Here is a 45,329-nt window from a genome sequence, read left to right as displayed (position 1 = left end):
TAATGCGACAAGTCTCCGAGTAAGAAGTGCGGCGAATACAAGTAGCTCGGTTCTAGGAAACTTAAAAAATGGTGAAAAAGTAACAGTACTAGGAAAAGCAAACGGCTGGGCGAAAATCAATTACCAAGGAAAAGAAGGGTATGTGTCGTTAGAGTTTGTGAAGTTAGAAGCAGGAAAACAAGAAGAAAAGCCAGCGGAAGACATTACGAATGGAACGCAAGAAGTAGGAACGATCAATGCGACAAGTCTCCGAGTAAGAAGTGCGGCGAATACAAGTAGCTCGGTTCTAGGAAACTTAAAAAATGGTGAAAAAGTAACAGTACTAGGAAAAGTAAATGGCTGGGCGAAAATCAATTACCAAGGAAAAGAAGGTTATGTGTCGTTAGAGTTTATAACGATTGGTAAAGATTCCATAGATCCAACAAACCCAACAAACCCTGGACAGGTAACAGAAGAACGAGCAGTTGTAAATGCGTCTTTATTAAATGTACGTAAAGGTCCATCAACAGGTGCGGCAGCTGTCGGTCATTTGAAAAATGGAGAGACTGTTACGATCATAGGAAAAGAAAATGGCTGGGCAAAAATCCGTTTTAATGGCGGAGAGGGTTATGTTTCGTTACAGTTCTTAAAAGTTAAACAAGGTTCGTCTTCTTATGAAATTGTTACCTCATCACAAAAGGTTCAAAAACCAAATGAAGCGGAAGCAACACAAATTATGCAGAATATGAAAGAAGATGCTTACATTAAAAGTGACGGTAAAGTTGTAAATATGAAGCAAGGTTTCGTTCGTGCAAATGGTGTTATTAATATTTATGATATTACGACGGGTAAAAAGCTCACATATGTAAAGGGTGGAGCTGACCTGAAATTTGTAAAAGCTGTTGATGATCGTATTCATGTCCAAATTGATGGTATGACAGGTTATGTGAATATAAATGATGTTACATTACATCCGACAATGACTGGTGAGAAAACGTCGTATTATGCAACTAAAAATGGCAAGTTATATCATTATGTATACAATCCGGAAAATGGTAAACATGCAACGTATCAAATTGGTAATGCTCCGAAACATTTAAAAGAAGGAGAGCGTTACGAGGCTTTTGATAAGAAGCAAATTGGAGGACAAGATAGTTATCAATACTTTGAGTATATGCCACTTCGTGCAACATCTACTTATACAGGAGATGAAATTGATAATTTCTTACGTAAATCGAATGCAAAGAGTCCACTTATTGGATTAGGAAAATATTTTGTAAGTGCAGCAGAGAAATATAAGATGAATGCGGGTTACTTAGTGTCACATGCAATTTTAGAATCAGGATGGGGAACAAGTCGTATCGCGCAAGATAAGAAAAATTTATTTGGCTTTAGAGCGGTAGATTCAGATCCATATAATGGTGCAACTGGATTCAAAACATGGGAAGAAGGTATTGATTTTTGTGCGGCATATATAGATAAGCATTACTTAAATCCAAGTGGAAATACATATAATGGTGGAAACTTAGGAGATAAGGCACAAGGAATGAACGTCATGTATGCAAGTGATGAAAATTGGGGACAGCAAATTGCCTCGCTTATGTATAGAATTGATGCAATGAATGGAAGTAAAGATTTAAATAAATATCGACTTGGAACGTTAACGGCAGGTTCTCCGATATTCAAAAGTATGGCTGAAGGTCAGACTGGAATGACATCTCGCAACATTATGGTAGCCATTAAGAAAACAGTTAATACACCACAAGGATCGTATTATGAAATTGTTTCGGATAATAAAGAATACAACAGTGTCTACGTAAAAGCTGGATCTGTAAATCTTGTGAACTCTTATTAAAGGAAAACATCATCATTTCAATGCAGAAAAGTGAAGTTCATAATGTTAGAGGAAGTGACAGTGTGAAAAAATATATCGCATTTGATATTGGTGGTACACAGATTAAATATGGGATTATTTCAAAATCTGGGATATTACTAAATCACGAAACTACATTAACAGAGGCCCATTTAGGTGGGGAACAAATCGTTCAAAAGATTATTAGCTTGGCGGAGCAATTAATGAATGAACATGTTGTTTCTGGAATCGGTATTAGTACAGCCGGAATTGTAGATATTCATAGAGGAATCATAACTGGCGGCGTGGATCATATTCCACGCTATGCTGGTATTCCTATTATTGATAGATTACAAGCTGTATTAAAAGTTCCTATATCCATTGAAAATGATGTCAATTGTGCTTTGTTTGGAGAGATGTGGCAAGGTGTTGGAAGAAATGAAAATAATTGCATTATGCTTACCCTTGGAACGGGAATAGGGGGAGCTATTGTTATTAATAAAAAACTGTACAGAGGTCATTCATTTAGTGCTGGTGAATGGGGCAATATGTTGATCGAAGGGAAACAATTTGAAGAGGTTGCCTCGATTTCAGGGTTAATTTCTCTTGTGCGGAAGTATAAAGGTAGCGGGAATTGGAACGGTGAAAAAATTTTTGAATTATATGATCAGAAGGATAAAGAAGTTATACATGCCGTTCAAATATTCTTTAAACATTTAGCCATTGGAATTAGTAATCTTGCTTATATCTTCAATCCAAAAGTAATTATTATTGGTGGAGGGATTACTAATAGAGGTAATCGATTTTTAGAAGAAGTAAAGGAAGAGGTACGAAAATATTTAAATCCTGAGATTTATAGTAATTGCGAGATTAAAATCGCACAAAATCGTAATCACGCAGGAGTGATTGGTTCGATTTACCACTTCTTACATCAATATAAATAAATGATATAGGTGTTTTCATATAATTGAGAATTTATTCTTTTTCTCAATAGATAAATAATGCTACAATATAAGAGAAGAATACAATATTTTCCGATTAGGAAAATGCTTTGTAGAAAGGAAGAAACTTCATGCCTATTATTTTAGAAAAAGGACAAAAGATCGATTTAACGAAAGGACAACCGAGAGTAGCAAAACTACAGGTTGGCTTAGGCTGGGATCCAATTGGGCAATCAGGTGGGTTTCTGTCTTCATTATTTGGAAGTAAACCAAATGTAGATTGTGATGCATCAGTTGTTATGTTAGAAGGAGAGCGTTTTTTAAATAAAAATGATTTAGTTTACTTTGGAAACAAACTTTCTACTTGTGGTAGTATTATTCATTCAGGAGATAATTTAACAGGTGAAGGCGCTGGTGACGACGAAACAATTTTCGTAGAATTACATAAAGTTCCGAGCCGTATTAATCGTTTAGTATTCGTTGTAAATATTTATGACTGTGTAAATCGTCGTCAAGATTTTGGGATGATTCGTAATGCATATATTCGTATTCAAAACCCGCAAACAGGTGAAGAATTAGCACGTTATAACTTGTCAGATAACTATGCTGGCAAAACGACTCTAATTGCAGGAGAAATGTACCGACACGGAAGTGAGTGGAAGTTTTCAGCGGTTGGAGAAGGAACACAAGATAAAAATTTAAGTGAGATTGTATCACGTTATCAATAAAATAAACCGAGGAGGAATTGTATATGGCATCAATTTCGTTGAAAAAGGGACAAAAGGTAGATTTAACAAAAACGAATCCAGGTCTTTCAAAAGTTCTTGTAGGACTTGGTTGGGATACGAATCGTTATGACGGACAAAACGATTTCGATTTAGATGTTAGTATTTTCTTAGTAGGTGCGAATGGTAAAGTTTCAGGCGCAGAGGATTTCGTCTTCTACAATAATCCAAAAGGTGCGAATGGTGCTGTAGAGCATTTAGGAGATAACCGCACAGGCGAAGGTGAAGGCGATGACGAATCAATTAAAGTAGATTTGAAAAATGTTCCTGCTCACATCGAACGTATTTGTTTCACAATTACAATTTATGATGGAGAAGGCCGTAGCCAAAACTTTGGACAAGTTTCTAACGCTTTCGTACGTATTCTAGATGAAGAGAAAAATGCAGAATTAATTCGTTACGATTTAGGAGAAGACTTCTCTATTGAAACAGCGGTAGTAGTGGGTGAATTATACCGTCATGCAGGTGAATGGAAGTTCAATGCAATTGGAAGTGGATTCCAAGGTGGATTAGGTTCTCTATGTAATAACTTTGGTTTAGATGTAGAGTAATAGATTTATATATCCATCGGTGAAACGCATGTTTACTGATGGATATATTTTTAAAGATTAAAATATAGAGGTGAATATAAATGGTTATTCAGTTACAAAAAGGACAGAAGATCGATTTAGGTAAGACAAGCCCTGGTTTAACAAAAGCGGTAATTGGTCTTGGGTGGGATATTAAATCTTATGATGGTGGATCTGATTTCGATTTAGATGCATCGGCATTTCTATTAGATGCGAACGGAAAATGTACGAAGGAAACTGATTTTATTTTCTATAACAATTTACAGTCTCCTTGTGAATCTGTTCTGCATACAGGAGATAACCGTACAGGTGAAGGTGAAGGCGATGATGAGCAACTTGTTGTCGATTTGAAGAAAGTTCCAGCAGAGGTACATAAAATTGCAATCACAGTTACAATTTATGATGGTGAAGGCCGTAATCAAAACTTTGGACAAGTCGGAAACGCATTCGTTCGTTTAGCGAATGAGGAAACAAACGAAGAAGTTCTTCGTTTTGATTTAGGGGAAGATTTCTCCATTGAAACAGCAGTTGTCTTTTGTGAATTATACCGTCATAATGGACAGTGGAAGTTTAATGCAGTAGGAAGCGGTTTCCAAGGTGGATTAGGTGCGCTTGTAAGAGCGTATGGCTTGGATGCATAAGAAGGGAAACGACATTCGTTTCCTTTTTTTGACCTTTCTATAAATCTAGCAAAGAATAGGGGATAAAGGTAAGATGAGCATTTTGCAAGAAATCATTAATACGTATGCTCAGTTTTTCGACTTAGATATGTGGATTAAAGTGTTGCAAGATCCAGTATCTTGGGGATTAATTGGTACACTTGTTGTACTTGAAGGGTTACTATCTGCTGATAACGCACTTGTGTTAGCGGTAATGGTAAAACATCTTCCGGAAGAGAAACGTAAAAAAGCATTATTCTACGGACTTATTGGAGCTTATGTGTTCCGCTTTATTGCGATTGGAATTGGAATGTTCTTAATTAAATTATGGTGGGTAAAACTTCTTGGTGCGCTTTACCTTGCTTGGTTATCAGTGAAATACTTTATTGATAAGCGTAAAGGTGCAAGTGAAGAAGAGGAAGCTCATGGTATGAATCAAAATAGTATTCTCTTTAGAATGTTCGGTGTCTTCTGGGGAACGGTTGCGATGGTTGAATTAATGGATATCGCGTTCTCTGTAGATAGCGTACTTGCTGCATTTGGTGTATCAAATGAAGTTTGGATTTTACTATTAGGCGGAATGCTCGGTATTTTAATGATGCGTGGTATTGCTGGCGTATTTTTAAAATTGTTAGAGCGTATTCCAGAATTAGAAACAACAGCGTATATTTTAATTCTAATTATTGCAGCGAAAATGTTATTGTCTCTAATTGATATTCACATTAGTCATACACTGTTCTTTATTATTTTACTTGTAGCATTTGGAGCAACATTTATAATTCACTACATGAAGAATTCTGGACAGGCTAAAGAAGAAGTTGCAGCTACTAAAAATAATCATAAATAATTGAAATGGGTTTGCTCGTTATGCGAGCGCCCATTTTTTATAACTAAAAATAGTTTATAATAGAAGAGAGACTTTATAAAAACGTAAATGTTTTTGGAGGTGAACTGTTGTGTTTTCACGTTTTACACTTCAACCATGTGCATTAAAAGAAGAATCAGATTTAAAACAATTTGAAGCGCTTTTAGAAAAACGCCCACAATATGAACTGACAGAGAATGAAATGAAATTTAGTTATATAGCAACGCGTATTCTTGGTGTTCCTAATGATGTAGATGAATATTTCAATGATTTATCTGATTATAGTGAAGCAAAAGGGATTGAGGTTTTGCATGAACAAAATTTAAATAAGGTGATTGATTCCGAAAAACTGCGTCATATTCAAGAAGTTTTTGCGTTACATCAAGAAGCACCAAATGGACTTACAGTAAATAGGCTTGTAGCCCATTTGTCTGGAAAGCAACTATTACCGCAAGTAGACAATCCTGATTTGCAACATTATATACATACGACGTTTATTTCTGTATTGAAATTGTATGAGAAACAACATAATCAATCTTTAAAGACAGAAGGATTCCGTCGTTTCTTAATCGATATGATTAAGTTAAGTGAGAATTATGTAACGAAGTGGTTTTCTACGATTAATTATAAGAAACAAATGCCGCGTATCATTTGGTATGGTGATGCACAGGAAAGTCGTATATATTTCTTATACTTTCTTATTATGCTCGGCTGTGATGTACTTTATTATCACCCGGAAGGAAAAGATGGCTTTGAGAATATCGATGAAGCGGGAAGAACTTTTGTTGTGTCTCATTCAAGCCGTATTTCTCTTGAACCATTTCCCGATCGTCGTCGCGAACGCGTCGCAACAGTAGCGTACCAAGCTTCAAAGGAAATTGAGCAAGTACTTCACCATGATAATTCACTACTGTATAAGCCGTGGCAATTCCGTTCGTATACACCTGTAGCACGTACATTAAAAACGACATATGATGAACTCTTTTTAATTACGAAAGAAAAGTCGTTTGTACGCCCAACATTCTTTGTTGAAAATAAACACATTTATATCCCTTCTTTATTTGCAAAAATATCAGGCGTTTCAAAGAACGATAAAGAATATTTTCAACGATTAAAGGCAGTTACATCATTCGATAACAGTTTATTAATTAATACATTCCCGTTTACGAAAGAACAAAAAGCGAATTTCCAATATCATTACCGAGATGCATTGGACCGCGGAGGAAAGTTACACCCGGATTTAATTATGAATAGCCATTGGTGGCCGCATAAGCGTTTACCGGAAGGTTTACAGCATGGTATTGCAGAGGCAATCATCCATACGTGTGAAAGTGAAATGTGTAAACCAGTTGGGAAAGAGATGAAACAAGAGGTAGCACTATATGTTTTCGCGCAGCTCTCTCAAATACCACCGAATATTTTAGAACAGCTTGAGAAATTTGATTATTCACAAGATGTACCGAAAATTGTTATATTTAATAATGAGAAGAGTGGAGAATTAACTCGTTCCGATGCTGTTTTACTACTATTTTTAAATCAAATTGGAGTAGATGTATTCCATTTCAATCCAACGGGGAGAAACGATATTGAACCGTATATTGAAGCAGGCGCATTTGATTCACATTGGCTTGAGGAAGTTAATTTTGATCTTGAGTTTCATGGTTCATCAGCCTATAAAAATTTATCACAAACAATAAAAGGACTATTTCGTCCATTTTTATAAGGAAAGGGAGAATACCATATGAATAACCCAGTCGTACTAGATTCAAAAACAGAATTAAATGAGCAAACCGCACAAGATGTCCGTTTACAACTTAGACAAGATGCGGAAGTACAACGTATTTATAATGCGGTAGATATTAAAGATCAGTTAGAATTAATCGAGCTTGGAAAAGAACCGTCTATGGAAATTTCACGTTTCGCTGATCAAATTTTACATACAATGTCTTTATCAAAAATAGAAGACTCTGGTGAATTATTAAAACAGCTTGGTAAAATTATGGACAGGTTTGATAGTAAAGATTTTGCGGAAGAGAAAAGTGGTTTCTTCTCACGTATGTTCAAAAAAGCAGATAAAATGATTGAACAAATCTTTAGTAAGTATCAGACAATGGGTCGCGAAATGGATAAAGTATACGTAGAAATTACGAAGTATCAAGATGAAATGAAAAAATCAATTGGTACGTTAGATGGCTTGTATGAGCAAAACTTAAAGTATTATTTAGATTTAGAAAAGTACGTAGTGGCAGGAGAAATGTTATTAGAGCGTTTAAATACAGAGTTAGTCCCGATGTATGAAGAGCGCGTACGTAATAATGATCAACTAGCAGGTATTGAATTAGAATCACTTAAAAACTCTGTTGAAATTTTAGAGCAACGTATTGATGATTTAGAAAAGGCACGTATGGTTGCTCTACTTACAGCACCACAAATTCGTATGATTCAACGTGGTAACAATAAATTAATAGGTAAGATTAATACAGCATTTATTACAACGATTCCTATCTTTAAAAATGGTATCATTCAAGCGGTAAATGCGAAACGTCAAAAGCTTGTTGCAGATTCTATGGCTGAACTTGATCGTCGTACAAATGAGTTACTGAAGAAAAATGCACAAAATATCGCAACTCAAAGTGTGGAAGTAGCGAGATTATCAGGTTCTTCTAGTATTAAGATGGAAACACTTGAAGAAACTTGGAACATTATTTCAAGAGGTATGCAAGAAACACAACAAATTGAAGAGCAAAATAAACGTGAGCGTGAAGAAAGTCGTAAGCGCATGGCTACACTAACAGAAAACATCAAAAAAGAATTACAAGGATAAAGTGAAACTTTAATCAGTGGGTTTTTGTTCATCCTCACTGATTGTTAACCTTCACTAATTGGGCGTTTATGGGCAGTTGATCTCCCACCTCAAGCTGAATTTTGAGGTGGGAGTTTTACTACCGGGAAAATAGTGGGATAAAGAAAAGGCAATGAGGAACAGTCCTCATTGCCTTTTAGTTTCTCTTAACTAATTTAATGATTTCATTCACAACGAGCGGAATGATACTTAACAAGAGAACAAATCCCCAATCGCGTAATGTTAATGCATGTACACCGAATATATTCGCTAGAGGAGGGATGGAGATGATACATACTTGCATAAGAACACCAATAAGAAGTGAGAAGACTAAGTATTTATTTGTAAATATCCCAATTGAGAAAATCGATTTCGTTCTTGAACGCAAGTTAAATGAATGAACGAGCTGAGAAAAACTAAGAACGACAAATGCCATCGTTTGAGCATGTAATAGAGCATCTTCATCAATTTGCTCTGGGAAAAGTGGAAATAAGTTTGTATCTCCAGCATAGAGTTTCGCCCCAACGATAAAGGCAGCTAACGTTAAAAATCCAATTACAACACCATTGAAAATAAGAAAAGGGACGCTCCCGCTAAATAGACTTTCTTTCGCACGTCGTGGTTTTTCTTTCATCACATCTGAATCTTCAGGATCAACACCGAGTGACAATGCAGGAAGTGTGTCGGTAATTAAATTAACCCACAAAATGTGGATTGGGCGTAATGGTGTCGCCCAGCCAAGTAAAATAGCTAAAAATAAAGCGATAATTTCTCCGAAGTTACAAGAGAGTAGGAAGAGAATCGATTTTTTTATGTTACGGTAAATATTTCTGCCTTCTTCAACGGCTTTAACGATAGATGAGAAGTTATCGTCTGTTAAAACGACATCTGCTGCGCCTTTTGCAACATCTGTCCCTGTAATGCCCATTGCTACGCCAACATCTGCTTGTTTTAAAGATGGAGCATCATTGACGCCATCACCAGTCATAGAAACGATATTTCCTTTCGCACGTAATGCTTTTACAATCTTCACTTTATGTTCTGGAGAGACCCTAGCGAATACATGTAAGTGATTAATTTTGTTTGCTAGTTCTGTATCTGAAATGTTATCTAGTTCAGTTCCAATCATAATTTCAGATTTTTCTTCAGCAATACCAAGTTCTTTGGCAATTGTAAAGGCGGTATCCTTATGATCACCAGTAATCATAACTGTACGAATACCAGCTTTTTTACACTCTGTAATGGAATCTTTTACTTCTGTGCGTGGTGGATCAATCATACCGACAAGACCGATAAAGATGAGATTTTCTTCGAGATGATTAATATCCACATCGTTCGCATTATATTGTTTAAATGCGAATGAAAGTACTCTTAAAGCTTCTTGAGACATTGCCCCGGCAGCTTCTAATATTTGATTTTTATCAGAATTTGTGAAGACCTCAACTTTGTCATTTATAAAGATATGGGTGCAGTGAGGTAAAAGTTTATCAATAGCACCTTTCGTCATACTATAGTAGCTTTCATCGTATGTATGCACTGTTGACATCATTTTACGATCAGAATCAAAAGGTAGCTCGTTAACACGTTCATGTTTATTTTCTAAATGATCTTTTTGCATGTTAAAAGTGCTGCCAGCAACGAGAAGGGCAATTTCAGTAGGGTCCCCAGTTTGGGATTCACTACTATAAGACGCATCATTACATAACACCATATTTTCTAACAATAGACGGTGTACATCATTATTTACATTCAAATTTTCTAACTGAGCGTATGTGTTATCACTATAAAAGTGAGTAACGGTCATTTTATTTTGCGTTAATGTACCTGTTTTATCTGAACAAATAATTGTGACAGACCCGAGAGCTTCAACAGCTGGTAGTTTACGAATGATAACGTTTTGTTTAATCATACGCTGCACGCCAATTGCAAGAACGATGGAAACGATAGCTGGTAGTCCTTCAGGAATAGCCGCTACAGCTAAACTAATTGCAGTCATAAACATTTCTAACGTATCGCGTCCTTGTAAAAAACCGATGAGAAACATAATAGCGCAAATGGCTACAGCGACAAAGCCTAAATATTTTCCTACTTGTGCTAAGCTTTTTTGAAGTGGTGTCATATCATCATCTGATTCATGTAAAAGGGTAGCAATCTTACCAATTTGTGAGTTCATACCAGTTTCAACAGCAACACCAACGCCACGTCCGTATGTTACTAGCGTCGACATAAAGGCCATGTTTTTTTGATCGCCCAGTGGCACTTGTTCATCAGTTTGCATAGAAGGATGATAAAGTGCATCCTTATCAACAGGGACGGACTCACCAGTTAGAGCAGATTCTTCAACTTTTAAATTTGCTGTTTCGATAAGTCGTAAATCACATGGTATATAACGTCCAGCATCGAGCATGACGATATCACCTGGAACGACTTGTTCAGATGGAATTTCTTTTAGTTCGCCGTCTCGTTTTACGATAGCTTTAGGTGTTGCCATTTTTTTTAGTGCTTCCAAAGCTTGCTCAGCCTTTGACTCTTGGATGACACCAATAACTGCATTTAATATGACAACGAGCGCGATAATGCTTGCATCTGCCCATTCACCTACAAAGGCAGAAATAAGGGCAGCTATAAGAAGAACATATACGAGGACGTCATTAATTTGGGAAAAAATCCGCTGCCATAAAGTACGTTTTTGTTTTACTGTTAATTCATTTGAACCAAATTGTTTTAAGCGTTCATTTACACCGTCAGCGGTTAAACCACTTTGTTCATTTGTTTTAAGATCCGTTAATATTTGATCTTTCGTCTTACTGTACCATTTGCTCATAAGTAAGCACCTCCAGTAAAAACAGTTAGCAATGGTAGTGTTGCTATTATTTGTGAGTAGTATGTACGGAGAAAAAATCTAAGATGAGCTTCTACTTCTATTGTACAATATTTTACAGTTGGTTGAGGAAAAGAGAAGAGTTGTCATGAATTTGTTGGAAATAAAAAAGAGCCTCATATAAGAGAGGCTTTTTTACTTTTTAATTAATGTACCTAATTCTTCTGTAATAGCTTGCATTTCACTAATGCTGAATGTTTCACGTTTCATAACATGCTCATAGATGTCACGTAAGTCCTCGTACATTTCTTCGTTAAAGCTAGCAGCTCTCATCGCTCCAGCATTAACCATACGTAATTTTTCTTTAATAGCTTCGACCATATATTCAACGTTTTCTTCTGACTTTACGGATAAATCCACCGAAGTGTCCCCCTTTAAAATAACATAAGGCTATCTTAACATTTTTTTATCATTTTCGTTAATGAATCTTTTCAATCCTATTAAATTAGTAGGGATTTCCTTTATATTTAATAATTGGTTGTTTATACTATAAGTATATATTAAGAAATGCACCAAGAAAGGAAGAAACAAAAATATGGTTCAAGTATTATTTGTTTGTCTTGGGAACATTTGCCGTTCTCCAATGGCAGAAGCGATTTTTCGAGATTTTGTCGTAAAAGAGGGACTTGAAGAGAAAATTGTCATTGATTCTGCAGGAACTGGAGATTGGCACATTGGTCATCCGCCACATAAAGGAACACAAAAAATTTTAAAAGAAAATGAAGTCGTTTTTGAAGGAATTAAAGCAAGGCAAGTAGAAAAAGAAGACTTAACAAAGTTTGATTATATTATTGCCATGGACAACAAGAATATAGCAGATTTAAAAAGTTTAGGTAAAACTGGAGGCTATATTGGTAGGCTGTCCGACTTTGTTCCAGACGGTGGCTGGACAGACGTTCCTGACCCTTACTATACAGGGAACTTTCAAGAAGTGTATGACCTTGTAACAGAAGGGTGTGCAAAGCTATTAGCTTTCATTCGAAATGAACAAGGAATATGAGGAAGCTTAGAAAGAAATACTTTCTAACATAAGAAATGAAAGGGTGAAGGAATATGGCAAAGAAAAATAATATTGCTCGAAACATTGCGCTTGGTGTAGCGGCAGGTGTAGCTGTATCCATGTTAAAGAAAGAAAACCGTGAAAAGGTAAAAAACACTGCTGAAAAAGCAAAAACAAAGATGATTGAAATTGGTGAAAATGCAAAGATTAAAGAAAAAGTGCAAACTGTTACAGATAAAGGACGCGAACTTGCTGATTTCAATGTAGTGAAAGCGAAAGTAGCAGAAATTAAAAAATTGACGCCGTCAGTTGTAGAGACGTTAAAAGAAACGAAAGAAATTTTTAGTAAGAAAAAAATTGAGCGAGAAGAAAAGCCAGAAACGATTGAAATTCAAGCTGTATCTCCAAAGGTAGATGAGCTTAAAGCAGAAGAAGAGCCAGTAGTTGCTGAAGATGGTGGTATGAAAGAAGCACGTGAATTATTTATGAAAGACTCACATGCAGAGGAAAAAAAAACTGAAGCGTACATTGAGTTAAAGCAAGATAAAGAAGAGAAGAAAAGCGTTTAAACATATATGAGAAAAATTTTAGAAAAGGTAAGAAGAAATCGCACTTATTCGTTCGGTAAAGATTTATACGATCGGACGATGCGTGATGATGTAGCGGGCTTGGCAGCACAGCTCGCTTATTTCTTCTTACTTGCTATTTTTCCTGGGCTTGTTTTCTTAATTACGCTTCTTGGATTTATTGACCTTCAAACAGAAAGTGTGCTCAATTTATTAGAACCGTACGTACCTGAAGATGCAATGTACTTAATTGAAGTAAACGTAGATAAAGTTGTAAATGAGCAAAATGGTGGTTTATTATCATTTGGTTTACTGTCGATGCTATGGTTTGCTTCAAATGGAGTAAATGCGGTTATGAATGCTTTTAACCGTGCGTATGATGTAACCGAAACACGTTCCTTTATTAAAACAAGAGCTTTATCAATTGTGTTTACATTAGCCATCATTTTTATGATTGTGTTTGCTCTAATTGTCCCAGTATTCGGACAAGTGATTGGGGCAGCGGTATTTAAAGCAATTGGTTTATCGGATAGTTTTTCTTACGTATGGAGTATTACACGATTAGTAGCGAGTTTCTTCGTACTATTTGCCTTGTTTAGTTTTTTATATACATTTGCACCAGATCGAAAGTTAAAAAGAAGAGAAGTCATTTCAGGAGCAATATTTGCTACTGTAGGGTGGATTGTGGTATCGTACTCATTTGCTTATTATGTAGATAAGTTTGCGAATTACGCCAATACATATGGTGGTCTCGGTGGAATTATTATTTTAATGTTATGGTTTTACTTAACTGGATGGGTAATTTTACTTGGCGGTGAAATTAATGGTCTACTCCATCACTATAGAACGGGTGACAATAATTCCCGTAATGAATAATGAGCTCTTGTTCCATAATAAAAAGGAACAGGGGGGATATTTCATGAGTAATAATAAAAAGAACCACAATAATAAAAACAACAATAAACAAAAGAGCAGTTCGCATCCGAAGCATAAAACAAGTAGTAGTGCGAACGGGCATAATAGCTACCATTAAAAAAAGCGGGTCCTCTATGAGGGACCCGTTTTTATTTGTTTCCTTTTAATAATCGTAACCCGTTTAAAATGACAAGAATTGTACTTCCCTCATGCCCAATAACACCAAATGGAAGAGCTAAAAATTGCAAGAAGTTTGAACAGATTAGCAGTGCAATTACAGCTAGAGAAAATACTACATTTTGCTTTACAATACGGTTCATTCGTTTTGATAAACGGATGGCTTGGGAAAGTCGAGACAATTCGTTCTTCATAAGTACAACGTCTGCAGTTTCTAAAGCTACGTCTGTTCCTTCACCCATTGCAACACCAATGCTAGCAGTAGCGAGCGCGGGTGCATCATTTATACCATCTCCGACCATTGCTACTGTACCGTATTTTTCTTTTAACTTTTTAATCGTTTCAACTTTTGTTTCTGGTAAACAGGATGCATAATATTCTTTTATATTGCTTTCAGCAGCAATGGCTTTTGCGGTTTCTTCATTATCGCCAGTAATCATGATTGCTTCCACACCAATGCTTTGTAAATCGCGAATAGCAGCAATGGTTTCTTGGCGGAGTGTATCTTTTAAAGCGATAAGTCCAAGGATACCATCTTCATCACTTATATAAACGACAGTTTTCCCTTCTTTTTCAAGGGAGGTAGAAATACCATTATGAAATGTCTTTGTTTCTTCCCCGATAAAATCAGCTTTACCAATTTTATAAGCTTTATTTTCTAATGTTCCTTTTAATCCAAAACCAGTTACATCTTCAACGTTTTCGGGTTTTTTTATCGAAATATCATAAGCATGTTTTGCATATTTAACAATGGATTCAGCTAAAGGATGTGTAGAGTGACTTTCAATTGATGCTGTAATAGAAAGTACTTCACTTTCTGCTATACCTTCTCGAACATATACATCTGTTACAGTAGGTCTTCCTTGTGTTAATGTTCCTGTTTTATCAAAGGCAATCGCCTTTACTGAAGCTAGACGTTCTAAATGAATGCCGCCTTTAAAGAGAATACCGTTTCTCGCTCCGTTAGAAATTGCAGATAAAGTTGCGGGTGTAATAGCTGCAACTAGTGCACAAGGAGAAGCGACTACAAGTAAAATCATAGCGCGATAAAATGTTTCATTCCAACTCCAATCCAGTAAGAAGTGAGGAACGAACATCATAAGCGCAACAACGAGTAGTACACCTTTTACGTATGTTCCTTCAAATTTTTCGATGAATAGTTGTGATGGTGATTTTTCACTTTGTGCACTTTGAACGAGACGAATAATCTTTTGGAATAATGTTTGATCGCTCGGCTTTGTAATTGTAATTTCAATAGCACCACGTAAATTCACAGTTCCAGCAAACACTTCATCGCCGAATTTTTTCTCATTCGGAATAGGTTCTCCTGTAATAGCAGCTTCATCAATATTTGTTTCACCATTATGAATTGTGCCATCAGCAGGAACACGTTCACCGGGTTTAATTAAAATAATGTCGTTAATTTGTAATTCTCCAACAGGAACACGTTCCTCGGTTCCATTTGAAATACGTAATGCTTCTTCAGGCTGTAAATCAAGAAGTGCTGAAATTTCTTTTTGACTTTTACTTAACGTATAAGATTCCATTGCACCACTTAGCGCAAAGATGAAGATTAAAATAGCACCCTCTGCCCAATAGCCAATCATGGCAGCGCCGATAGCAGCAAAGAGCATGAGCATTTCAACATTTAGCTCTTTCTCTTCAATTGTGTCTGCAATGCCTTCTTTCGCTTTTGCAAATCCTCCAATTACATAAGCGAGGATATAGAAAGTAATGCCTACACTTATCGCCTCATTTTTTGTGAATAACCAGCCAGCTAAAATGAAAATACCAGATAAGATTGCAAATATAAGTTCATAGTGCTTTTTTAGTGTTTGAATCCAAGATGGATTAGGTACGTTCTGTTTTGATGGTAATGTTTTTACTTCCGAGTTCATTATTACTCGCCCCTTTCAAATTCTTATTGAGAAAAAGAATCAAAATCGAAACCCCTATAAAACGACGAAAGCTGCCATCCGTAACGGATAGCAGCATTTCTGTTAAATCTGATTTTAATAGTTATTATGTTGTAATTATTCTATAGTATAGCATATGTTTTTGAGAGATGATATGTTTTTGTTTCAAGTATAAACCGAAAACTTGTGTTTTTACAGTTCCTTTGGTATATATGAATATTGTTCATAAAAAGATCGGAAAGGAAGACAACAAGTGAAGACAGAGAAATTTTTTACTCATCCGATTGGTGTATTTATTGCTGCGATAGTAGCAACCTTTTTATGGGGAAGCGCATTTCCCTTTATTAAATTAAGCTATGCTGAACTTGGGATTCGGCCACAAGAAGTCGGAGAACAAATATTATTTGCTGGTTATCGCTTTTTCTTATCTGGTGTAATGCTCTTATTATTTTTTAAAGCGCTAGGAAAAGATATGCAGTTCAAAAAAGGAACAGGGAAGCAGTTAGTTCAAATTGGTTTGTTCCAAACTTTTCTTCAATATATATGTTTTTATATTGGAATGAGTTATAGCTCCGGAATTGAAGGAGCGATTATTTCAGGAACATCATCATTCTTTCAAATTTTACTCGCACACTTTTTATATAAAGATGATGCTCTCAATATGAGAAAGATAATTGGCGTATCAATCGGATTTTGTGGTGTCATTTTAGTGAATGTACCGAGTGATGGAAGTTTATCATTCCATTTTGGAATAGGTAGCTTATTACTTCTTGGGGCAGCGATGATGTATTCGTATGGAAATATACTAGCAAAAGAGGGTAGTAAAACGTTAGATGTTGGGTATATGACAGCATACCAAATGATTTTTGGATCAGTTGGGTTACTATGTATAGGTGCATTACAAGTTGGAGCGATGCCATTTACTTTTAACCTATATACGATACTTATGCTCATATATTTATCGTTCTTATCGGCAGCGGGATTTTGTATATGGAATACAATTATGAAGTATAACAAAGTAGGAAAAGTCTCGATGTATATGTTCTTCATACCTGTCTTTGGTGTGTTATTATCGAGCATGATTTTAGGAGAAGCAATTCATTCATTTGTATTATTCGGTCTAGCATGTGTAGCAGCGGGAATCATTGTCGTAAATCGTACCCCGGCTAAGCAGAAAATGGAGCAAAAAAAACAAGTAGCGTAGAGAACAAAAAAGCGATTAAAATGGAAGAACAGTATTGTTCTTCTTTTTTTATGTAGAAAAAGGAGAACAGACTATATATAACGAAAAAAGATACATTAAAGCATTTATTGAGGAGAACATATTATGAATGTACTTTACATTGTGTTAATCGGACAAATAATTATTTTTTTAACAGGAGCAATTTATGCAATAGGACAGACAAAAAGAACAAGAGAAAATATGCCGTTACCTTTAGCAGTTCGTCTTATTCTTAGTTTTTCTTTAACAGGTAGTGCGATTTGGATATGGCTACAAGATCCATCGATAGAGTATAGCAGCTGGGTTGCACTAGGAATGACTTTATCGACTTTAGGAGATTTATTTATGGCAGGTTTGATTCCCTTTGGCCATCGATTAATTGGAGGGATGGTTACTTTTGCTCTTGCCCATTGTTTTTATGTAAAAGCATTTTTGCAAACAGGTATTTCATGGAATGGTTTTTGGATTGGTTTACTCGTATACGGACTCTTTCTAATTATAGGGTGGTTCTTTTTTATCCGAAATGAAAAACAGGACAAACTGTTTACGATAGGAGCCCTAATTTACGGCTTGTGGGTTGGGGGAATGGCTTGCTTTGCATTCGCCTTATACTATGAGAATACAGGAATATGGTGGATACCAGCGCTTGGTGGTTTGCTGTTTGTGATTTCTGATTTTATTATTGGTGTGACAGATATTGGTGGCCGCAAGCTGAAGTATGAACCACTTTGGATTTGGTTTACATATGTCGCTGCTCAGATGTGTATTGTATATGTAGGACTATAAAAAGATGCTCTCAAAAATAGTAGATAGACTATTTTGAGAGTATCTTTTTCTTTGATATTCTAATATATTTGTTTAATTAGTTTTAGTATTTGTTAAGTGTAAAATTCATAGGAAAATTTCTGCTTAATAAATATAAAATATGATATATCAAAATAATAAACTTGTAAAGAATGGTGTTTTAAAATTTGTAATATTATAATTATATAATTTATAATATTATGGAAAACAACTATCTGAAGTATTTATAATATAAATAAAAAGAAAATGAGATGGTGGAATGATGCAAAAGAAAAAACGTTTGCGTGAGTTCTTTGGAATAATTGCAAGTGCATGTTTATTAGCGTTTTTGGCAAAAATCTTTTTGTTTTTCCCTACAACTGTAAAAGGAGCATCTATGAAGCCAACGTTACAAGGTGGGGATAAGATAATTGTTAATAAGTTGGCAAAGCAATTTGAAAGTTATGGTAGAGAAGACATTATTGTTGTGAAGACGGATAATTTTTATGTGAAAAGAGTGATTGGGTTACCGGGTGATGTAATTGAGATGAGAAATGACCAATTATATGTGAATCATGAGGTGAAAAATGAGGAGTATTTGCATAGTAATAAAAAACAAGCTGAAAAAAAACTGATGAATTTAACAGAGGACTTTGGACCTATTACAATTCCTAAAAATAAGATTTTTGTTATGGGAGATAATCGCTTAATAAGTAGGGATAGTAGAAATGGTTTAGGACTTATTGATAGAGCAGATGTATTAGGAAAGTTAGCGGCAATTTATTATCCATTTGAACATGTGAAAATAATAAATTAAAGTAAAAAACCAAGCAAATTTCAGTTTGCTTGGTTTTTTATGTTAAACAGTAGGAGACTCGTTAGATACAAAGACGTCTTCATTGTTTTGGTTAGTACTTATAACAAATTTGTGTTGCAATAGTTGTAGTTTAAATAATGCTAAAGGATCATGATAAGTTTCTGGGTTGCTTCTTAGCGTTGCTAATGTTTGTTCGTCTTCTTGTATTTCAAGTTGAGCGGCTTCTACATTTTGTTTCAATACGCTAAGTGGATCTTTAAAGAACATCATGATATCACGCTCTAGTGCACCTTCAAATACTTCAAATTGAAGGAAGAATTGTTTTGAAATTGTTTGGGCAATTTCTGTATAGTCTTCCGTTTCAATATATTGTTTATATTTGTTTGCGAGCATAGATTGGTTTTTTTGCATATTACCAAATAATTTTCCGGCACTCTTTAAGAAAAATTGTGTCGGTGTGAAGCGTAATAAAATGTTGATGTTCGTTACTGTAATTCTATTTGTCATTCGTACGACATCTCGATGCCAATCATCTAGTAATTTGAAATCGCAAGGAAGTTTCATACGTTCTTCTTTATATAATTTATTGAACGTTTCACTCATTTCATCTAAATAAGCTTGAGCTTGAATAAATTCATTATGTGCTGTTTCAATCCATTCTTGAATAGACCCAGTAAATTTAGGAAGAAGCACTTGTTGTACATGTTTGTCAATTCGTTCGTTCATCGCAGCATTTAATTCTTCATGAACTAATTTGAAATCACTATCTTCTTGAACAAGGTCAGAACAGCTCTGTAATAATTCAGGAATTTGAGAATGTATATCTTGTGTAATTTCTTCTTTCGTTAAAAGATAAGATTCTGTAATAGAACGGATTTTGTCTTTTTCAAGAGCAGTAAGATTGTTAATAAATCCATTAAGTTTTACAGATATATGTTTATTCCAGCGTACTGATTTCACTAATGTATGTTCTAATTCTACACGTTCATTTACAAGGTAAGCGATTGTCTTTTGAGTAAACCATATTAGCTTTTCTATACGTTCTTTCTCTATGTCACGTTCTGCAAGATTAGAGAGAATGGACTCTGTTACATCCCCAAGTTGCTGGCTACTCTCTTGGGAAGGAGAGTACGGGAAGAATTTTGCATTTGGGAAATGGACTGTAAGTTTACTAATTAGATTTTCATTGGTAGTCGTATTATTTGTGTGTAATACGAAATGAATTTGTAAGTTTGGCACTTGTTCACGTAAATAAAGTAATGTATCAAGTTCTTCGCCATGTAATGGTGAGGCAGAATTTAATATGTAAATAAGGCTCTCTGCTGCCTGTAAGTATTCAAAGTATGAGCTGCTTTTATCCAATTGTCCTTGAACAGATGGTGTAACAAGAAATGCAAACTTATTTTTTCTTAAAAATCTACTTGGTAACTTAATTTCTATACATTTTTTCTCAAGTTCTGACTGGGAAGATGTATCCATTATTTGATGGACTTCATCAAAGTTCGAGATGTTTTTTACATCTAGATCATTGAATTCCGTTATTGCAGTTTGACTATCGTCTTTAAATAGAATAGGAGCTGTTAAAGTCTCAGTTAAGATGTTCTCTCCTAATATTGAATTAACGAATGACGCTTTATCATGGTCACTTGTTCCAGCTATTAGTAGTTTATTAACATGTAAATCACATAGTTCATGGACGAGTAGCGTAAATTGATGACTTAAATCTACATCATTTTTCTCGGCCCATTCAGCAATTGTTTCGAATAGATGAGAAACGGTTTCCATATCTACATTTGTTTCAGCTGATGAATTAGAAAGTAAGGCTCCAGCACTTTTTACGAGTAATGATTCTAAAGTTGTAGGTGCAACTTCATTCCATGCTAATACTGCGGCAGAAACAAGTAAGGAATCCTTTGCTTTTGTTAAACTAAACCAATTTGTTAATAAATCAGGAACAAGACCGTTTAATTCATGCATAAAATGATCGCCAGTAATTAATGCAAAGTATGTTTCTTGGTAGCGGATAGAAATTTCATTCCAATTGTCATTGTTATCTGTTTCAATATGTAAAAATAAATGATTCATGCTTTGGATCCAAGAAAGGTATAATGGTTCATTTTGATAGCTGTTCCAAAGGGCAATAACAAACTCTTTAAATTGGACTTGGTCAATTGCATATAAAGCTTTTAAAGAATCATAGAAATATTCTGGTTTGATTTGTTTAGTAAATCCTTGGTTTACGTAATGGATTAAAGTATCGAACCAATGTAATGACTTTGTTCGAATTCCCTCTTGAACTGCAAGTTCGATAGCGTTGTTCCAATCTTCTTGTTTTTCATAGAAAGAACGTGCGATTGCAGTAATATTCGGATAGTCTGGTTGAAATGCCACAGCTTCACTAATCGTCTTAAAAGCTAATCCTAAACGATCTTGCTCGATATAAAGAGAAAGAAGTTGCAAGGAAACTTCCATCGTAAGAGTTGTACCTTCAGTTTGAATAGATTGATAAATTTCTTCTGCTTTTGGTAAGAATCCGAGTTCAAAATAAGCATCAGCAATATTTTTGGTTGCCCAAAGTTCAAGGTCGTTATTTACTTTCTCCCACTTAAATATGGCTGCTTCAAAATCTTTATTTTGGTAATAAAATTCACCTTGAGCAAAGCGAATATTAGAAATGTTGGAGAATTCATTTTTAGATTCATTTATGTATGCTTCACCGAGTACTTCCGATACTGGAGTAGAAATTTCTTCTGTTAAAAATGTTTTATAGTAAACTTTTTGGATAAATTGATTTTCAATGGTCATGTTCGTTCCCCCCTGTATAATTTAGAAAAATGATGTTGTATGTAAAAGGGTACATGTTTTTTAATAGATAGAAGTTGTATTATATAGACCAAACTATGTTTTTGCTAGATGTATCATTTTTCTTGAGAGTTAAACCGTTGCGAAAAGTAGCTTTCCTTTATTGTAACAAAAAAACAAGCATATGAATTTTTATTTTTTAATCCTGATTGGTGTGGGCTAATAATCAGTGGAGATAGACAAAATACCCACTGATTAAAGTTTCACTTTATCGCTGTTAAAAGAATGGGTAGAAGTAGAGTTCATTATAAAAACAATGTATAGTGAATATGTATACCATGTTTGTCTTAAAGAGAGAACGGGCAAAATGTGGAATAACGATCGTGCATAGGATGTGTCTTCCGAATGGAACAACATATTGGCGAGTTAATCGCGCATTATGGGTATTTTGGAATTATTATAGCATTGGCTGGTGGGATTGTCGGATTACCGATACCAGACGAGTTTTTATTGACCTTTGTTGGTTATAATGTTTCAAAAGGCGTTATGTCAGGAACTGCTGCTTTTTCAAGTGGGATGGCGGGTGCGATGTTAGGTATTACATTAAGCTACATATTAGGTTTAAAACTCGGTCTTCCTGTTTTAAAAAAATATGGGCCGAAAGTTAGAATTAAAGAACATCACATTGAAAAAACACATGTTTTATTTGAAAAATACGGTCCATTTCTTTTAATGATTGGTTACTTTATACCAGGAGTACGTCATTTAACAGCATATTTTGCTGGGGTTTCGAATTTAACATTTTGGCGTTTTTGCTTGTACGCTTACGGTGGTGCGCTCATTTGGATCAGTGTTTTTATCGGACTTGGCTGGAAGTTAGGAGAGAAGTGGCGATTTGTCGAGTATAGTTTACATCATTATGGAATATGGATTTTAATCATTTCAGCAGTTGTTACATGCATTGTATGGTTTTACATAAAGAAAAACCGCTAATAGCGGTTTTTTTAGCTGAAAGCAATAAATAGTACACCAGCTGTAATAAAGACTACACCGATACCAGTCATAAAGTTTAACTTTTCACCGAGTATAATCATCGCAAGAATAATAGAAAACACTACACTTAATTTATCGATAGGGGCTACTTGAGAGACCTTTCCTGTTTTTAAGGCAAGAAAATAAAATAGCCATGACGAAGCACCTGCAACCCCACTTAATGTGATAAATAGCAGTGCTTTTTTATTTAGCAGTACGTCGCCGATATTTTGAAATTTACCTTGTATAATAATAACGCCTATCATAAATAGTGCCATAATAATAGAACGAACAGTCGTAGCAACATTAGCATCGATTCCATCTAAACCAATCTTTCCAAAAATAGATACAAGGGCAGCAGCAATTGCTGATAATAATGCGAATAATAGCCATGAGCTCATAGTAAAATTCCTCCAATCTTACATTATTATACATGAAAATCATTCTCATGTATTAATAACGAAATAATCCCCACCTTATATTTTTAATAAGGTGGGGATTATTATACTACTCTGCAATTTCCTCATATAAAAAGTACGTTACATTATAAATATGTTCTACTTCATCGTCTGTCATAAACAATAATTCGTCACGCTCAATTCCTTTTTTCTTTTCAATAAACTCAATCATGTTTTTACGTTCTTCTCTTTTCATCAATTTTATTTCTCCTCTCAGTCTGTTTTAATACAGTTTATTTAAGTTACTGCTATTATATAACAGAATCTTTAGAAAGTTCCACCTATTTTATTGTTTTTTTCAGAAGAACTTTTCGACAAAACAAGCCCACCTAAGGGGGGCTTGTTTTATTTTATAGTCGTAAAAACTCGGGCTCCGTGGTACCTGCACCATCGATGTAATAAATTGTGTCAGGATTGATTTTTATTAATACGTAATTAGGGTCTTCAGGACCAAGTAACCAGCGTTTTAAGCTATTATTCCAAAACTTGTTTTTTAATGTTGAGTCTTCCTCGATTGAAGCTAAGCCTTCAACTTCTATATAATCTTCATCTAATTTTTTTCCTTCTCGTCCAAGCAGTACATGTACATTTGGATTGTTTTCGATATCTGTTATCTTTTTTGATTGTCGATCTGTTGCAACGTATAGTACAAAATCTTCATGGAAAAACATCATAAAAGCGCTGTGTGGCTTCTCATTACGTACAGTAGATAACACACCTGTTCTTTGTCCTTGAATAATCGTTGCAATTTTTTCTTTTAAGTGCATACTTTTAACCTCTTTTCATAATTTATAATTTTCTCCGTTTAAACAAGATAAATTAAATATCTTTCATACTGTTTTCTTCAATCTGATTTTTTAAACGTAATTGTGATGAAATCGGACAAGTTAGGAGAAGAATAATATTAATGATGAGGAGAAATACATACGATGGAAGGATGGAAAGCATGTTTAATAAAATATTTCTTATAGTAGCGCTTATAGGTGTACCACTTTCTGTACTCGGAAAAACAATGCATTGGCCTCAAACGATTATGTTTGCTGTATATTGCATTACAATTATCGCATTAGCGGGGTTTATGGGGAGAGCAACAGAAAGTTTGGCAATTGTCTCTGGACCTCGAATAGGTGGATTATTAAATGCAACTTTCGGTAATGCCGTTGAACTTATCATTTCAATTTTCGCACTTCAGGCAGGATTAATTGAAGTTGTGTTAGCTTCGTTAACGGGTTCTGTACTTGGAAATTTACTATTAGTAGGAGGGCTGTCCTTTTTTATAGGTGGATTAAAATATAAAAGACAAAGCTTTAATGTTTACGACGCAAGACATAATTCAGCTTTATTAATTTTTGCTGTTGTCGTAGCCTTTGTTATTCCAGAAATTTTTTCAATGAAGATGGATGCGGGAAAGACGTATCAATTAAGTATTGGCGTATCTATTATTATGATTATTATGTACCTTGCTGCATTGCTATTTAAGTTAGTTACGCACCGTGGTGTATATCAACATAAAAGTGACGAAGTAGCGCATGAAGAAGAGCCAGAGTGGTCGAAAGGTAAAGCACTCCTTATTTTAGCGATAGCGACGATTGCAGTAGCTTATGTGTCGGAGGCTCTCGTGCATACATTTGAGACGGTTGCGAAGTCATTTGGCTGGTCAGAGTTATTTATAGGGGTTATTATCGTTGCAATTGTTGGAAATGCAGCGGAACATGCATCTGCAATTATTATGGCTTATAAAAATAAAGTAAATATTGCAGTTGAAATTGCAGTAGGTTCTACATTACAAATTGCGATGTTTGTTGCTCCTGTATTAGTATTGCTTTCTATGTTTTTTGTACAAAGGATGCCTTTAGTGTTTACAATACCAGAACTTGTGTCCATGATTACAGCTGTTTTCTTAACGATTGCAATCTCCAATGATGGGGATACAAACTGGTTTGAAGGAGGCACTTTATTAGCTGCGTACGTCATTATGGGAATTGGTTTTTATTTATTATGAAAAATAGGCATAACAATTGTGCTCAGAGAAAACAATAAACAAAGTAGTATATATACCTTTATGTAGGAAGGAGCCAGACAGGTGAAACGAGTATACAGCATATGTCTTTCAGCCATGGTCTCGTTTATTTTATTATTTCCTAACAGTAGTTTTGCAAAGACAACGGTAGAAACAAAAATGCCTTCATCTGTTTTAAATATTTCAAAAGACAATACGTTTCCAAACGATGCGCAAGATTTGCCGCGCTTGCAGCCTAGTAAATTTGCTCAAGAACTATTGAAAACAGCAAATATTAAAATTGAAAATCCGGACTTAATTCGGATGTTTAATGAAACGACAATTTCAAATGCACCGCTTGCAGTAGGGTACCGCGCGAAAATTTATTTAGGTCAATGGGCTTTAAATTATGAATCGGTAGATACATCGATTAATTGGGAATATAAACAAGTGAATCGTAATGTGTACGATAATCGAGGAGGAGATCGCTTATATCCACTTCGTTATAAGCAAGAAACTCAAAAGACGATTGAAGGCGATTTAACAGCAGATATGAAAGATGCTACAGATGTGAAAAAAATGATGCTGCTAAAAGCGCTTGAAAAAGTACAGTTGCCACTTTCATTTAAAACGACCATTGGTTATGGTACAGGACATGAGCGTGTGTATAATATTAGTCCGAGTCAACTTGGATATTTATATGCTTATACGCCAGCAGTAAATGAAAAAGGAAAAGTAACGTTTGGAGAAGTGTACCTTGTTTTAAAAGGAAATCAAAAAAGACTTGTTGTAAAAAATGTTACCTCTCAAGGAATTGGAGCAGCTATTCCAATTCATGATCATTTGTTTTTTAAATTTATTTCCTCGTCGCATGCGCAATGAAATAAGAAAACGTCAGCCCATATAAGCTGACGTTTTTATTTATAACATAAGGTTTGATTTTTTTGATAAGAAATCTTCTGTTGGATAGTAGCTGTTCTTTACAAGAACATTCGGTCCAAGACATTTCACCGCAGGGCAATGACAGCTTAATGATTTTGCTGTTTTTGAAGCGCTCCATTTCTCATATGCTTCTTGTAATGTGTTTGTTTGTATGTTTCCTAGAAGCGGAACATCACCAAAGTCCGTCACAATAATATTTCCATCGAAAATATTTACATTTAAACGAGAACGGCCATCTGGATCATTACGTACAGTTACATTTTTACTTTCATGTAATTTCTTAAATGTAGCTAAATCGCGTTCATCATCACTACATGCATAGAAAGGTAATGTTCCAAATAACATCCATACATTTTCGTCACGAATTTCTAATAAATGTTCAATAGCTTTTCGAATTTCGTCTTTTGTTAAAATTTCAAGTGTGCTAGCGAAGTCACTTGGATACATCGGATGCACTTCATGACGTTTACAACCCATTTCCTCAACGATTTGACGATGAATATGTTCAATGTGTGGTAGAGTTCTTTTGTTTAACATCGTTTCAGCTGATACGAGTACACCTGCATCGGATAGAGCTTTACTATTGGTAATCATTCGTTCGAATAATTTTGCACGTTGTTCATAAGTAGGTTTACGCTCCATCATTGCAAATCCGCCTTCAACGAAGTCATCAATTGTTCCCCAGTTATGAGAAATATGCAGCACATCTAAATAAGGAATAATTTGTTCGTAACGTGCTAAATCTATAGTTAAGTTTGAGTTGATTTGAGTGCGAACGCCTCGTTCATGAGCGTATTTTAAGAGTGGTGTTACATAGTTGTCGACGGATTTCTTTGAAAGCATAGGTTCTCCGCCAGTAATACTTAAAGAACGTAAATGAGGAATCTCATCTAATCGTTTTAATAAAAGCTCCATCGGAAGCGGATTTGGATCTTTCGGCTGTAATGTGTAACCAACAGCACAATGCTCGCAACGCATATTGCATAACGTTGTCGTTGTAAACTCAACGTTTGTTAATAGTAGTTTGCCGTACTCTTCAAGGTCCATATACGCTTCCCATGGATCGTAAGAAGGAGTAATCGGCTTCATTTTTTGTGATATCGTCATATGAAATACTCCTTTGACTATTGAAATAACAATTTGTCCATTCTCTATAATAGAAGAATATGTACTTTTTATAAAGTGAAACTTTTTAGCGGAAAAAGAGAGAGGGCTTACATTATAGCGGATAATCGTGACAAAATTGATGAAATTTCATGCCCATAGCAATCATTTTTGCGGTATAATAAAAGCAACTCGAATTAAAAGGAGAGTGCCTTCATGGGAAAAGCAATTCAAGATAAAGATACACAATTAGTATATTTAAAAGAGCGTTTAAATATGTTCATTGAAGTAATTGATACAATTGAACCTGAAGAAGTAGAGTTAGAAGATGTAGATCGTCTTCTTGCGATGTTAGATGAATTAGAATTAAAATGTGAGCAATTTAAAAAAGACGAATAATATATTAAAAAGGCTGCCAATACAAAATTGGTAGCCTTTTTCTGTACGGATAATAGAAGGAATATAGAAAAAAAGGTATAATCAAGTTGTGAAAAATCTCATTTATACTTTAATAGCATGAAATAAAGTGAAACTTTAATCAGTGGGGAAGTTTATTCCCCACTGATTATTAGCCTTCACCAATCGGGCGTTTACGGGCAGTAGGGCTCCAACCTAACTTCTTTGCTCTAGTCAAATTTCGAGGTGGGAGTCTTACTGCCCGTTCATGCGGGATAAATAAAGGGCTGAAGAGTATAACGATGGAATTTTCATCTCGTAACGTTTTGGTAGCGTTCACAATTGAGGGGGAAGTAACAATGGAAAAGCTTCAAGAAAGCATGTATCAACTAGTTGTTGAAACGTCAACGAACTTACCGAAAGATGTTCGTCGTGCGATTCAACAAGCGAAAGAGCGAGAAAACGCAGGGACTCGTTCAGCGATGGCACTTGGCACAATTACGAATAACATTAAAATGGCAGATGATAACATCTCGCCGATTTGCCAAGATACAGGGATGCCAACTTTTAAAATTTATACACCAGTTGGTGTGAATCAATTAAAACTGAAGGAAGCTATCTATAGTGCGCTTGAGCGGGCGACAAAAGATGGTAAACTTCGTCCCAACTCTGTTGATTCTCTTTTTGGAGACAATAGTGGAAACAATTTAGGACCAGGTACACCAGTTATTAAGTTTGAGCAATGGGAAAAAGATTATATTGATGCACGTTTAATTTTAAAGGGCGGCGGTTGTGAGAATAAAAATATTCAATATAGCTTACCGTGTGAATTAGAAGGACTTGGACGCGCAGGCCGTGATTTAGAAGGAATTCGTAAATGCCTTCTTCATGCTGTATATCAAGCACAAGGTCAAGGATGTAGTGCAGGTGTAATTGGTGTTGGTATCGGGGGAGACCGAACATCAGGTTACGAATTAGCGAAAAATCAATTATTCCGTACATTAGATGACATCAATCCTGTACCAGAGTTACAAAAACTTGAAGAATACGTATTAGAAAATGCGAATAAGCTTGGCATTGGTACGATGGGATTCGGCGGAGAAACAACTTTACTTGGTTGTAAAATTGGCGTATATAATCGCCTGCCAGCTAGCTTCTACGTATCTGTTGCGTATAATTGTTGGGCATATCGCCGCCTTGGTGTAAAAATCCATCCTGAAACAGGAGAAATTATGGATTGGCTATATCAAGAAGGCGACGATACACTGGAGCAAGAAGTGCAAGAAAAAACAGAGCAACGTGAAATTGTATTGCAAGCGCCAATTACAGAAGAGCAAATTCGTGAACTTCGCGTTGGTGATGTTGTAACAATTAATGGCATGATGTATACAGGTCGTGATGCAATCCATAAACATTTAATGGATAACGATTGTCCAGTAGACTTAAATGGACAAGTTATTTATCACTGTGGTCCAGTTGTAGTGAAAGACGAGAATGACAATTGGCAAATTAAAGCAGCAGGACCAACGACAAGTATTCGTGAAGAGCCATACCAAGGGGATATTATGAAGAAATTTGGTATTCGTGCTGTAATTGGTAAAGGCGGCATGGGTACAAAAACATTAGCAGCATTAGAAGAACACGGCGGCGTGTACTTAAACGCAATTGGCGGTGCTGCGCAATATTATGCGGAATGTATTAAAGAAGTGAAAGATGTTGATTTCTTACAATTTGGTATTCCAGAAGCAATGTGGCATTTACGAATTGAAGGTTTTAAAGCCGTTGTAACGATGGACTCTCATGGCAATAGTTTGCATGCCGATGTTGATAAAACATCGCTTGAAAAATTAGCGAGCTTTAAAGAGCCAGTATTTAAGTAAACAAAAATGCACCTCGAATAATTCGAGGTGCATTTTTTTGGTATATATAGAAAAACATGTTCAGCATGAAAGAAAGCAGGGAAACAGAAACTACAGGTACGATTATATATGGAAAGGAGACTATTTATGAAATATAAATGGTTATATATAGGTCTCATTTTTTCAATTATGATGGCACTTGTTCCAGTTTCAACATTGGCTTATACAAACACTCCACATAACTGGGGAATTCCGCGTCCTAAAAATGAAACAGTACCAGATGCAGGGAAACTTTATACAGAATTGCTACAAAAAAATGGCGGATTTTATTTAGGGGATACGAAGAAAAAAGATATTTATTTAACATTTGATAATGGATATGAAAATGGTTATACAGGACAGATTTTAGATGTATTAAAAGAGAAGAAGGTACCAGCCACGTTCTTTGTAACAGGGCATTATATTAAAAACCAAAAAGATTTGTTGTTACGAATGAAAAATGAAGGGCATATTATTGGGAATCATTCTTGGAGTCACCCAGATTTTACAGCAGTAAACGATGCAAAACTTCGTGAAGAATTAACGAGTGTAACAGAGGAAATAAAAAAAGTAACAGGGCAAAAAGAAGTGAAATATGTACGTCCTCCGCGCGGCGTATTTAGTGAAAGAACATTAGCTCTTACGAAAGAAATGGGCTACTATAATGTATTTTGGTCACTTGCATTTCTTGATTGGAAAGTGGATCAGCAAAGAGGGTGGCAATATGCGCATAACAATGTAATGACGATGATTCATCCAGGATCTGTTTTATTACTTCATGCAATATCAAAAGATAATGCAGAAGCACTTGCGAAAATCATTGATGATTTGCGCGAGAAAGGGTATCATTTTAAAAGTCTAGATGACTTAGTGAAAAGCAATCAACCGTAAGCATGTATGCTTGCGGTTTTCTCATGCTATAATGATGTGTAAAAAGGATGGGGAAACGTATGTGGAGCGAACATGTTACGTTAGAGTATCCGTATCATTTTGAAGAAGTATTAAAACGTTTATCTTTTGATCCTCTCAACGTCATTCAATTAGATGAGAAAGTCATTTATGTCCCGCTTTGTATAGACGAGGAACAGGTTGTTGTTCGCTTGCAAGGGATTGGTACTGTTCAAAATCCACAGTTTTGGATTTCTAGTCAGACAGGAGATCCGGAGAAAGTCATGAAACGAATGAGGGCCATTTTTCATTGGAATGAACCGTTTCAAGATATACAAAATCATTTTTTAAACACATCATTACGTCCACTATTTGAAACATATGCTTATACTCCAATTATTTTAGAATTTGATTATTTTGCTTGTCTTCTTCGCTGTATCATTCACCAACAAATAAATTTGAAATTTGCTACTGTGCTAACAGAACAATTTGTGAAACGGTATGGAACAGAGAAGAACGGTGTATTCTTTTTCCCCACTCCGGAAATAGTAGCAAATATTTCAATAGAAGAATTGAGAGAGCAGAAGTTTAGTCAGCGAAAGGCTGAATATATAGTAGGATTAGCAGAACGTATTGCCCGTGGTACATTAGATTTAGCGAGTATAGAAACTGGGACGGAAGAAGAAGTTTCAGCACAATTGTTGCCAATTAGGGGAATTGGTGCATGGACAGTGCAAAACTTTTTAATGTTTGGGCTTGGGCGGAAAAATATGTTTCCGAAAGCGGACATTGGGATTCAGCGTGCAGTGCAAGGTGTATTTCAATTAGATGATAAACCTGATGATGCATTTTTAGAAAACGTGAAACAAGAGTGTGAACCATACTGCAGTTATGCAGCGTTATATTTATGGAAAAGTATAGAGTAGAGGTGTAATCATGATACAAAAGCAACATGAGAGTAAGTTGGAAGTTGGTCAAACGTTTCCTGTGACAATTAAACGTCTTGGGATTAACGGAGAAGGCGTTGGTTATTTTAAGAGACAAGTTGTTTTCATTCCAGGGGCATTACCAGGAGAAGAAGTCGTTGCTGAGACAACGAAAATTCAGCGTGGCTTCGCTGAAGCGAAAGTGAAAAAGGTTCGTAAAGCTTCACCACATCGTGTGAAAGCGCCATGTCCAGTATATGAGGAGTGCGGTGGCTGTCAGCTACAACATTTAGATTATAAAGAACAATTAAATCAAAAACGTGATATCGTTGTACAAGCATTTGAGAAGTACATGAATAACACTTTGGAAGAGAAAATTCGTCCGACGCTTGGCATGGAAAATCCATGGCATTATCGTAATAAGAGTCAATTACAAGTGGGGCGCAAAGATGAGAAGGTTATTACAGGGTTATATAAGCAAAACTCACATCAGTTAATTGATATTGCCCATTGTATGATTCAACATAAAGCAACGAATGAAGCGACAAAAGTTGTAAGACGTATATTAGAAAAATTAAATGTTTCTATTTACAATGAGAAAAAACAAAAAGGTTTAGTACGCACAATTGTAACACGTACTGCAGTTCAAACAGGGGAAGTACAAGTTACACTTATTACAACAAAAGAAGAACTGCCAAATAAAGAACAATTTATTGCAGAAGTACAAAAACAGATGCCAGCTGTTAAATCAATTATGCAAAACGTAAACTGGCGTAAAACATCTGTTATTTTTGGCGACAAAACATTTAAATTAGCTGGAAAAGAAGTAATTCAAGAAACACTTGGTGATTTATCATTTGAATTATCAGCACGTGCATTCTTCCAACTGAATCCAGAGCAAACGGTTGTTTTATATGATGAAGCGAAAAAAGCAGCTGCTTTAACAGGGAATGAGAAAATTGTAGATGCGTACTGTGGTGTTGGTACAATTGGTCTTTGGCTTGCGAATGATGCAGCGGAAGTACGTGGTATGGATGTAATTCCAGAAGCGATTGCAGATGCAAGAAAAAATGCGAAACGTCACGGATTTACAAACACGAAGTATGAAGCAGGTAAAGCTGAACAATGGTTACCAAAGTGGGTAAAAGAAGGATGGCGCCCAGATGTAATTGTTGTCGATCCACCACGTACAGGTTGCGATGATAAATTATTGGAAACAATTTTAAAAGTACAGCCGAAACGAGTTGTGTACGTATCTTGTAATCCTTCATCGTTAGCACGTGATGTGAATGCATTAATGAAGAGTTATGAAGTGGAATATGTGCAGCCAGTTGATATGTTCCCGCATACAGCTCATGTAGAAAATGTAGTAAGACTTGTTAAAAAATAAAGTTTATTCATATTCCCTCACGATATGAGGGAATATTTTCTATGAAGGAGAATACTATGCACAATTATAAATTAACGATTCAGTATGACGGTGCGCGTTATAAAGGGTGGCAACGTCTCGGTAATAATGATAATACGATTCAAGGGAAAATTGAGAGTGTCATATCTGAAATGGTCGGGAAAGAAATTGAAATTATCGGCTGTAGTAGAACGGATGCTGGTGTACACGCTTTGAATCAAGTGGCTAACTTTAAGAGTGATGAGAAGTTAGTGGAACATAAAGTGAAAAAGTATTTAAATCAATATTTACCAAATGATATTAGTATTACAAATGTAGAAGAAGTGCCAGATCGTTTCCATGCTCGTTACAACTCTAAGGCGAAAACATATCTTTATAAAATTTGGAATGAAGAGCATACGAACCCATTTATGCGTAAACACAGCATGCACGTGAATAAAAAATTAAATGTGGAAAGCATGAAAAAAGCTGCGAAACATTTAGTTGGTTCACATGATTTTACTGCTTTTTCAAATGCAAAGTCTAAGAAAAAGTCTATGGTTCGAGAAGTATATATGCTTGAGGTTTCTGAAGAGGCAGGATTTGTACAAATTAGAGTAAGTGGTAACGGCTTCCTTCATAATATGGTGCGAAAAATTGTTGGAGCATTAATTGAAGTTGGATTAGGACAACTAGATGCTGACGCAATTCCAAATATTTTAGAAGAAAAGCAGCGCAATCAAATTAATTGTCTTGCTGAGGCAAGTGGTTTGTATTTGGAGAGTGTTGAGTTTTAATAATCAGTAAAAAATCGAGCTGTGTAGGCTCGATTTTTTTATGTTTTGCTGTTAAGAAGATTTCTCTTTCTTAATACGTATTTTCAAATTCCAAAAAGCAGCAAGCATAATAGCTGCAAAGGAGCCGAAAATTGTTCCTAATAGCTTTGCATAAGGAGAGCTGCTTACATCGGCATTAATGAATAACATCATACAGAGCATGGTAGGGAAAAAGTATAAGTATTGTATTAACTTTAATTTTTTATCATTACTCATATATATCGCCCCTTTCTAGCATGTTATATGTTTAGTGCAACATATTTTACCAATTTTTCCGCGATTGGAGAAAGGTTCATTTCATATTTGTAAATGAAGTTTTTTAATTCGATATTGTAAGTTTTGTCTACTCAATCCTAAAAATTTTGCTGCTTGTGAGATATTACCATTATTCTTTTTAAGAATTTGAGTGATGTAGTTCTTTTCTATTTCTTCTATCGTGTGCTTTAAAGTTTTAGGTGTATCAGTATTGTAATTAGTTAGTGAAGGTTGCATATTGAATTCTTTTTTTATTCGTTCGCGAAAGCGAGTGGGTATATGAAACACTGTAATGATATTTTCATCTTCTATTAAGTTCATTGAACCTTCAATTATATGTTCCAATTCTCGTACGTTTCCGGGCCAATCGTATACATAAAAGAATTCTCTTACATGTACATCTACATCCGTTACGCCGAGCCCGAATTGAATATTGTACTTTTCGATAAAGTGCTGAACAAGAGCTGGAATATCTTCTTTTCGTTCCCGTAAAGGTGGAAGACATAAAGTAACGACGCTTAATCGGTAATATAAATCTTCTCTTAACCGATTGTGTGCAATAGCTTCAAGAGGATCTTCATTAATAGTTGCTATAATACGAACATCAATTTCTTTTTCTTGTGCACCTCCGATTCTTCGTATTGTTTTTTCTTGTATAGCCCGTAGTAACTTAGCTTGAAGCGTTGGGCTTAATGAGTTGATTTCATCTAACAACAAAGTCCCGCCATTTGCTTCTTCAAATAAACCAGATTTATCTATTGCTCCTGTAAAGGCACCTCGATTCGTACCAAATAATAAGCTTTCCATTAGGGTATCAGGTATAGCTGCACAATTTTGTGAAATAAACGGTTTTGTTGAACGCTGACTTTCATTATGTATACTTTGTGCAAATAGTTCTTTGCCAGTCCCTGTTTCTCCTACAAGAAGTATAGATGAGGATGTACGAATTACCCTCTTTCCTTCTGCAATGATTGATTGAATGGCTCCAGAATCACCAATTATGTGGTCAAAGGTGAATTTAGTATTTTGTTTTCGAGAAGGGCTCATTTTTATTGGTTGCTTTAAGTGACTAATCTCTTTTGAAATTTCAATAGCACCTTTAATTTTTCCATTTTCTATTATAGGGAAAGTATCGTTAATCGTCGTAATTTCTTGTCCTTTATTGTTAAAATACGTTTGTTTTATATTTTTTTTTGTTTTTCCAAATTTTAATGCCTCTATAAGAGTACTATTTTTATTTTCTTCAAATGCAAATACCTCTAAGGGACTTTTATATAGCACATCTAAGCGGTCCATTGATTCAATTTCCATCATTTTGCGGTTATAGATAATCGTTTTACTTTCCTCATTAATAATATGAATCCCGATATCGAGTTCATTGAGTAAAGCTTCATATAGCGCATTCATTTCAATAATTTGTTTAAAATTAATTTCTTCTGTATGCATGTATCATCTTCTCCTCGTTTCACCCTATGAAGACTGACTTTTTATAATTTTATTAAAATTCTCATAAAATCGCAAAATTTTTTTGCTATTTTCTTTCAAAACTTTTTAAATGATAGAAAAATTTTGCGGTTATGTAGATTTTTTTGTACGAAATCTTAATTTTTATATAGATATTGAGGTTGGTACGTATCTTGCATAAATAATAATTGAAATCTTTAAATGGAAGGAGTGGATGAATTAGAACTTTTCATAGGGTATGCGACATTTCAGTGCAAATTAATTAAGGGGAGGAATTTATTAAGTGAAGACGGTTATAGAAGGCGTGTATAGTCCTTGTTACGGGAAAGTAGAGAAATTATTTGTTACTGAAAGTTCTTACGTATATGAGTGGGAGAAATTAGCGTTAATTGAAACGATAGATAAACAGAAAGTAGAAATTAAGGTAGGCATCAGTGGTTATATCGAATCTTTAGAAGTGGTAGAAGGACAAGCTATCGCTGATCAAAAACTATTAATAACAGTAAGGGATGACCTTTTAATAACAGGTAGTGATTAATATAAGTGATATGTATTTTGCACTTTTTAATAATTAATTTTACGATGAAGAATTTTAAAATCGCTTACAATAAATGGGTTTTAAAAAATGAAAAGGGGGGATTTATGTGATGGATCAAAGCCAAGGATTAAAAAGGGAATTGAAAAGTCGGCACATATTTATGATTGCACTCGGAGGGGTTATTGGTACGGGTCTTTTTTTAGGATCTGGTTATACAATTCATGAAGCTGGACCTGGTGGAGCGATTGTAGCGTATCTTGTTGGCGGGTTTGTTATGTATTTAACGATGCTCTGTCTAGGAGAGTTAGCGGTTGCAATGCCTGATGCAGGATCTTATCAAACGTATGCAACAAAGCACATTTCGCCTGCAGCGGGTTATGTAGTCGGCTGGATGTCGTGGCTAAACTGGTCTGCTACGATAGGCATTGAATTAATTGCAGTTAGTATTTTGATGAAACGCTGGTTTCCCGATGTACCGTCATGGATTTGGTGTGTAGTGTTCGCAGTACTGCTCTTTGCTATTAATGCGTTATCTTCAAGAAGTTTTGCGGAAGTTGAATTTTGGTTTGCAAGTATTAAAGTAATTACAATCATTGCATTTATTATTTTGGGCGGGGCAGCGATGTTCGGGTTTCTAGATATGAAAGGAAACGAACCAGCACCGATGTTTTCTAGTTTTACTGATTATGGAGGGTTGTTTCCAAATGGATTATCAGCAATTTTAATTACAATGATTGCAGTTAATTTTGCTTTCCAAGGAACAGAACTAGTTGGAATTGCAGCTGGTGAGAGTGAAAATCCAGAGAAAACGATCCCGAAGGCAATTAATAATACAGTTTGGCGCATACTCGTTTTCTTTGTACTATCTATTTTTATTCTTGCAGGACTATTTCCTTGGCAGCAAGCAGGCGTGATAGAAAGTCCATTTGTAGTCGTATTTGATAAAATTGGTATTCCTTATGCGGCTGATATTATAAATTTTGTTATTATTACAGCGGTATTATCGGTTGCGAATTCAGGATTATATGCAACTTCCCGTATGCTATGGTCTATGTCTAATCAAGGAATGATTAGCCCGATTTTTGGTAAGTTATCTAAAAACGGTGTTCCTATTTATGCGTTGATTGTAAGCACGATTGTAGGATGCCTCTCATTATTATCAGGTATTTATGCGGAAGATACAGTTTATTTATGGCTTCTTTCAATTGCAGGGTTCGGAGCAATATTAGTTTGGGCATCGATTGCTTTATCTAACTTATTAGCTAGAAGGACATACGTAAAGCAGGGCGGAGATATTAAGGATTTGAAATTTAAAACACCATTGTATCCATTTGTTCCACTTCTTGCGTTAGTATTAAATTTAACAGTAATTGTTGGCATGGCTTTTATTCCTGAACAAAGAATGGCTTTATATTGTGGTATTCCATTTATGATTGTTTGTTTACTGTTTTATCGCGCTACCAGAAATAAGAGAAGTAGCGTAGAACATATTGAAAAGACAAACACAACTGAATTAGAAAGTTTACCCCGCATTAACGGGCAGTAAAACTCCACTTCAAAATTCGGCTGGAGATAAACTGCCCGTAAACGCCCGATTGGTGAAGGCTAACAATCAGTGGGGGATGAACCTCCCCACTGATTATAGTTTCACTTTATAATAGTGAGTCATTTAGAGACTGTAAAATTGTAAACAGTCTCTTTTTTTGTGAAAATAAAGCTGGAAACATACTACGTATGCAAAGGGGAATTAGCGATGAATCCAGAAATTTCGCAGTTGTTAAAACAAATAGATTCAAGGAAAGAGGAATTGCTCGAACTTACAAAAACATTAATTCGTTTTGAAACACCAGCGCCACCAGCGAGAAATACAAATGAAGCACAAGAATTTGTTGCAGATTTTCTAAGAAAACGAAATTTTAGTATTGATAAATGGGATGTATATCCGAATGACCCGAACGTTGTTGGTGTAAAAAAAGGGACGGAAAGCGGGACATATAAAAGTCTTATTATTAATGGACATATGGATGTAGCTGAAGTGTCGATAGATGAGGCATGGGAAACAAATCCGTTTGAGCCGTTTATAAAAGACGACTGGTTAGTTGGAAGAGGCGCGGCAGATATGAAAGGTGGATTAGCTGGATCCTTATTTGCTATTCAGCTTTTAGAAGAAGCGGGAATTGAATTGCCGGGTGATCTAATATTTCAATCAGTAATTGGAGAAGAAGTAGGAGAAGCAGGAACACTTCAATGTTGTAAACGTGGTTATGATGCTGATTTTGCAGTCGTAGTGGATACGAGCAATTTACATATGCAAGGACAGGGGGGCGTAATTACTGGATGGATTACTGTGAAAAGCCCGCGAACGTTTCATGATGCAACACGTAGACAAATGATTCATGCCGGAGGACGTCTATTTGGAGCGAGTGCAATTGAAAAAATGATGAAAATTGTGCAAAGCTTACAAGAACTGGAGCGCCACTGGGCAGTCATGAAAACGTATGAAGGCTATCCATCGGGAACAACAACAATTAATCCAGCTGTTATTGAAGGTGGCCGGCATGCGGCGTTTATTGCTGATGAGTGCCGATTGTGGATAACAGTACACTTCTATCCAAACGAAACGCATGAACAAATAATAGAAGAAATAGAAGCGTATATAAGAAAAGTAGCAGCTGCTGATCCATGGTTAAGTGAAAATCCACCGCAATTTAAGTGGGGCGGAGAGTCGATGATTGTGGATCGTGGTGAAATTTTTCCTTCTTTAGAAGTAGATAGTGAACATGTAGCTGTAAAAACTCTTAGTGCGGTACATGAATCTATTTTATCTAAAAATGCAATTTTAGATATGTCTGCAACAGTAACGGATGGTGGGTGGTTTAGTGAATTTCATATCCCCGCCATTATTTATGGGCCAGGTACACTAGAAGAGGCCCATTCTGTAAATGAGAAAGTTGAAGTTGAACAGTTAATTGAATTTACAAAAGTAATAACGGCGTTCATATATGAATGGTGTCATACGAAAAAATAGATTTGTATATTGAAATCGTACGGGTCTGCAACTTGTACGATTTTTTAGTGAACTATTTCAGAGTTGAACTTAAACAACAGCTGAAATAGTTTTTTATCCCGCTATTCGCCGGGCGGTAAGCCCCCCACCTCAAAATTCAGGGAAAGCAAAGAAGTTAGGTGGGAGATCAACGGCCCATAAAAACCCGATTGGTGAAGGCTAATAATCAGTGGGGGATGAACAAAACCCCTACTGATTAAAGTTTTACTTTATTTTTCTATGTCTTTCGTTTTAGTTCAATTAATTTCTCTTTTGCTAATTCAACAGCAATTGCATCATCTAAATAGCCAATTGGAAAGAGATAGTCGGGGATAATGTCTGTCGATAAAATGAAATACAGTAATGCACCCCCAAGAATTGCACGTTCTTCTTTTGAAATGGTTTCATTACAAAATTGTTGATACATATCTGTTAATTGTTCAATGAAAGGGCCTGCACTATCAATCTGTTCTAACTTGCTTGAAAAACTTTCATGAATACGTTTTTCACCTTCTGTTGTTTGAGCATAGCGTTCATAAGTTTCAAGTTCTTGTTTTACGCGAGTTGTTGTGTAATCGAAGTCGAATAAGTTAGAGGATTGTAAAGTTTGCTGAATTGTATCAAGAGATGTATACATATCCGTCTTTTCTTTATTTATGTGAGGAGAATTAGGATACATTTCATCAAATAACAATTGAGGCGGAACTTGCAGACATTCTGCAAATTTTTGTAGATGTTTTTGTTTTGGTTGTTGTTTACCATTCATAATTCTTGAGATTGTTGCTGGATCAATATTTGTAAGTATTCCTAGTTGGCGCATGGATAAGGCACGTTCTTTTAAAAGCTTTTTGATTAATTTACCAAGACGATCGTTTGGGTTTTCTTTAGGCATAGTGAAGGCACCCCTTTTTATTGTTGAAAAAATGTTGAGCATTTATTACAAGTATATGAAACAGACAGGCACAGTTGCTCAACATTTTCATAATATGCATTGAGAAGTGAGAAAAAGGGGTGACTGTTTATGAGTACGGCAGGTATATTTTCAATTCTTTTAATCGGAATTGCTTCTAATTTAGATAATGCAGGTGTTGGGATTGCATATGGCATTCGTAAAATTCGTATTTCGTGGTTTAACAATTTTATCATCGCATTTTTTGGTTTTTTATTTACTTTATTAGCTGGTTTTTTGGGGAATTGGATCGCATTATTTATTTCAGAGTTTACAGCAAACCTGATTGGAGCAATTGTTTTAGGGATAATCGGAGTGTTTATTTTATGTCAGCCTTTCTTGAGTAAAAAGGACACCATAGAATCTAAAGATGGTAGTGTACTTTTGGGGATTTTACGTGATCCAGAAAAAGCAGATTTTGATGGATCGAAAACAATTAGTTTTTCTGAGGCTCTTGTTTTAGGGGTGGCATTATCTATTAATAATATTGCAGGTGGGTTTGATGCTGGAGTAACAAATTTGAATCTGTGGCTTACGGCATGTATTTCTGGGGTGTTTAGTTTCATTTGTATTAGTGGCTTTTCATATATAGGAAAACGATTTTTAGCGGAATACTTAGGGAAATGGGCGACGGTAATTGCAGGCGTATTATTAATTCTTATTGGGATAGATCAGTTGTTGTAAACATAGAAAGGCAATGTTCGAGCATTTCCTCGGAAATACTTGAATAAATTTCATATATCGACATCGGATATTTATTTCTTAATAAACATAAAAAGCACCTACAAAGGTGCTTCTTAGCGTATATCTTCAATTAATTGTTCCGATTCCTCGTGCATACTATATTCACTTAAAACTTGGATACAAAGCCATTTTAGTTCCTCAATACTATGCTCAAGTTCTTCAGGGAGTACATGATGAATATCTTCGAGTCCCATTCCGAAATGTATAAGCTCTAGTACTTGATCATCGATGTTTCGATCCATTAATAGTTCAAGTACTTCTAAATTGAATATGTATCGGTGAGCTTCGTCGAGTGAAACAACTTTTAGCTTTAAGCTTTCTACAATACTCAATATAAAAAGAACAATTGTTTTTTCAAGAACAGGTTGTTTCGCCATTTGAAATATTAGTTTCATCTTTTACACCTCCACATATAGCGCTAGGTTGTACTATACTATTCAGGAGGGGGGAGCAAATATGCATAATAAAGAGAAACTTTCAGTACTGTTTTTGTAAGGATATTGATGACCAGTAACAATGAATTTTCCGTAAAAAAATCCTGCTATATTAGCAGGATACCGCCCAATTAAAAAATGCTCCAACCTTCTTGAGCAGAAAGAAGTTCAAGAATTTTAAAACCAGCGATACTATTTCCGTTTGCATCTAAAGCTGGCCCGAAAATGCCGATACCCATCTCGCCTTTTACGCAACCGAAAATACCACCAGCTACACCGCTTTTTGCAGGGATACCAACACGAATTGCAAATTCACCAGATTCGTTATACATACCGCATGTAACCATAAATGTTTTACAGATTTTCGTAATATGTTTAGGGATAATTTGTTTTTTCTTATATGGATCATATCCGTCCATTGCAAAAATTAAGCCAATACGTGCTAAATCAATACAGTTTACTTCAACTGCACATTGACGAGTGTATAAATCCATAAGTTCCTCAATGTCACAATCGATAATTCCATTTTGTTTCATATAGTAACAAAGTGAACGATTTAAGTAAGCCGTCTCTAATTCTGAATTGGCAACTTTAGAAGAATAATTAATAGTAGGATTATCTGTTATTTCCCGTACAAAATGAAGGATACGCTCCATTTTTTCTTCGTTATCTTGTCCTGCTAACATGCTTGTGATAGCTAATGCTCCCGCATTAATCATTGGATTAAGAGGTTTAGATGGGCTTGTCGTTTCTAACTTAATAATAGAATTGAATGGGTCACCAGTTGGTTCCATTCCAACTTTAGAAAATACATATTCTTCACCGCGATCTAAAAGTGCAAGTGCAAGTGTAATTACTTTGGAAATACTTTGAAGAGTAAATAATGTCTGTGAGTTACCAGCATGGATATATTCTGTTTCTTTATGGAAAATGGCAATCCCTAAATCGTCTGGATTTGCATTTCCTAGTTCGGGGATATAAGTAGCAAGTTTTCCTTTTTTCGTATATGGTTTTACTTGTTCTAACAACTGTTGTAAGTTGTTTGTTTCAATGCACTGCATAGTACCACCGCTCCTATTTCGAATTAACTAAGTTTACTTTTCCCGATATGCTCGGAAATAAATAATAACATGAAAAAGTGGAATGATAAAACGAAAGTTACATGTTCTATAGTGGGTCTTTAGTTTAGATTATTCTGTAATAAAAGAGGAGAATTCCCCTTTTATATAACAGTTTGGAAATAGAAAACTTATCCATAAAAAGTTCGGAAATAAAAACTACACATCTATACAACTATATGTTATTATGGTTATGTAAATAGAAAGCGTTTTCTAAAGCGTACTTATAATGATAACGATTTCATAAATTTGATAGGGGGAATTAAAATGTTGCAGTTTTTACAACGTATTGGTAAAGCGCTAATGCTTCCAATTGCCGTACTACCAGCAGCAGGATTATTGCTTCGTTTAGGGCAACCAGATGTATTTGATATTCCTGTTATGGCACAGGCCGGCGCAGCGGTTTTTGATAATTTAGCACTTATTTTTGCAATTGGTATTGCAATCGGTCTTTCAGTTGATGGTAGTGGTGCAGCAGGTCTTGCAGGTGCAATTGGTTATCTGGTTATGAAAAACAGTATTGATGCACTTAGTAAGGGATATTCTACTGTAGAATTACAAGATAAATTAGGTAAAGTTCAAGATTTAATAGGTAATAGCGCAAATATAGATCCAGCTAAGCTGGCAGATACAATGACACAAGTATCTAAGGCCGCCGAATTATCGACTAAAGTGGATATGAAAGTTTTAGGTGGTATTATTGTCGGCGTTATAGCAGGATTCCTTTATAATAAATTCCATAAGATTAAACTTCCAGAATGGTTAGGTTTCTTTGCTGGAAAACGTTTCGTTCCGATTGTTACATCGGTTGTGATGCTAATATTAGGAATTCTATTCGCACAAATTTGGCCAGCAATTCAAAATGGCATCGATGCATTGGCTCATGGAATTGTTAATTTAGGTGCAGTTGGTTCAGGTCTATTTGGTTTATTAAACCGTCTATTAATTCCAATTGGCTTACACCATGTAATGAACACATACTTCTGGTTCGTATTTGGTGACTTTACAAATGCAGCAGGTAACGTTGTAAATGGTGATATTGCTCGCTTCCTTGCAGGGGATAAAACAGCAGGTATGTTTATGACTGGTTTCTTCCCAGTTATGATGTTCGGTTTACCAGCAGCATGTTTCGCAATGATTGCAGCTGCTAAACCAGAAAAACGTAAAATGGTTACAGGTATGTTAGGTGGCCTAGCATTGACTTCATTCTTAACTGGTATTACAGAACCGATTGAATTCTCATTCATGTTCCTATCACCAGTATTATATGGTATTCATGCCGTGTTAACAGGTATTTCTTTATTCGTAACAACATCACTTGGCATTCACGATGGTTTCACATTTAGTGCCGGTGCAATTGATTACTTCTTAAACTTTGGTATTGCAACGAAACCAGTATTGCTAGCGGGAATCGGTTTAATTTACGCAGTAATTTACTTTGTAGTATTCTACTTCTTAATTAAGAAGTTTGACTTGAAAACTCCTGGTCGTGAAGATGACGATGAGTTAGTTGAAGAGGGTGATGCACCAGTTGCAGGTTCAATTGGTGAAACTTACGTAGCAGCTTTAGGTGGAAAAGACAACTTAACAGTTATTGATAACTGTGCAACACGTCTACGCTTACAAGTGAAAGATGCTAGTCAAGTAAACGAAGCTGCATTAAAACGTGCGGGTGCGAAAGGTGTTATGAAATTAAGTAACACAAGTGTACAAGTTATCGTAGGTACAAATGTTGAATCTGTTGCCGATGATATGAAAAAACACGTATAAATAATTAAATAAGAGGATATCCAAAAAGACTGATAATATCAGTTTTTAGAGGATATCCTCTTTTTTTATGTTAAAAATTTAACGGGAATCTTACTTTTGTAAATTTTCTTTTTCTTTTTTGTACATATAGGTTGGTTATATGTACAGTGCGTGATAAAGTAGTGATGTTATAGAATAGATTATCCAAAATATAGGTGGAAATTAAAAGTAAATTATCGGTAAATAAGGGGAAAAAGGCAATCATGGATCAGGAAAAAAATAATGCGAATGGGAAAGCACGTCGGCCGATTGTATACATAAAAAGAACAATCATTCTCGTCTTACTATTATCACTTGTATATTTCATGTATACAAAAATTGTTGCGCTTAATAAGAAAGAGGAAACTTTAAAAGCGGCAGCAGAAATGAAAAAACAAGAAGAGCTAAAAAAGAAAGAAGAAGAAAAAAAGAAGCAAGAAGCACAAAAACAAAAAGAGCAGGAAGAACAAGTGAAGCAAGCGCAAGCTGTGGAGAAGCCTGCTGAGGGACCACCTCAAGAAATTAATGAAAATGCTCAATTGGATCAATATTTACAGAGCATGGGATTTAGTGGAACAGCTGTTATTGTGAAGAATGGGAAAGTTCTTGTGAATAAAGGATACGGCATGGCTAATAAAGAGAATCAAGTGCCGAATAATTCAGAGACGACCTTTTATATTGGTTCTATTTCAAAAGCGTTTGTAGCGACTGCTATTATGCAATTAAAAGATCAAAATAAGTTACAAGTAGAGGATACAGTTACAAAGTATATTCCAGACTTTCCTCAAGGTAATAGCATACAGTTAAAACATCTATTAACACATACATCAGGAATTCCAGAGTATGAGCAGGGGACAGAGGATATTTCTCATGAAGAATTGATCAAACGAATAGGAAAGCAAAAGCGTATTGGGAGTCCGGGAGAGAAATGGAAGTATTCTGATTCAAACTATTCTATACTTGCTTACATTGCTGAGAAGGTAAGTGGACAGTCGCTCGAAGAATATATAAAACAGCATATTTTTGCGACCGCGGGTATGAAACATTCTGGTTTTGGTACAGCGTTGGAACAAACAAGATTCCCATCAACGGGTTATAAAATAGTGAATAACAATATGACAACACCTAATATTCCGAGCATGTCACAACTATATGGTTGTGGTGATATATATACGAGCGCACATGATTTATATTTATTTAATGAAGCACTCTTCTCTGGAAAATTAATTTCAAAAGAGAGTTATAATCAAATGTTTACTGCTGTGAAAAAAGATTACGGATTTGGCTGGTATGTAGATCCAGGAAGCTATTCAAATCATGGTGTAATGCCAGGTTGGAATTGTTTAAATGGTTTTAGTAAAAATGGTAGTGTATATGTTGTTTTATTATCTAACATTCAAAATAACATTAAATCATTTGGTAAAGTGAATAACGATATTTATACGATGTTACGAAATATTGAAGTGTAAAAGACTGTCTTTTTGAAGTGCACCCCAATTGTTAGACACATAATTAACAATTGGAGGTGCATTTTTTATGGCTAAATTTTCTTCAAA

Annotated in this window: 42 protein-coding genes and 1 pseudogene; 30 read left to right on the top strand and 13 right to left on the bottom strand. The window is 35.4% G+C overall.

The window, feature by feature from the left end:
• The 8 genes from G9F74_RS30085 to G9F74_RS13440 all read left to right on the top strand — a co-directional run.
• On the top strand, positions 1-1,834 hold a 1,834-nt coding region (locus G9F74_RS30085; protein ID WP_260407658.1), incomplete at its 5' end, for an SH3 domain-containing protein.
• 62 nt (positions 1,835-1,896) lie between these two features.
• The gene (locus G9F74_RS13470) at positions 1,897-2,775 is read left to right on the top strand and encodes an ROK family protein (RefSeq protein ID WP_000759854.1); all 879 of its coding nucleotides are present in this window, start codon (positions 1,897-1,899) and stop codon (positions 2,773-2,775) included.
• Between the two features lie 128 nt (positions 2,776-2,903).
• A complete protein-coding gene (locus tag G9F74_RS13465) occupies positions 2,904-3,500 on the top strand; it encodes a TerD family protein (RefSeq protein ID WP_001121599.1) in 597 nt (198 codons plus the stop codon).
• A 23-nt stretch (positions 3,501-3,523) separates the two neighbouring features.
• Positions 3,524-4,108: a TerD family protein gene (locus G9F74_RS13460; RefSeq protein WP_000146728.1), complete on the top strand. Its 585-nt coding sequence runs from the start codon at positions 3,524-3,526 to the stop codon at positions 4,106-4,108.
• Positions 4,109-4,188: 80 nt separating this feature from the next.
• Positions 4,189-4,767, top strand: coding sequence for a TerD family protein (locus tag G9F74_RS13455; protein WP_016107463.1), 579 nt, complete (start codon positions 4,189-4,191; stop codon positions 4,765-4,767).
• Positions 4,768-4,840: 73 nt separating this feature from the next.
• Entirely contained in the window at positions 4,841-5,632 is a 792-nt protein-coding gene (locus G9F74_RS13450) for a TerC family protein (protein ID WP_000025680.1), read from the top strand.
• A 109-nt stretch (positions 5,633-5,741) separates the two neighbouring features.
• Positions 5,742-7,373, top strand: a complete 1,632-nt coding sequence (locus G9F74_RS13445) for a YceG family protein (protein WP_016107464.1) — start codon at positions 5,742-5,744, stop codon at positions 7,371-7,373.
• Between the two features lie 18 nt (positions 7,374-7,391).
• Positions 7,392-8,474 carry a toxic anion resistance protein gene (locus G9F74_RS13440; protein WP_001064417.1) on the top strand — a complete coding sequence of 361 codons (1,083 nt, stop codon included), beginning with the start codon at positions 7,392-7,394 and terminating at the stop codon, positions 8,472-8,474.
• A 175-nt stretch (positions 8,475-8,649) separates the two neighbouring features.
• On the opposite strand, the gene G9F74_RS13435 is transcribed toward G9F74_RS13440, so the two are convergent.
• Both G9F74_RS13435 and G9F74_RS13430 read right to left on the bottom strand, forming a co-directional pair.
• Positions 8,650-11,316, bottom strand: coding sequence for a cation-translocating P-type ATPase (locus tag G9F74_RS13435; protein ID WP_000049586.1), 2,667 nt, complete (start codon positions 11,314-11,316; stop codon positions 8,650-8,652).
• Between the two features lie 192 nt (positions 11,317-11,508).
• A complete protein-coding gene (locus G9F74_RS13430) occupies positions 11,509-11,733 on the bottom strand; it encodes a DUF1128 domain-containing protein (protein WP_000366197.1) in 225 nt (74 codons plus the stop codon).
• Positions 11,734-11,908: 175 nt separating this feature from the next.
• On the opposite strand from G9F74_RS13430, the gene G9F74_RS13425 reads away from it, so the two are divergent.
• Genes G9F74_RS13425 through G9F74_RS13415 form a run of 3 tightly spaced genes read left to right on the top strand, consistent with a single transcriptional unit; the run spans position 11,909 to position 13,815 of the window.
• Positions 11,909-12,373 (top strand): low molecular weight protein-tyrosine-phosphatase, encoded by a 465-nt coding sequence (locus G9F74_RS13425; protein WP_000250901.1) that lies wholly within the window; start codon positions 11,909-11,911, stop codon positions 12,371-12,373.
• Between the two features lie 53 nt (positions 12,374-12,426).
• Positions 12,427-12,942: a DUF4075 domain-containing protein gene (locus tag G9F74_RS13420; protein ID WP_001085404.1), complete on the top strand. Its 516-nt coding sequence runs from the start codon at positions 12,427-12,429 to the stop codon at positions 12,940-12,942.
• A gap of 6 nt (positions 12,943-12,948) precedes the next feature.
• On the top strand, positions 12,949-13,815 hold the full coding sequence (locus G9F74_RS13415) for a YihY/virulence factor BrkB family protein (protein WP_001226534.1): 867 nt from the start codon (positions 12,949-12,951) through the stop codon (positions 13,813-13,815).
• A gap of 188 nt (positions 13,816-14,003) precedes the next feature.
• Here the strand turns inward: G9F74_RS13415 and G9F74_RS13410 are convergent, their stop codons facing one another.
• Positions 14,004-15,929 (bottom strand): heavy metal translocating P-type ATPase, encoded by a 1,926-nt coding sequence (locus G9F74_RS13410; protein WP_001083762.1) that lies wholly within the window; start codon positions 15,927-15,929, stop codon positions 14,004-14,006.
• Between the two features lie 271 nt (positions 15,930-16,200).
• Between G9F74_RS13410 and G9F74_RS13405 the strand changes: the two genes are divergently transcribed.
• The 3 genes from G9F74_RS13405 to lepB all read left to right on the top strand — a co-directional run bounded on the left by G9F74_RS13405 (position 16,201) and on the right by lepB (position 18,769).
• Positions 16,201-17,151 (top strand): DMT family transporter, encoded by a 951-nt coding sequence (locus tag G9F74_RS13405; RefSeq protein WP_016107465.1) that lies wholly within the window; start codon positions 16,201-16,203, stop codon positions 17,149-17,151.
• Positions 17,152-17,274: 123 nt separating this feature from the next.
• The gene (locus G9F74_RS13400) at positions 17,275-17,955 is read left to right on the top strand and encodes a lysoplasmalogenase (protein WP_001102002.1); all 681 of its coding nucleotides are present in this window, start codon (positions 17,275-17,277) and stop codon (positions 17,953-17,955) included.
• Between the two features lie 277 nt (positions 17,956-18,232).
• The gene (gene lepB / locus G9F74_RS13395; RefSeq protein WP_016107466.1) at positions 18,233-18,769 is read left to right on the top strand and encodes a signal peptidase I; all 537 of its coding nucleotides are present in this window, start codon (positions 18,233-18,235) and stop codon (positions 18,767-18,769) included.
• Positions 18,770-18,811: 42 nt separating this feature from the next.
• Here lepB and G9F74_RS13390 read toward each other — a convergent pair whose 3' ends face one another.
• Positions 18,812-21,574, bottom strand: a complete 2,763-nt coding sequence (locus tag G9F74_RS13390) for a tetratricopeptide repeat protein (RefSeq protein WP_016107467.1) — start codon at positions 21,572-21,574, stop codon at positions 18,812-18,814.
• 402 nt (positions 21,575-21,976) lie between these two features.
• Between G9F74_RS13390 and G9F74_RS13385 the strand changes: the two genes are divergently transcribed.
• Positions 21,977-22,564, top strand: coding sequence for a DedA family protein (locus G9F74_RS13385; protein WP_016107468.1), 588 nt, complete (start codon positions 21,977-21,979; stop codon positions 22,562-22,564).
• An 11-nt stretch (positions 22,565-22,575) separates the two neighbouring features.
• Here G9F74_RS13385 and G9F74_RS13380 read toward each other — a convergent pair whose 3' ends face one another.
• From G9F74_RS13380 to G9F74_RS13370, 3 genes are all read right to left on the bottom strand, one after another.
• Positions 22,576-23,004: an EamA family transporter gene (locus tag G9F74_RS13380; RefSeq protein WP_000100302.1), complete on the bottom strand. Its 429-nt coding sequence runs from the start codon at positions 23,002-23,004 to the stop codon at positions 22,576-22,578.
• Positions 23,005-23,110: 106 nt separating this feature from the next.
• Positions 23,111-23,257, bottom strand: coding sequence for a BH0509 family protein (locus tag G9F74_RS13375; protein ID WP_000817786.1), 147 nt, complete (start codon positions 23,255-23,257; stop codon positions 23,111-23,113).
• Positions 23,258-23,411: 154 nt separating this feature from the next.
• Positions 23,412-23,828 (bottom strand): pyridoxamine 5'-phosphate oxidase family protein, encoded by a 417-nt coding sequence (locus G9F74_RS13370; RefSeq protein WP_000550219.1) that lies wholly within the window; start codon positions 23,826-23,828, stop codon positions 23,412-23,414.
• 179 nt (positions 23,829-24,007) lie between these two features.
• On the opposite strand from G9F74_RS13370, the gene cax reads away from it, so the two are divergent.
• Both cax and G9F74_RS13360 read left to right on the top strand, forming a co-directional pair.
• Entirely contained in the window at positions 24,008-25,063 is a 1,056-nt protein-coding gene (cax, locus tag G9F74_RS13365) for a calcium/proton exchanger (RefSeq protein ID WP_002093843.1), read from the top strand.
• Positions 25,064-25,144: 81 nt separating this feature from the next.
• Positions 25,145-25,942, top strand: coding sequence for a YfkD famly protein (locus G9F74_RS13360; protein WP_002093842.1), 798 nt, complete (start codon positions 25,145-25,147; stop codon positions 25,940-25,942).
• A 39-nt stretch (positions 25,943-25,981) separates the two neighbouring features.
• On the opposite strand, the gene yfkAB is transcribed toward G9F74_RS13360, so the two are convergent.
• A complete protein-coding gene (yfkAB, locus tag G9F74_RS13355) occupies positions 25,982-27,109 on the bottom strand; it encodes a radical SAM/CxCxxxxC motif protein YfkAB (protein WP_000156031.1) in 1,128 nt (375 codons plus the stop codon).
• A 213-nt stretch (positions 27,110-27,322) separates the two neighbouring features.
• Here yfkAB and G9F74_RS13350 point away from each other — a divergent pair, with 213 nt between their 5' ends.
• The 6 genes from G9F74_RS13350 to truA all read left to right on the top strand — a co-directional run bounded on the left by G9F74_RS13350 (position 27,323) and on the right by truA (position 33,398).
• Positions 27,323-27,505, top strand: coding sequence for an SE1561 family protein (locus tag G9F74_RS13350; RefSeq protein WP_000513558.1), 183 nt, complete (start codon positions 27,323-27,325; stop codon positions 27,503-27,505).
• A 356-nt stretch (positions 27,506-27,861) separates the two neighbouring features.
• The gene (gene fumA, locus G9F74_RS13345) at positions 27,862-29,382 is read left to right on the top strand and encodes a class I fumarate hydratase (protein ID WP_080119633.1); all 1,521 of its coding nucleotides are present in this window, start codon (positions 27,862-27,864) and stop codon (positions 29,380-29,382) included.
• Positions 29,383-29,508: 126 nt separating this feature from the next.
• Entirely contained in the window at positions 29,509-30,291 is a 783-nt protein-coding gene (gene pdaA, locus G9F74_RS13340) for a delta-lactam-biosynthetic de-N-acetylase (protein WP_016107470.1), read from the top strand.
• A 59-nt stretch (positions 30,292-30,350) separates the two neighbouring features.
• Positions 30,351-31,214 (top strand): DNA-3-methyladenine glycosylase family protein, encoded by an 864-nt coding sequence (locus G9F74_RS13335; protein WP_000269448.1) that lies wholly within the window; start codon positions 30,351-30,353, stop codon positions 31,212-31,214.
• A 10-nt stretch (positions 31,215-31,224) separates the two neighbouring features.
• Positions 31,225-32,604, top strand: a complete 1,380-nt coding sequence (rlmD, locus tag G9F74_RS13330; protein WP_000615220.1) for a 23S rRNA (uracil(1939)-C(5))-methyltransferase RlmD — start codon at positions 31,225-31,227, stop codon at positions 32,602-32,604.
• A 56-nt stretch (positions 32,605-32,660) separates the two neighbouring features.
• Positions 32,661-33,398, top strand: coding sequence for a tRNA pseudouridine(38-40) synthase TruA (truA, locus tag G9F74_RS13325; protein ID WP_000553125.1), 738 nt, complete (start codon positions 32,661-32,663; stop codon positions 33,396-33,398).
• A 51-nt stretch (positions 33,399-33,449) separates the two neighbouring features.
• On the opposite strand, the gene G9F74_RS13320 is transcribed toward truA, so the two are convergent.
• Positions 33,450-33,653 (bottom strand): hypothetical protein, encoded by a 204-nt coding sequence (locus G9F74_RS13320; RefSeq protein ID WP_016107471.1) that lies wholly within the window; start codon positions 33,651-33,653, stop codon positions 33,450-33,452.
• An 81-nt stretch (positions 33,654-33,734) separates the two neighbouring features.
• Positions 33,735-35,138, bottom strand: coding sequence for a sigma-54 interaction domain-containing protein (locus G9F74_RS13315; protein WP_016107472.1), 1,404 nt, complete (start codon positions 35,136-35,138; stop codon positions 33,735-33,737).
• 301 nt (positions 35,139-35,439) lie between these two features.
• Between G9F74_RS13315 and G9F74_RS13310 the strand changes: the two genes are divergently transcribed.
• The 3 genes from G9F74_RS13310 (at position 35,440) to G9F74_RS13300 (ending at position 38,722) form a co-directional block, all read left to right on the top strand.
• Positions 35,440-35,694 (top strand): biotin/lipoyl attachment domain-containing protein, encoded by a 255-nt coding sequence (locus tag G9F74_RS13310; RefSeq protein WP_000859494.1) that lies wholly within the window; start codon positions 35,440-35,442, stop codon positions 35,692-35,694.
• Between the two features lie 106 nt (positions 35,695-35,800).
• Positions 35,801-37,240 carry an amino acid permease gene (locus G9F74_RS13305; protein ID WP_033662946.1) on the top strand — a complete coding sequence of 480 codons (1,440 nt, stop codon included), beginning with the start codon at positions 35,801-35,803 and terminating at the stop codon, positions 37,238-37,240.
• Positions 37,241-37,399: 159 nt separating this feature from the next.
• A complete protein-coding gene (locus tag G9F74_RS13300) occupies positions 37,400-38,722 on the top strand; it encodes an acetylornithine deacetylase (RefSeq protein WP_002037899.1) in 1,323 nt (440 codons plus the stop codon).
• A gap of 256 nt (positions 38,723-38,978) precedes the next feature.
• On the opposite strand, the gene G9F74_RS13295 is transcribed toward G9F74_RS13300, so the two are convergent.
• Positions 38,979-39,632 (bottom strand): DUF1232 domain-containing protein, encoded by a 654-nt coding sequence (locus G9F74_RS13295; protein ID WP_001123713.1) that lies wholly within the window; start codon positions 39,630-39,632, stop codon positions 38,979-38,981.
• Between the two features lie 129 nt (positions 39,633-39,761).
• Between G9F74_RS13295 and ytaF the strand changes: the two genes are divergently transcribed.
• Positions 39,762-40,373 (top strand): sporulation membrane protein YtaF, encoded by a 612-nt coding sequence (gene ytaF, locus G9F74_RS13290; protein ID WP_000100716.1) that lies wholly within the window; start codon positions 39,762-39,764, stop codon positions 40,371-40,373.
• Positions 40,374-40,486: 113 nt separating this feature from the next.
• On the opposite strand, the gene G9F74_RS13285 is transcribed toward ytaF, so the two are convergent.
• Both G9F74_RS13285 and glsA read right to left on the bottom strand, forming a co-directional pair.
• Complete coding sequence (locus G9F74_RS13285) at positions 40,487-40,828, bottom strand: DUF3969 family protein (protein ID WP_000766598.1); 342 nt, start codon at positions 40,826-40,828, stop codon at positions 40,487-40,489.
• A 170-nt stretch (positions 40,829-40,998) separates the two neighbouring features.
• A complete protein-coding gene (glsA, locus tag G9F74_RS13280) occupies positions 40,999-41,928 on the bottom strand; it encodes a glutaminase A (RefSeq protein WP_001149858.1) in 930 nt (309 codons plus the stop codon).
• Between the two features lie 69 nt (positions 41,929-41,997).
• On the opposite strand from glsA, the pseudogene G9F74_RS30425 reads away from it, so the two are divergent.
• The 3 genes and pseudogenes from G9F74_RS30425 (at position 41,998) to G9F74_RS13270 (ending at position 45,242) form a co-directional block, all read left to right on the top strand.
• Positions 41,998-42,111 (top strand): annotated as a pseudogene (locus G9F74_RS30425) (transcriptional regulator).
• Positions 42,112-42,252: 141 nt separating this feature from the next.
• Complete coding sequence (gene nagE, locus G9F74_RS13275) at positions 42,253-43,755, top strand: N-acetylglucosamine-specific PTS transporter subunit IIBC (RefSeq protein ID WP_016107473.1); 1,503 nt, start codon at positions 42,253-42,255, stop codon at positions 43,753-43,755.
• Positions 43,756-43,997: 242 nt separating this feature from the next.
• A complete protein-coding gene (locus G9F74_RS13270) occupies positions 43,998-45,242 on the top strand; it encodes a serine hydrolase domain-containing protein (protein WP_000371825.1) in 1,245 nt (414 codons plus the stop codon).
• Positions 45,243-45,329: the final 87 nt, after the last annotated feature.

This window comes from Bacillus sp. EKM202B, assembly GCF_011066025.1.
GTDB lineage: Bacteria > Bacillota > Bacilli > Bacillales > Bacillaceae_G > Bacillus_A > Bacillus_A toyonensis.
The sequence above is the reverse complement of the archived record's forward strand: the minus strand, read 5'-3'. Positions and strand labels throughout refer to the sequence as shown.

Coding starts and splice junctions, on each gene's coding strand:
- G9F74_RS13465 (WP_001121599.1), top strand. CDS start 2,904: ATGCCTATTATTTTAGAAAAAGGACAAAAGATCGATTTAACGAAAGGA.
- G9F74_RS13460 (WP_000146728.1), top strand. CDS start 3,524: ATGGCATCAATTTCGTTGAAAAAGGGACAAAAGGTAGATTTAACAAAA.
- G9F74_RS13455 (WP_016107463.1), top strand. CDS start 4,189: ATGGTTATTCAGTTACAAAAAGGACAGAAGATCGATTTAGGTAAGACA.
- G9F74_RS13450 (WP_000025680.1), top strand. CDS start 4,841: ATGAGCATTTTGCAAGAAATCATTAATACGTATGCTCAGTTTTTCGAC.
- G9F74_RS13440 (WP_001064417.1), top strand. CDS start 7,392: ATGAATAACCCAGTCGTACTAGATTCAAAAACAGAATTAAATGAGCAA.
- G9F74_RS13435 (WP_000049586.1), bottom strand. CDS start 11,316: ATGAGCAAATGGTACAGTAAGACGAAAGATCAAATATTAACGGATCTT.
- G9F74_RS13425 (WP_000250901.1), top strand. CDS start 11,909: ATGGTTCAAGTATTATTTGTTTGTCTTGGGAACATTTGCCGTTCTCCA.
- G9F74_RS13420 (WP_001085404.1), top strand. CDS start 12,427: ATGGCAAAGAAAAATAATATTGCTCGAAACATTGCGCTTGGTGTAGCG.
- G9F74_RS13415 (WP_001226534.1), top strand. CDS start 12,949: ATGAGAAAAATTTTAGAAAAGGTAAGAAGAAATCGCACTTATTCGTTC.
- G9F74_RS13410 (WP_001083762.1), bottom strand. CDS start 15,929: ATGAACTCGGAAGTAAAAACATTACCATCAAAACAGAACGTACCTAAT.
- G9F74_RS13400 (WP_001102002.1), top strand. CDS start 17,275: ATGAATGTACTTTACATTGTGTTAATCGGACAAATAATTATTTTTTTA.
- lepB (WP_016107466.1), top strand. CDS start 18,233: ATGATGCAAAAGAAAAAACGTTTGCGTGAGTTCTTTGGAATAATTGCA.
- G9F74_RS13390 (WP_016107467.1), bottom strand. CDS start 21,574: ATGACCATTGAAAATCAATTTATCCAAAAAGTTTACTATAAAACATTT.
- G9F74_RS13385 (WP_016107468.1), top strand. CDS start 21,977: ATGGAACAACATATTGGCGAGTTAATCGCGCATTATGGGTATTTTGGA.
- G9F74_RS13380 (WP_000100302.1), bottom strand. CDS start 23,004: ATGAGCTCATGGCTATTATTCGCATTATTATCAGCAATTGCTGCTGCC.
- G9F74_RS13375 (WP_000817786.1), bottom strand. CDS start 23,257: ATGAAAAGAGAAGAACGTAAAAACATGATTGAGTTTATTGAAAAGAAA.
- G9F74_RS13370 (WP_000550219.1), bottom strand. CDS start 23,828: ATGCACTTAAAAGAAAAAATTGCAACGATTATTCAAGGACAAAGAACA.
- cax (WP_002093843.1), top strand. CDS start 24,008: ATGTTTAATAAAATATTTCTTATAGTAGCGCTTATAGGTGTACCACTT.
- yfkAB (WP_000156031.1), bottom strand. CDS start 27,109: ATGACGATATCACAAAAAATGAAGCCGATTACTCCTTCTTACGATCCA.
- G9F74_RS13350 (WP_000513558.1), top strand. CDS start 27,323: ATGGGAAAAGCAATTCAAGATAAAGATACACAATTAGTATATTTAAAA.
- fumA (WP_080119633.1), top strand. CDS start 27,862: ATGGAAAAGCTTCAAGAAAGCATGTATCAACTAGTTGTTGAAACGTCA.
- pdaA (WP_016107470.1), top strand. CDS start 29,509: ATGAAATATAAATGGTTATATATAGGTCTCATTTTTTCAATTATGATG.
- G9F74_RS13335 (WP_000269448.1), top strand. CDS start 30,351: ATGTGGAGCGAACATGTTACGTTAGAGTATCCGTATCATTTTGAAGAA.
- rlmD (WP_000615220.1), top strand. CDS start 31,225: ATGATACAAAAGCAACATGAGAGTAAGTTGGAAGTTGGTCAAACGTTT.
- truA (WP_000553125.1), top strand. CDS start 32,661: ATGCACAATTATAAATTAACGATTCAGTATGACGGTGCGCGTTATAAA.
- G9F74_RS13320 (WP_016107471.1), bottom strand. CDS start 33,653: ATGAGTAATGATAAAAAATTAAAGTTAATACAATACTTATACTTTTTC.
- G9F74_RS13315 (WP_016107472.1), bottom strand. CDS start 35,138: ATGCATACAGAAGAAATTAATTTTAAACAAATTATTGAAATGAATGCG.
- G9F74_RS13295 (WP_001123713.1), bottom strand. CDS start 39,632: ATGCCTAAAGAAAACCCAAACGATCGTCTTGGTAAATTAATCAAAAAG.
- ytaF (WP_000100716.1), top strand. CDS start 39,762: ATGAGTACGGCAGGTATATTTTCAATTCTTTTAATCGGAATTGCTTCT.
- G9F74_RS13285 (WP_000766598.1), bottom strand. CDS start 40,828: ATGAAACTAATATTTCAAATGGCGAAACAACCTGTTCTTGAAAAAACA.
- glsA (WP_001149858.1), bottom strand. CDS start 41,928: ATGCAGTGCATTGAAACAAACAACTTACAACAGTTGTTAGAACAAGTA.
- nagE (WP_016107473.1), top strand. CDS start 42,253: ATGTTGCAGTTTTTACAACGTATTGGTAAAGCGCTAATGCTTCCAATT.
- G9F74_RS13270 (WP_000371825.1), top strand. CDS start 43,998: ATGGATCAGGAAAAAAATAATGCGAATGGGAAAGCACGTCGGCCGATT.